The sequence below is a fragment of the Methylobacterium sp. Leaf469 genome, from assembly GCF_001424745.1.
In the GTDB taxonomy this organism is placed as follows: Bacteria; Pseudomonadota; Alphaproteobacteria; order Rhizobiales; family Beijerinckiaceae; genus Methylobacterium.
In genome coordinates, this window is the sequence record NZ_LMRE01000023.1 from 279,731 (window position 1) to 334,893 (window position 55,163).

Sequence of the window (55,163 nt, forward strand, 5' to 3'; positions counted from 1 at the left end):
TAAATCTCGCGCGTCGGGTACGACAGGCGACGGTTTTGACCTATTCGCATTCGAAAACGCAAGATGCCGCACTGCAAAACAGCCATGCTGCAGTGCAATTAATGGGCCTGCAGCTTTGCCGCATCCAGTCCCACGGCGGACCTTTCAGGTGCGCGGACCATAGAGGATGAGGCCCGCCCCGGCGAGGCACAGGGCGGCGCCGGCGACATCGAAGCGGTCCGGCCGCTGGCCTTCCGCGCCCCACATCCACAGGAGGGACGCGCCGATGTAGAGCCCGCCATAGGCCGCATAGGCGCGGCCGGCCGCCTCGCTCTCGACGCGCGTCAGCAGCCAGGCGAACAGCCCCAGGGCCACGGCGCCCGGCACCAGCCACCAGGCCGAGCGCCCGAGCCGCAGCCAGGCCCAGACCGAGAAGCACCCGCCGATCTCGAACAGGGCGGCGGCGGCGTACACGACAACGGTCATGCGACGGTGAATCGGTACGTGGTGACCGCCGAGAACGATTCGCCCGGACGCAGGACGGTGCTCGGGAAGTCGGGATGGTTCGGCGCGTCGGGAAACCCTTGCGCCTCGAAGCACACGGCATCCCCGGCGCGATAGAGCCCACCACCCGAGCCCGTCGCCGTGCCGTCGAGCATGTTGGCGGTGTAGAGTTGCAGGCCGGGTTGGGTGGTGGCCACGGTCAGGTGCCGGCCGCTCGCGGGATCGTGCGCGGTGGCGACCGTACGCAGGCCGCCGGCTCCGCGCAGCACGAAGGTGTGGTCGTAGCCATGGCCCCGGATCAGTTGGCGATCGGCCGCGCGGATGCGGGCGCCGAGGGCCGTGGGGGTGCGAAAATCGAAGGGCGTGCCGGAGACCGCGCACCGCTCGCCGGTGGGGATCTGATCCGCGTCGACCGCCAGGTATGCGTCGGCGGCGATTCCCACCACGTGGTCGAGCGCATCGCCCGCGCCCTCGCCGGCGAGGTTGAAATAGCTGTGGTTGGTCAGGTTCAGAACCGTCGGCCGGTCGGTCTCGGCCGCGTAGGTGATGGACAGGGTCTCGTCGTCGGGAAGGGCGTAGGTCACCCGCACGTCGAGGGTGCCGGGGAAGCCCTGGTCACCGTCGGGCGAGCGATGGGCGAGGGTGAGGTCGGTACCAGTCGCCGATTCAACCCGCCAGACCTTGCGGTCGAACCCCGCCGGGCCGCCATGCATGGTGTTGTCCCCCTCGTTGCGGGGCAGATCATGGACCTGTCCGTCGAGGCTGAACCGGCCGTGCGCGATGCGATTGGCGTAGCGGCCGATGAGGGCGCCGAAATGCGCGTCGCTGGCCTCGTAGCCGGCGAGGTCCATGGCGCCCAGGACCACGTTGGTTCTCCGTCCCGTCCGGTCGGGTGTCTCGATGGCGGAGACGATTCCGCCGTAATCGAGGATCCGCACGGTAAGCCGCCCGCGCGCGAGGGTGTGGCGGGCGACGGGTTGCCCGTTCTTGGTGCGGCCGTAGGGCTCGGGTGTCATCGGCGGCGTATCTCCGCGGGGGTCACGGGCGGTCGACGTGCGCGGCACGCCGTCGCCTCAAGGCGCCAGGGTCTCGTCGGGGGCGTCGCCCGAGAGCTGCATCCGGTGCAGGCGGGCATAGGCTCCGCCACGGCCCATGAGGTCGGTGTGGGTGCCGGTCTCGGCGACGCGGCCGGCCTCCATCACCACGATGAGATCGGCGTCGCGCACCGTCGAGAGGCGGTGGGCGATGACGAGGGTGGTGCGCCCGCGCATGAGGCGCAGGAGCGCGGCCTGGACGAGGCGCTCGGACTCGGAATCGAGCGCACTCGTCGCCTCGTCGAGGAGCAGGATCGGCGCGTCCTTCAGGAAGGCGCGGGCGAGCGAGATGCGCTGGCGCTCCCCCCCCGACAGCCGCCCACCGGCGGGGCCGACGCGAAATTCGTAACCCTCGGGCAGGCGCGAAACGAAGCCGTGGGCGGCCGCCGCCTCCGCCGCCGCCTCGATCTCGGCTCGGGAGGCGCCGGGGCGGCCAAAGCCGATGTTGGCTGCCACCGTGTCGTCGAACAGCACCACCTCCTGGGACACCACCGCAACGGCCCGGCGGAGCGACGCGAAGGTCACGTGCCGGATGTCCTGACCGTCGATGGACACGGCTCCGGCATCGACGTCGTAGAGGCGCGGCACGAGGTTGAGCAGCGAGGATTTTCCCGACCCCGAGCGCCCCACGAGGGCCACGGTGGCGCCGGCCGGCACGGCGAGGTCGATCCCCTCCAGGGCCGGCGCGTCGGCGCGGTAGCGGAAGCGCACGTCGGAAAAGCGGATCGCGCCGCCGCCCACCAGCAGTTCCTTGGCGTCCGCCGCCTCGCGGATCAGCGGGGCCTCGTCCATGAGGGCGAAGTAGCGCTGCAGGGCCGCGCCCGCCTCCTGCAGGATGGCGTTGAGGGTGCCGAGCGCCCGGGCCGGCTGAGCGGCGAGCAGCAGCGCGGCGACGTAGCCGGTGAAATCCCCCACCGTGCGCTCGCCCGACATCACCCGCTGGCCGACCAGCACCAGCACGGCGGCCACGGCGAAGCCGCCGCCGATCTCGAGGAGCGGATCGAGGCGCCCGCGGGCGTTGGCCGCCTTCATCTTGAGGCGGCGTACCTCGTCGAAGGCCCCCTGCGCCCGGCCCTTGAGGTAGCCTTCCAGCGCGTAGGTCTTGGCGATGCGCGCGCCCTGCAGGCTCTCGGAGATGAGGCTCGCGGTGAGCCCCATCTGCTCCTGCGTCGTCGTCGAGACCCGGCGCAGCTTCTTGCCGACCCGGCCGATGGGGCCGGCGACGAACGGCACGGTCACGCCGGCCACCAGGGTCAGGAGCGGGTCCATCCAGATCAGCGCCGCCACCAGGGCGATGAGCATGGCGATGTCGCGCAGGAGCACCGTGGAAATGCGGGTGAGCGCCTCCTTGATGAAGGCGAAATCCGTGGTGAAGCGCTGGGTGAAGGCGGCCGGGCTCTCGCGCCCGAGCTGGGCCAGATCCGAGTCGATGAGGTGGGCGTAGAGGGCCGCCTGCATGTCGGCCTCGACCCGCGTGACCACGCGGTTGGTCAGCACCGTCTGGCCGAACAGGGCGAAGCCCCGGATCGACGTGATGGCGATGACGATGAGGGGACCGTAGGCGAGGGCCGCCGTGTCCTTGGCGTCGAAGGCGTCGAAAGCGCCCTTGATGAGGGCCGGGTAGAACCCCGTCGCCGCGCCCACGATGGCGATGAGCACGAGGACCACGGCCAGCGTCGCCCGGTGGGGGCTGAGCCACTCGCGCCAGACACGGCCCAGGAGGGGGAGGGTGTCACCCCTCAGGAGCGGCCGACGCGCCATGGTTTTTTATGACTTTCTCAACGCCCCGAGAAATCGGATCGGCCGGTGTTTGCGGCCGGGGGGACGAGAGATCAAGTCGAGGCATCCAGGCTTGGCAATGTGATAATGTTACACTACTGAACCGAAGAAGCCTGAACCGAGGACCTTTGCCAATGTTGCGTGGACGCCTCCCGACCGGACTGCCGATGGCGTTCGCCCTGCTGCTCGCAGTTCTCTGCGGCGCGGCGCCGGCCCTGGCCGACCCCGAAAGACTCCGTGTGGTGGCGACGTTCTCGATCCTCGGCGATCTCGTCTCACAGGTCGGCGGCGAGCGGGTGGCGGTGACCACCCTGGTCAAGCCCGACGCCGATGCCCACGGCTACGCGCCGGCACCGAGCGACGCCCGCACGCTCGCGGCGGCCGACCTCGTGGTGGTCAACGGTCTGGGACTCGAGGGGTGGATCGACCGCCTCATCAAGGCGTCCGGCGCCAAGGCACCCGTCGTGGTGGCCTCGAAGGGGATCAAGCCCATCGAGGAGGCCGATGACCATGGGCACGGCCATGCCCACGACCACCACGCCGATCCGCACGCCTGGCAGAGCATCGCCAACGCCAAGGTCTACGTCGCCAACATCCGCGATGGGCTCGCCAAGCGCGATCCGGCCCATGCGGCGGCGTACGCGGCCCGGGCCACGGCCTATCTCGGCGAACTCGATGCCCTGGAAGGCGAGGTCCGCGCCACCATCGCGAAGATTCCCCCCGCACAGCGGCGGATCATCACCACCCACGACGCCTTCGGCTACTTCACCGCCGCCTACGGCCTGACCTTCATCGCGCCGCAAGGGGTCTCGACGGACAGCGAAGCGAGCCCGCGCGACGTGGCGCGGATCGTCCGGCAGATCCGGGCGGAGAAGATCCCGGCGGTGTTCCTCGAAACCATCGCCGACCCGCGCCTCATGGAGCAGATCGCCCGCGAGAGCGGTGCGGCCATCGGCGGCAAAGTCTATTCCGATGCCCTGTCGGGCCCCGACGGCCCGGCACCGACCTACGTGGCGATGATGCGCAACAACCTGACGGCCTTCGCGCGGGCGCTCGGCCCACGCTGACGCCTCAGCGCCGCGACTCGGCGGCCATGCGCAGGGCGAGGCCGGCCAGAACCGTGCCCATGAGCCAGCGCTGGGCCACCTGCCAGGCCGGACGGCCACCGAGGAAGGTGGACACCGACCCGGCCCCCACCGCGATGAAAGCGTTCACGCCGACGCTCACAACGATCTGGACCGTGCCGAGGATCAGGGCCTGGACGAGGACGCTGCCCCGCGCCGGGTCGATGAATTGCGGCAGCAGCGACAGATACATCACCGCGATCTTCGGGTTCAGCAGGTTGGTGACGAACCCCATGGTGAACAGCCGGCCCGGGCCGTCATGGGGCAGGGCGCGTGCCGCGAACGGGCTGCGCCCGCCCGGCCGCACGGCCTGCCAGGCGAGGTAGAGCAGGTAGGCGGCCCCCGCCCAGCGCAGGGTATCATAGGCGAACGGCACGGCGAGCAGCAGGGCGGTGATGCCGAAGGCCGCGCACAGCATGTAGACGACGAACCCGAGCGCGACGCCGCCGAGGGAGATCAGCCCGGCCCGCGGCCCCTGCGCGATGGAGCGCGACACGAGGTAGATCATGTTCGGCCCCGGCGTCAGGACCATGCCGAGGGAGACGAGGGCGAAGGCGAGGAGGCTGGTCGATTCGGGCATGATCCGACGCTAACCCCCCATCGCGCACAACCACAAGGACACTTGAACGAGGGCGGACCGGACACTCAGGGGCGGGGCAGGATGTCCGCCAGTTGCGCCGCGACGGCACCGGCATCGACGAACGCGAGGGTCACGGGCAGGACCGTGACGCGGGTGGCGAATTCGGGCGGCAGCCGGACGTGGTCCTTCCGGGTGGTGACGAGGTCGGCGCCGAGGCGCTCCGCCTCCGCCGCGAGGGCGCCGAGTTCGGCCCGTCCGTAGGGATGGTGGTCGGCGAAGGCGCGGGTCGCGACCACGTCGGCGCCGGCTTCGCGCAGGGTGGCGAACATCTTGTCGGGCCGGCCGATACCGGCGAACGCCAGGACCCGGCGCCCGGCCCAGTCGCCTTCCGGGACGAGCCGGGCGCGGTGCACCGGCAACCCACGGTGCGCGGCGTCTTCGGCCACGGTCTCGCCGGGGGCGCCGGCACCGATGAGAACGAGGCCGTGGATGTGGCGCCATTGCCGGGCGAGGGGCACCCGCAGGGGGCCGGCGGGGAAAACGCGGCCGTTGCCGACGCCCACCCCCGCATCCACCACCGCGAAGGACAGAGCCTTGGCGAGCGCCGGGCTCTGCAGACCGTCGTCCATGACGATCACGTCGGCGCCCGCCTCGATGCAGTGAGGCGCGCCCGCCAGCCGGTCCCGCGCCACGATGGTGGGGGCGAACCGGGCGAGCAGCAGGGGTTCGTCGCCGGTGTCCACGGCGGCGTGCCGGTCGGGATCGACGCGCACCGGGCCGGCGAGGCGGCCGCCATAGCCACGGGTCAGGAAGGCCGGGGATGCGCCGAGGTCGCGCAGGAGACCGGCCACCGCGAGGGCGGTCGGCGTCTTGCCGGCGCCGCCGAGGGTGAAATTGCCGATGCACACGATGGGATAGGGGCCGGGCGTGCCCCGCCGGTCCATCCTGGCGGCGCTGCGCCAGCCGTAGAGGGCGGCGAGGGGCGCCAGAGCCCGTGCGGCGGGGTGCCCAGGCCCGGCATGCCAGAAGGCCGGGGGCCGCATCAGGCCCGGCTCACTGCGCCGTCATGGCGGTGAGCCGCATCTGCGCGATGAACGGATCGAGCACCGCCAGGGTGCGATCGACGGCGCCCTCGAACGGCGCGAGGGCCGCTGCTCCCGCGCGGGCGATGGCGTCGATGCGGGCGGGTTCGGCGAGAAAATCCGCGAGGGCCGCCGCGAGGTCGTCCGCGTCGGCGACGCAGCGGGCGCCACCGGCACCGTCGAGGGCCCGGTAGACCTGCGTGAAGTTGAAGATGTGCGGCCCGTGCAGGACCGCGGCGCCGAGGCGCGCCGGCTCGATGGGGTTCTGGCCGCCGTGCTCCACGAGGGAGCCACCGAGAAAGACCAGGGACGTCAGGCGATAGAACAGGCCGAGTTCGCCGAGCGTGTCGGCGACGTACAGGTCAATGCTCCCGTGCGGGCGCCCGCCTTGGGAGCGCCGGGCGCTGCGCAATCCTTCGGCCGAGGCGCGGGCCGCGACATCGCCGCCGCGATGGGGATGGCGCGGGACCACGATGGTGAGGATTTCGGGCCAGCGGCGCTTCAGCACCGCGTGGACGCGGGCCGCCACGGCGTCCTCGCCCGGATGGGTGCTGGCCGCGACCCAGACGGGGCGGTCGCCGATGCAGTCGCGCAAGTGCGCGAGCTGCTGCTCGTCCACGGGCGGCACGTCCGAATCGTATTTGAGGTTGCCCGAGACGACGACCCGGGGTGTGCCGAGCTGGGTGAAGCGCGCCGCATCCTCCTCCGTCTGCGCGAGGCAGACGGAGATGCGCGCCAGGAGCGCGCGGGCGGTGCGGGGCGTACGGCCCCAGCCGCGGAACGAGCGCTCGGACATCCGGCCGTTGACGAGGATCAGGGGAATGGCGCGGGCGTGGAGGCCGGCGACGGTGCTGGGCCAGATCTCGGATTCCGCCACCAGGGCGAGGTCCGGCCGCCAATGGTCGAGGAAGCGCCCGACCCAGCGCGGTGCGTCGAGGGGCATGTACTGGTGCACGGCTCCCGACGGCAGGCGGCTGCCGATGAGATCGGCGGCACTGCGGGTGCCCGTGGTGACGAGGACGGAGAACCCCCGCGCGATCATGCCGTCGACGAGGCCGACGAGGGAGAGGATCTCGCCGACGCTGGCGCCGTGCATCCAGACGAGGCGGCCGATGGGGCGGGCGCGGCCGGGCAGGCCGCGGCGCTCGGACAGGCGCCCCGGGTCCTCCTTGCCCTGGCGCGAGCGCCACGCCAGCAGACCGGCCACCGCCGGCTCGCCGACGAGGAGACCGTAGCGATAGAGCTTCAGGATCGCCGTCAGGGGCGGGGCCTTGGTGGGGATCGCCTTCACCGACGCGGGCTGAGCCGGCGCTCTCATGCGGGGTTTCCCACCCGGTCGGTGCGGCCGACGAGGGTATAGGCGCGGTCGTGAACGCGGTTCATCTCCGCCTCCACCGCGAGGCGCAACGCCTCGAACGCCTCGGGTCCGGTCTCGCGGGGCACGTGGATCGGCGTGCCGAACACCATGGCGCCGCGCCCGAACGGGAGGCCGAAGCAGGCCCGGTCCCAGCTGTTCAGCCGCAGGTGCCGGCTGGTGACCACGGCCACGGGCACGATGGGCCGACCGGAGAAGCGGGCGAGGGTGAGGATGCCGGCGTCGCAGCGGCGCGAGACCTTCGGCACGTCGGCGCTGAAGGCGACGGATTCACCGTTCTTCAGGGCGCGCAGCATGGCGCGCAGGCCCTCGGCACCGCCCTTGGCCTTCACGTCGCGCACGGCCCGCCCGCGCGCGCCCGACGCCCGGATCACCCGCACGCCCATGCGCTCCAACGCGATGGTGTTGATGTTGCCGTCGGCCGAGCGCGAGATGATCGTGGCGATGCGGTCGTGCGGCCGGCGCATGAACGAGATCATCGTGTGCTGGCCGTGCCACATGCCGGCGATGAACGGCCCGAGGCCGTCGAGCCAGGGATCGGGCTCGGCCGGCTCCATGGAAAAGCGGTTGGTGGCGCGCACGAGGCGCAGGTACCCGCCCGCGGCGCGGCCGAGGGCCTGCTGGACCGCTGGGGCGCGGCCGATGCGCTTGAGGACACTCATGATGCAACGCCTTCGCGGCGCGGTGCGCGGACCGACCCGGCGCGAGGGCCGGGAAGGGCCGCCTTGGCCGTCGCCGGGCGGTGTCTAGCGCCGTTCCCCGCAGGGGCGCAACGCTCGGCCTCCGTGCACCCCCGGTCCGATTCCCGACGAAAGGCGGCAAATCCCCGTCGACACCCGACAAAATCGCTTGTTCATAACAGTTCTAAATTATAGATTGGAATGAGTCAAAACTGGAGACCGGGCGATGATCGCGACTGCGGGCGCCGAGACGCGCATTCCTTCCCCGACACCGGATGCGGCAACCGACGCGAACCGGGCTTTCGTCCTCCGCTACGTTCAGCCGGCGCTCGCCGGACTCATCGACGGCTCGGTCTCGACCCTGGCACCGATCTTCGCCGCGGCCTTCGCGACGCACAGCAACGGCGCGACCTTCCTCGTCGGGCTGGCCGCCTCCCTCGGTGCCGGCATCAGCATGGGCTTCACCGAGGCCCTGTCGGATGACGGGTCGATCACCGGACGTGGATCGCCCTGGATGCGCGGTCTCGTCTGCGGCGTGATGACGACGCTGGGCGGCCTGGGGCATACGCTGCCGTACCTGATCCCCGATGCGTGGCCGAATGCCTTCGCCGTGGCGACGGGTCTCGCCGTCCTGGTGGTCGTCGTCGAGCTGTTCCTCATTGCCGGCATCCGCACGCGCTACATGGCCACACCGTTCTGGCGGGCCGCGCTTCAGGTGGTGCTGGGCGGCGCCCTCGTGCTGGCGACCGGCATCGTCATCGGCAGCGCGTGAGTGGCGTGTGGTGCGCGCCGACCGGGTTGACCCCGCCGCCGCGAGTGGCGATGCCGGGCGTGACTTCCATCCGCAACGGACACGCATGTTCCGCCTCGCCCACATCACCGACCCGCATGTCGGGCCGCTGCCGCGCCCGCGCCTGCGCCAGCTCTTCAGCAAGCGCGCCACGGGCTACGTGAACTGGCGGCGGGGGCGCAAGAACGCCCACGACATGGAACTGCTCGCCGCCCTGGTGGCCGACCTGCAGATGCAGCCGCACGACCACATCGCCTGCACGGGCGACCTCTGCAACATCGGCCTGCCGAGCGAGTGGGCGACCTCACGGGTGTTCCTGGAGGCCCTGGGCGATCCCGAGGCGGTGAGCTTCGTGCCGGGCAACCACGACGCCTACGTGCGCGGCTCCCTCGACGGGCTGCTGGCCGCCTGCGGCGCCTGGACCACGGACGACGACGGCACGCCGGGCGTGTTCCCCTACCTGCGCCGCCGCGGCCCCGTGGCGCTCATCGGCCTGTCTTCGGCGATCCCGACGAAGCCGTTCGTGGCCAGCGGGCGCCTCGGCCCACCGCAGATCGTGGCGGCTCGCGGCATCTTGGAACGCCTCGGCGCCGAGGCCGAACCGCCGTGCCGGGTGGTGATGATCCACCATCCGCCCCATCCGGGCGGTGCCTCGTCGGGGCGTGAACTGAAGGATGCCGAAGCGTTCATGGCGATGATCGCGCAGGCCGGAGCCGACCTCATCCTGCACGGCCACAACCACGTCGGCAGCGTGCATTTCGCGAAGGGGCCTGGGGGACGGCCGGTGCCGGTGGTGGGATGCACCTCGGCCTCGGCCCGCGAGGGCGGACCGAACCGGCGGGCGAGCTACTACCTGTACACCATCACGCGCGGTCCCGCCGGCTACGGCATCGCGGGGCGGGAGCGGGGACTCACGGAAACCGGCCTCATCGACGATCGCGGACCGCTACGATTGACGCCAGCTTGACCGGCGCGCAGGTGCGTCGCCCGCGGACGGGCGACGCCGGGATAGCCCGTCAGGCGGAGAGGCCGGTCGGGCGGTTGGGCGGGCCGAGGGAGGCGAGGAGACCGAGATCGGCCTCGTAGCGCTCGGCCTGAGTGCGAGTGAGGCCGCTCACCAGGACTTCAGTCCCACGATAGACAGTATAGGTGCCATCGTGGGTCGGCGTGACGCGAATGGTCTGGGACATGGCAAACACCTTGTCTCGATCTGGAATCGTCGAACGCTGTGAAGTCGCCGATGGTAACCCAAACTTAAGACGCAGCAAGGCCGAGCCCGGCGCGCGCACAAGACTTTCGTTGCGGCAACGCACCATCCGTTGCATGGATAAGGTCGAGAGATCGGATTTTGGGGAATGACCACCGTCGCTTCGCAAGTTCCGCAGCGCGTCACGCCGTGGACGATCTTTGCAACCAGCGGAAACAACGCGTCGGGCCAATGCCTCGACTTAAACCGAATCAAGTAGACTGGAGATAGTGTGGATTGGCGCGCCCACGGGGAATCGAACCCCGGTCTGATCCGTGAGAGGGACCTGTCCTAACCGCTAGACGATGGGCGCGGTCTTCAATCCAACGCGGCACCCTTGGGGCACCGACGCCGCTTCCCGTTCACTCCGATCCCGTGGGACCGTCCGGCGGGAGGAAGCTTCCCGGCGGTGTGGCGATCGTATAGCGACGGTCCGGCGAGGGAGCAAGTGCCCCCGCGCGTGATTTTGCGCGGTCCGTCCGGGTCGCGGTGAACGGGGCGGAGGGACGATCGTTGCAGCAACCAGAGGACCGTCGGGCGACACTCGCCGACGACGTGACGCCGGAGCGCCTCGACCGCGCCCTGGCGCGGGCATTCCCGGACGTGTCGCGGGCGCGCCTGCAGGATCTGATCCGGACCGGACAGGTGACACGCAACGGCGCAGTGGTGCTCGATCTGTCGGTGAAGGTCGGGCCCGGCACCGAACTCGCCGTGACGATTCCGACCGCCGTGGCGGCGACCCCGCAGGGCGAGACCCAGGATCTCGTCGTGGTCTACGAGGACAGCGACCTGATCGTCATCGACAAGCCGGCGGGTCTGGTGGTCCACCCCGCGCCCGGACATGATTCCGGCACCCTGGTCAACGGCCTCATCGCCCATTGCGGCGACAGCCTGTCGGGGATCGGCGGCGTGCGGCGGCCGGGAATCGTCCACCGTCTCGACAAGGACACGAGCGGGCTCCTCGTGGTGGCCAAGAACGACCGGGCGCACAAAGGCCTGACCGAGCAGTTCGCCGATCACGGCCGCACCGGCCCCCTGGAGCGGGTCTACCGCGCCCTGGTCTGGGGCGTGCCCGAGCCGCGCGTCGGCACCATCGACGCCTATCTCGCCCGCAGCATCCGAAATCGTGAGAAGATCGCCGTGGTGCGGGCCGAGACGGGTCGGGAGGCCATCACGCACTACCATGTCGAGGAAGCCCTCGACGCGATGGGTCTGGTCGCCCTGGTCCGGTGCGAGCTGGAGACCGGACGCACGCACCAGATCCGGGTGCACATGAGCCATCGCGGCCACCCGCTCCTGGGCGACGCCGTCTACGGCAGCGCGTTCAAGACCAAGGCCACGCGGCTGGGCGAGGAGGCCCGTGCCGCGCTCCTGGCCCTCGGGCGTCAGGCCCTGCACGCCAGCGTGCTCGGCTTCGCCCATCCGCGCACGGGCGAGACCCTGCACTTCGAGTCGCCGTTGCCGCCGGAGATGGAGGCGCTCCTGTCGGCGCTGCGGAAGAAGGGGGCGACGACCTGAGGGAACGCAGTACCCGCGTGGCGCATCTGTCACGGTCAAGCCCGGACCCGAAGGGCGTGCGGAACGGCACCGCCCGGCGCGGCGTTTCGTGTCACCCCTGAGCCATCGGCGACATCGCGCGTTGACCGCGATGTTCGTTGGGCGAGCCGCCTTCCGGGGTCTTCTGTTTCCCGGTAGAGATGGGGAGCCGAAACGCCGGCTCAAGGGAGCGGCGGTTCGGTTCGGGTCCGCCCATTCGGGGACCATTCAAGGAGGAAGACCATGGCCGGCGCATTGCCCGTGCTCGCCACCGAGGGTGGCCTGTCGCGCTACCTCGATGAGATCCGCAAGTTTCCGATGCTGGAGCCGAACGAGGAGTTCACGCTCGCGAAGGATTGGCGGGAGAAGGGCGATCGTGGCGCCGCCCATCGCCTCGTCACCTCGCACCTGCGCCTCGTGGCCAAGATCGCCATGGGCTATCGGGGCTACGGCCTGCCCATCGGCGAAGTCGTGTCCGAGGGCAATGTCGGCCTGATGCAGGCGGTCAAGCGCTTCGAGCCGGACAAGGGCTTCCGCTTGGCCACCTACGCCATGTGGTGGATCAAGGCGGCGATCCAGGAATACATCCTGCGCTCGTGGTCCCTCGTGAAGATGGGAACCACCGCCAACCAGAAGAAGCTGTTCTTCAACCTGCGCAAGGCCAAGGGCCGCATCTCGGCCCTGGAAGAGGGCGACCTCAAGCCGGATCAGGTGGCGCAGATCGCCGTCAAGCTCGGCGTGCCCGAGCAGGAGGTGATCGACATGAACCGTCGCCTCTCGGGCGACACCTCCCTCAATGCGCCGTTGCGCGAGGAAGGCGAAGGCGAGTGGCAGGATTGGCTGGTCGACAACAGCCCGAGCCAGGAGACGGTGCTCGCCCGTGAGGAAGAAGGCCAGAACCGGCTCTCGGCCCTGCGCGATGCCCTCTCGGTGCTCAATGCCCGCGAGCGCCGCATCTTCGAGGCGCGGCGTCTGGCCGACGATCCGATCACCCTCGAGGACCTGTCGGGCGAGTTCGGCGTCTCGCGCGAGCGCGTGCGGCAGATCGAGGTGCGTGCCTTCGAGAAGATCCAGGAGGCGGTCAAGCGCAACCTGGCGTCCCGCGAGGCACCGCGCGCAGCCGCCCACGCCTGAGCGGAGCGACGACTTCAAACGACAAGGGCGGCCCGAAGCGCTCGGGCCGCCTTTTTCGTGTCAGCGGTCCCGGCCCGTCAGCGCCACTGCGCGAAGGCTTTCTCCATCACCTGCGTGCCCGCCGCGCCCTTCTCGAAATTGATGATCGCGCGCGCACCGGAGTTGAACTTCACCGCGAGTTCGAGCCAGTTCCGGTGAAGGAGCAGGTCGGTGTTGCGGTCGATGTCGTTGCGCAGGGACGACAGACCGATGAGGAACAGGTTCTCCCGCACCCGTACCGGCAGGCCCGAGACCGGCGACCCGCGGGCATTCTCCTCGTCCTTGGCCTGAAGCAGCCCGATGTCCTGCACCGTCCGGCGCGCGGCATTGGTGCCGTCCGTGGTGAAGGCGAGCTCGATGGTGTGCGATGCCGGCAAGCTCGCATCGAGATTGCGATTGATGGTCATCTGCAGGGTGATCCCCGCCTCGGGGAACTCCACGTTCGCGCGAACGGCCGTTTCGAGGGCCTGACCGCGCTCGCCGTTCACGGTTTCGAGGCGCCAGAGGACGCGCCCCTGCACAACGGTCGGCTGGGCGTTGGTGGCGGACGTGTTCTCCTCGTAGAGGACGGCGCGCTGCGCCACGGAGACGTCCGGCTGCACGGCGCCCGCCGAGGAAGGCGCCTGCGCAGGCCGTGCCGGCGCCGGCGGCGCCACGGGGTCGCCACCGATACGGTCGGCATACTTGGTCTCGGCGCTGTCCTGCGCCGTGTCCTGTTGCTCGGCCAGGGGTTGAAGGTCGGCCGGCTTGTCGCGCAACAGAAACGCCGCCACCGCGATCAGGCCGATGACGGTGAACAGCACGGCTCCCACGACGGCGTTGCGCAGGAGGCGCGACCGTCCGGCCCGCGGCGCGACCACGTCGATGCGCGGGCGCTGACGGGCACCGCCCGCATCGGCCACGAGGTCGTCGGACGCCGGTTCCTGGGCGGACGCGTCCGTCGAGGACGACACCGCCTCGGCGGCGGGATCGGCCACGGCGGCGGGCGACCGACCCTTGCGGGCCTGGATCGGGATGATCGGCGCGCTCGCCGGCTCCTCCGGCGGCATGAACGGGGTCCGGCCGAGGTCCGGCGGGGGCGCCGGCGGCAGGAACGGCTCCGGGGCCGGAGCGGTGGGGCGCAGGGGCTCCGACCCGGGGGCGTCCGGCAGCGATTCCGGCAGATCCCGCAACGCATCCGCTGTGACGGGCTGCTCGGGCTCGGGCTTGAGTTCCGGCACGGGCTCGAACGGAGGCTCGGCCAAGGGCTCGGGGGCCGGAGGGCCGTGCTCGGTCTCGAGCCGATCGATGGCGGTCTCGAGGGCCCGCGCCTCAATATCGATATCCGCCTCGGACAGGGGGGGATCGAGGGAGCGAAGCTGGCCGATCAGGGCGCTGCGCGCACGCTCGTACACGGCCTTGCGAAGGGCCGGCGAACGGTCCGGCATCGCTTCGAGGGCGCGCGCCAGCAAGGGGTAGTAATCGGCCATCGTGACTGGGGTCCGCTCAACTCAGGGCGGGCCGGCACCCCGCCCGAGAGCGGATGCGCCGCCCATCCTCTCAGACGCGTTAATCCTCGAAGGGGCTGTGCATCAGAATGGTGTCGTCGCGCTCCGGCGAAGTCGAGAGCAGCGCTACCGGCGCACCGATGAGTTCCTCGATGCGGCGCACGTACTTGATCGCTTGAGCCGGGAGATCGGCCCACGAGCGGGCCCCCGCCGTCGTGCCCGACCAGCCCTCGATATCCTCGTAGATGGGTTCGACCTTGGCCTGCGCCGCCTGGTTCGCCGGCAGGTGGTCGATCACCTGTCCGTCGAGGCGGTACCCGGTACAGACCCGGATGGTCTCGAACCCGTCGAGGATGTCGAGCTTGGTCAGCGCGATGCCGTCGATGCCCGAGGTCTTCACGGTCTGGCGCACCAGAACGGCGTCGAACCAGCCGCAGCGGCGCTTGCGCCCGGTGTTGACGCCGAACTCGCGGCCCTTCGCGCCGATGGTCTCGCCGATCTCGTCGAACAGCTCCGTGGGGAACGGACCTTCGCCGACCCGGGTGGTGTACGCTTTCGCGATGCCCAACACGTAGCCGATGGCCGAGGGCCCCATGCCGGAGCCCGTCGCGGCCTGCGCCGCCACGATGTTGGACGAGGTCACGAACGGATAGGTGCCGTGGTCGACGTCGAGGAGCGCGCCCTGCGCGCCCTCGAACAGGATGCGCTTGCCGGCCCGGCGCTCCTCGTCGAGGAGCTTCCAGACGGTGTCGGCGTAGGGCAGGATGGTGGGCGCGATGGCCTTCAGTTCGGCGAGTAGGGCGTCGGCATCGACCTCCTCAATGCCGAGGCCGCGCCGAAGGGCGTTGTGGTGGGTCAGGACCCGCTCGATCTTGGCGGCCAGCGTGCTCTCGTCGGCGAGATCGACGACCCGGATGGCGCGGCGCCCGACCTTGTCCTCGTAGGCCGGTCCGATGCCGCGCTTCGTCGTACCGATCTTGAGACCCGCGTTCGAGGTCTCGCGAAAATGGTCGAGCTCGCGGTGCAGAGGTAGGATCAGCGTGGCGTTATCGGCGATCCGCAGGGTTTTCGGCGAGATCTCGACGCCCTGGGCCTGAAGCCGGGCGATCTCGTCGACGAGGTGCCACGGATCGACCACGACGCCGTTGCCGATCACCGACAACTTGCCGCCCCGCACCACGCCCGAGGGCAGCAGGGCCAGCTTATAGGTCACGCCGTTGATCACGAGGGTGTGGCCGGCATTGTGGCCGCCCTGGAAGCGCACCACCACGTCGGCCTGCTCGGAGAGCCAGTCGACGATCTTGCCTTTGCCTTCGTCACCCCATTGGGCGCCTACGACGACGACGTTTGCCATTCACTCAAGACCTGTCCCGAGGACCCGCGCGAAAACGATCCGGCCATGGAGGCCGGACCGTCCCACGTTCCTCGGGTCTTTCTGCGATCCGTAGCCGGAAATCAAGCAACTGGCCGATCCGGCTCCGAATCACCGGGGGAATACGTACCGTGCGGTCGCCCGAGGGCGGCTACTTGGCCTCGGTGCCCGGCTCGCGACCGGGGAGGTCGCCCGGCTTGATCACCGGCATGGAGCCCGGGTTCGGATCGGGCGGGCGCACCACCATGCCGGGGGCCGTGTTGCCCGGCGGCTTGATCACGCCGTCGTTCTTCTCGAGTCGGTCGCTCAGGGTGCCACCGGTGCCGGGCGGGCCGGCATCGGGCTGAATCTTGTCGGGAACCGGGCTGCTCGGCGCCGTTACCTGAGCGAAGGCGGCGGTCGCCAGCAGGCTCAGGCCGGCGGCCAGGGGCCATATCATGCGCATCGTGACACCTTCTGGAAGACAGGGTTCGTGCCGGAAGAACCGATCCGGGGCCGATGCGTTCCTGGCGTGAGTGTGTTCCTGGCGTGAGTGTGTTCCTGGCGTGAGTGTGTTCCTGGCGTGAGTGTGTTCCTGGCGTGAGACGGATGTCCTCCGGCCGTGCGGGATTCAATCGCTCGCGCGGGCGAGTTCGAGATAGAGTTCGCGCAGGCGCAGGGTGTGGGGGCCGGGGGCGCCGGTGCCGATGGGCTGCCCGTCGAGTTCCACCACCGGCATCACGAAGGCCGAGGCGCTGGTATAGAACGCCTCCGCCGCCGCGTGGGCCTCGGCCACGGTGAACAGGCGCTCCTCCAGGGCAAGTCCGGATTCGGCGGCGAGACGCAGCACCGCCTGCCGGGTGATGCCGGGCAGGAGCGCCGTCGAGAGCGGACGGGTCACCAGGGTGCCGCCGGCCGTGACGATGAAGGCCGTCGACGACGAGCCCTCCGTCACCGCATCGTCCTCGACCATCCAGGCCTCGCTGACGCCCGCGGCGGCGGCCTGCTGCTTGGCGAGCACCTGGGCCAGCAGCGCGATGGACTTGATGTCCCGGCGCTTCCAGCGGAGGTCCGGCACGGTGATCACCCGGGCGCCCTTGGCCGCCAGGGGGTTGGCCGCCACGGTCTTCGCCTGGGTGAACATCATCACGGTCGGCGCGGTGCCGGCCGGCGGATAGGCGAAGTCACGCTCGTACACGCCGCGCGTCACCTGCATGTAGACGAGGCCCTCGGTGACGCCGTTGCGGGCGACGAGCTCCATCTGCAGGGCGATCCACTCGGCCAGCGTGTGCGGATTGGCGATGTCGATCTCACCGAGCGACCGGTCGAGGCGGGCGAGATGCGCTTCGTTGTCGACGAGGCGGCGATCGAGGATCGCCGAGACCTCGTAGATCCCATCGGCGAACAGGAAGCCGCGATCCATGATCGGCACCCGCGCGTCTTCGAAGGGGAGGAAGTCGCCGTTGAGGTAGACGATGCGGGGGTTCGACACGGAGCGGGACCTTTGAATCGCCGATGGGAAGGGCGCGACGCAGGATTCGTGCGACGGGGCTCAGGAAGCCCCGAACACCCGTGAAAAGATCGTGTCGACGTGCTTGAAGTGGTAACCGAGGTCGAAGCAGGCCTCGATCTCCGCCGGGCCCAGGGCGGCGGTCACGTCGGTGTCGGCCTTGAGCAGGGTGAGGAAGTCGCCCTCGCCGCGCCAGACCGGCATCGCGTTGCGCTGGACCAGGCGGTACGAATCCTCGCGCGAGACGCCGGCCTGGGTCAGGGCCAGGAGAACGCGCTGCGAGTGGACGAGGCCGCCGAGCTTGTCGAGGTTGCGCTGCATCTGCTCGGGATAGATCAGCAGCTTGTCGATGACGCCGGTGAGGCGGCCGAGGGCGAAATCCAGGGTCACGGTGCTGTCCGGGCCGATCATCCGCTCGACGGAGGAATGCGAGATGTCGCGCTCGTGCCAGAGGGCGACGTTCTCCATGGCCGGGAGGGCGTAGGAGCGCACCATGCGGGCGAGGCCCGTGAGGTTCTCGGTGAGCACGGGGTTGCGCTTGTGCGGCATGGCCGAGGAGCCCTTCTGCCCTTCCGAGAAGAACTCTTCGGCCTCCAGCACTTCCGTGCGCTGGAGGTGGCGCACCTCGATGGAGAGGCGCTCCACCGAGCTCGCCACCACGCCCAGCGTCGCGAAGAACATGGCGTGGCGGTCGCGCGGGATCACCTGGGTCGAGACCGGCTCCGGCGACAGGCCCATGGCTTTCGCGACGTACTCCTCCACGCGCGGATCGATGTTGGCGAAGGTGCCGACGGCCCCCGAGATGGCGCAGGTCGCCACTTCCTCGCGGGCCGCCACGAGGCGGGCGCGATTGCGCTCGAACTCGGCATAGGCCTGGGCGAGCTTGAGGCCGAAGGTGACGGGTTCGGCGTGGATGCCGTGCGAGCGGCCGATGGTCGGCGTCAGCTTGTGCTCGAACGCCCGGCGCTTGATCGCGGCGAGCAACGCATCGACGTCGGCGATGAGGAGATCCGCGGCACGCACGAGCTGCACGTTGAAGCAGGTGTCGAGAACGTCCGACGAGGTCATGCCCTGGTGGACGAAGCGGGCCTCGGGGCCGACGATCTCGGCGAGATGGGTGAGGAAGGCGATGACGTCGTGCTTCGTCACCGCCTCGATGGCGTCGATGCGCGCGACATCGAACACGGCGTCGCGGCCCTTCTCCCAGATCGTGTCGGCGGCGGCTTTCGGCACCACGCCGATCTCGGCCAGCGCCGTCGTGGCGTGGGCCTCGATCTCGAACCAGATCTTGAAGCGGGTCTCGGGCGACCAGATCGCGGTCATCTCGGGGCGGCTGTAACGGGGGATCATGGGCGCCTCGGAGGTTTTCGCGATGCAGACGGGTGCTGAGGGGCGCCTAGCATGGGCGGGGGTGCTGCCTCAACCGAAGTCCGGCGGCCCGGGAGGCCCTAACAAATGTGATATTTTTATCAAGATGCTGGAGTTTCGATTACAATCTGGAAACATTCCGATGTCGAAGGAGGACGGATTTCCTGTCCATTGCGGGCAACTTAACCGCCTTACTGGACCGGCTCTTAGAAACACTCGAAACTGGAAACCCTCCTAACCTCTTCAAATCGCTTGCCGTTTTCACGCCCGGACATACAGGAGCTTTCGGCCGCGTGAAATGTTTCGCGCCGGCGACGACGCGCCCTCGATTCGGGCGATACGACGAAAGTTCACGATCATGCTTCGGCGACGGGATGGGCAGGCGGTAGGGCTTCTGCTGGCGGGGACGTTCGCGGCCGGGACGGCACAGGCACAGATCGCGACGCCGGCGATCGGCAGCGCGGTCACCCTCGATCAGCTCAGTGTGGAGGGCGCGGGCGGCACCGTCGGCTACCTCACGAACCGCACCCGCTCGGCGACGAAGACCGACACGCCGCTCATCGACACGCCGCAATCCGTGACGGTGGTCACCCAGCAGCAGATCCGCGACCAGGGCTTCCAGAGCATCAACGAGGCGATCCGCTACGTGCCCGGCATCATCCCGCACCAGGGCGAGGGCAACCGCGACGATCTCGTGATCCGCGGTCAGCGCTCCAACGCCGATTTCTACGTCAACGGCGTGCGCGACGACGTTCAGTACTTCCGTGACCTGTACAACACCCAGCGCATCGAAGTGCTCAAGGGCCCCAATGCCCTCGTCTTCGGTCGCGGCGGCGGCGGCGGCGTCATCAATCGCGTTCTGAAGGAAGCCGACGGCACCCCGATCCGCGAGGTTCTGGCCCAGGGCGGCCAGTTCTGGAACAAGCGCGTGGCGCTCGATGTCGGCGACCGTGTCAGCGACAGCGTGTTCTTCCGGATGAACGGCGTGTTCGAAGATACCGGCACCTACCGCGATTTCGTCGACATCCGCCGCTACGGCTTCAATCCGACGATGACCTTCCTGCTCGGCCCGGCGACGACGCTGAAGCTGTCGTACGAATACTTCCACGACGAGCGCAACACCGATCGGGGCATTCCCTCGCAATTCGGGCGACCGTACAATTACCGACGCAACACCGCGACCTACTTCGGCAATCCGGATCTCAGCGTCGCGCGCATAGACGCCAACATCGCCACCGCGACCCTGGACCATCGCTTCGATTCCGGTGTCGACCTGCACAGCACCCTGCGCTTCGCCGATTATCAGAAGTTCTATTCGAACGTCTATCCGGGCGGGGCGGTCAACGCCGCCGGCACGTCCGTGAACATCACCGCGTACAACAACGACACTCCCCGGACGAACTACTTCTCGCAGAACGACTTCACCTATAAGTTCGACACTGGCCCCCTGAAGCACACCCTGCTCGCCGGGTTCGAGCTCGGCTATCAGGAAGGCCGTGCCTTCCGCGAGGAAGGGTTCTTCGCCAACGGCGGCCTGACGCTGGCCGTCAACCCGCGCTTCCCGACGACCCGCGCGCCGGTCAGCTTCCGGAACACGACCGGCGCCAACACCCGCTACGACCTCGGGCTGGCCGCCGTCTACGCGCAGGACCAGATCGAGATCGGACCGCACCTCCAGTTCATCGGCGGCCTGCGCTACGACCATTTCGACTTCAAGGCCGACAACCTCAACGCGACCGGTTCGACCCCCGTCCGCACCACGCGCATCGACAATCTGCTCTCCCCCCGGGCCGGCGTCGTGGTGAAGCCGTTGGACAACCTCGCCTTCTACGGCAGCTACAGCGTCTCCTATCTGCCCTCCGCGGGCGACCAGTTCAGCAGCCTCGCCCCGGGGCTGGCGATTTCGCAGCCCGAGCGGTTCGAGAACGGGGAGATCGGCGTGAAGCTCGACGTCTCGCCCGTGCTCCAGCTCACCGGAGCCCTGTACAACCTCGACCGGTTCAACCAGCGCCTCGCCGATCCGAACCGGGCCGGCTTCTTCCTGGCCACCGGCCAGACCAACACGCAGGGCGCCGAGATCGGAGCCAATGGCTACGTCACCGAGTGGTGGCAGGTGGCCGGCGGCTACGCCTTCACCGACGCGACCATCGTCAGCGGCTTCGGCACGGCGGCCCAGGGTGTGCGACCGGGGAATCGGGTCGGCCTCGTGCCGTTCAACGCTTTCACCCTGTGGAACAAGTTCGACGTGACGCCGCAATTCTCGTTCGGCGTCGGCTACATCCAGACCGGCCACACCTTCGCCTCGGCGGACGACACCGTCCGCCTGCCGGGGATCACCCGCTTCGACCTCGGACTGTTCTACCGGGTGAACGAGTTCGTGCGGGCCCAGGTGAACATCGAGAACCTGTTCGACCGGCGCTACATCGCCACCGCCGACGGCAACAACAACATCACCCCCGGCGCACCGCGCCTGGTGCGCTTCCAGGTGGTGGCGAACTTCTGAGCCGGGCAGGGGCGCCGGCCCCGTGGCCGGCGCCCCTTCAGATCGCGAGTCCCGCCAGCCAAGCCTCCGCCGTCGTCACGTCGGCCTGGGACAGACCGTGCCCGACGGGGAGTACGCCGTGCTCGACCCGGGCGCCGGATCCGCGGAAGCGCTCGGCCAGCGCTCGCGCGTTGGCCTCCGGAACGATGGGGTCCTGCGCGCCGGAGAGCATCAGCAGGGGCAGCCCCGTGAGGTCGAACGCCGGCGGCTGGGCCAGCGGCAGCATCGGACGCAGGAGTACGGCCCCGGCAAGGACGCCCGGATGCAGCATGAGCAGGGCGGCGGCGATGTTGGCGCCGTTTGAGAAGCCGAGCGCGACGGGGGCGGGGAGGCCGTAGGCCGCCCGCGCGTCGGCGACGAAATCCGCCAGGTCCTTCGCGCGGCGGCGCACGTCGTCCTCGTCGAACACGCCTTCGGACAGGCGCCGGAAGAAGCGCGGCATCCCGTTCTCCAGCACAGGTCCGCGCGGCGACACCAGGGCCGCGCCCGGCGCCACGGCGCGGCCGAGGGGCAGGAGATCGGATTCGTCCCCGCCGGTGCCGTGCAGCAGGAGCAGGGGCGGACGGTTCGCACCGGGCTCGAAGCGGTGAACGAAGGCGAGGGTCTTCGGGGTGGACGCGGGCATGGCGGACCTCCGGGTGTCACGAGCGGCCCCGGCCCGCGGGAATGCGGGCCGGGGAAGACTGGTCAGGCGAGGGGCGGCAGGGCCGCCTGGATCCGGGCGCGGTGCGGCTCGAGGCCGGCGGGCAGCTTCAACCCCGTGCCGAGGTCGGCGATGGGCTCGTCCACGCTGAAGCCGGGCACATCGGTGGCGATCTCGAACAGGATTCCGCCGGGCTCGCGGAAGTAGACCGAGCGGAAGTAGGCCCGGTCGCGCTGCTCGGTGACCCCGAGCCCGTGACGGGTGGTGAGGGCCTCGACCATCGCCGCCTGCGCGGCGTCGTCCGCCGCCCGGAAGGCGATGTGGTGGACGGAGCCCGCCCCCTGGCGGCCCCGCAGGAATTCACCCACGGCCCGCAGGGTGACGAAGCCGCCCTCCGCGGCCCCGCTCGCGTATCGGGTCGAGGACCCCTCCCGCGCGTCTTCGGTGAAGCCGAGAACGTCGGTCAGGATCGCCGCCGTCGGTCCGGCCTCGCCGAGCAGCAGGGTGACGCCGTGCAGGCCCCGGATGGCATGCTCGGCCGGCACGGTACCGGTCCAGGCGGACGCCTCGCCGGCCTCCGCGACACCCACGAGGGCGAGCATCGTCCCGTCGGGATCGCGCAGGCGCAGGGTCGGCTCGCCCATCACCGCGACCGGCACGTCGTGGACGATTCCGGCTTCGACGAGGCGCTGCAGCCACCAGCCGATGGAGGCGCGGGGCACCCGGAACGCAGTCTCGCTGGTCTCGCCGATGCCGACCCGGCCGGGGGCCGCGTCGGCGATGGGAAAGAACGTCAGGATCGTGCCGGGCCGGCCGGTCTCGTCGCCGTAATAGAGGTGATAGGTGCCCGGATCGTCGAAGTTGACGGTCTTCTTCACCAGCCGCAGGCCGAGGACCTCGGTGTAGAAATCGAGATTGCGCAACGCCGAACCGGAAAACGCGGTGACGTGGTGGAGTCCGTGATGGGTCATGCTGCTGTCTCCTTCTGCTGGAGACAAGATGGCCCTTGCCGCATCCCGCTAAAACGGAAACGATGGAAACACATCATTTCCGGAATGCAGGCATGAAACTCCCCGATTTCGAAGCTTGGGCGGTCTTCGCCAAGGTGGCGGAGACCGGCTCGTTCGGGCAGGCCGCACGCGACCTCGGGGTCGCGCCCGGCACCGTGTCGAAGGCGGTGGGTCGCCTGGAGGCCCGCATCGGCGCGCGCCTGTTCCACCGCACCTCGCGAAAGCTCGCGCTGACCGAATCGGGCCTCGCGGCACGGGACGGGGCGGCCCGGCTGCTCGCCGAGGGCGAGGCGGCGGAGGCGCAGGCCCGCGACGGAGCCGCCGCGCCGCGCGGGCGGGTGCGGCTCGCGGCCCCGATGTCGTTCGGCGTGATGCACGTCGCGCCCCTGCTGCCGGACTTCCTCGCCGCTCATCCGGGCCTGACCATCGACCTGCATCTCGGCGACGCCCTCGTCGACCTCGTCGGCGGCGGGTTCGACCTCGCGCTGCGCATCGCGGCCCTGCCGGATTCGTCCCTTCGGGCGCGCCGGCTCTGCACGGTCCACCGCTCCCTCGTGGCCGCCCCCGCCTACCTCGCCGCGCAAGGGCGGCCGGAGCATCCGCGCGACCTCGCCCGTCACGCCTGCCTCGGTTACGCCTACCTGCCGAGCCCCGACCGCTGGCGCTTCCTCGCGCCCGACGGCACCGAGGCCGTGGTGATCCCTGGCGGGCCGCTGCGCGCAAACAACGCCGACGCCCTGGCGCCGGCCCTGCGCGCCGGGCTCGGACTCGCCGTGCAGCCGGACTTCATGCTGTGGGACGATCTCGCGGCCGGACGGCTGGAGCGGGTGCTGCCCGGGTGGTCGGCCCCGCCCATCGCGCTCCACCTCATGACGCCGCCGGGCGATCCGCGCCCGGCCCGGGTCACGGCCTTGGCCGACTACCTCGCCCGCACACTCTCGGCGGCGCCCTGGGCGCGCGGCACCGACGTCACGCAGCCGCACCGGGCAGGCGAAACCCCTCGATCCCCTGGCGTTCCGGGTTGATGGCGGCGAGCGCGCGCTTGGCCGCTTCCAGGGGGTGCTCGGATTCGATGCGGACGCCCTTCAGGTCCGGGCTCTTGTAGACGGTGACGATGGTGTCCATCACCTCGGTGAGCGTGGTGCGCTTGTCCTCGGGCGCGGCGATGAGGAGCTGCAGGCCCCACGCCTGGTAGAGGTCGACGAGGGCTTGAGAGTTGCGCACGTCGAGCTTCGAGAACGCCTCGTCGAGGAGGCAGAGGCCGAGCCCCGGATTTTCGTCGCCCGGTCGGTCGCCGGGATAGTAGGCCGAGGCCAGGGAGGCCGCGATGGCGACGTAGAACGGCGCCTGCGCCTCGCCGCCGGAGCCGCGCAGAGCCCGGTTCGACATGGTGGTGCGGTTGCCGGCGGCATCGCGCATGCCGATCTCGTAGACGAAGTAGTTGCGATAATCGGCCAAACGCGCCGCGCTCTCCTCACCGGCGATGAGGGCCGAGATCTCCTCGATGGCGGCCGAGAGCGGGCCTTCGGCCGGCGTCTCGCCCTGGCCCGGCAGGACCGCCTGCGCCGCATCGGGCGAGCGTGCGACTTCGGTGGCGAGCGCGTGGACGGCGGCGTAGCGCCGGTCGACGGCGGCCTCGAAGGCGTAGGTCTGGCCGGTGAAGGTCTGGCTCGACAGGCGTTCGTTGAGGGCGTCGAGGCGGGCGCGGACGCGCTCGAACTTGTCGGCGAGACGCGTCAGCAGGTCCTCGGTCATCAGGCGGCGCATCTCGCCTTCCGCCCGCACGGCCTGATCGCGGTAGCGCCTGAGCTCGTGGCCCGCGACCTCGTCGTAGGCGCGCCGGGTCCAGCCGTAGCCGAACGAGGCCGGAGCGTCGCCGCGCCCCAGAGGGTTGTCGATCCGCCACTGCACGCAATACTCGGCCAAGTCGCGCTCGGCGGTGCGGCCCTGCGTACGGGCCGTCTCGAGGGCCTCGCGGGCGGCGCTGCGGGCGGCGGCGGCGGCGGCCGCGAGTTCCTTCGCGTCGAGGCCGGCGAGGTCCGCCCGGGCCTTGGCCACGGCCCGCGGGTCGAAGCCCTCCGGACGCACGAGGCGGATGCGGACCGTGTCGCCGCCGACCCAGCGCGCATGCGCCGAGCGCCGGGCGGCCAGCGCCGCGCGCGCCGCCTCGCGGGAGGAGGCGACCTTGGCCTTCAGGCCCGCTTCCTCGCCCAGCAGGGCATCGCGCTTGGGTTCGAGCACCTGCACGAGTTCCGTGAGGTAGGCCGAACGCTCCTTCGCGAGCTCCTTCAATTCGGCTTCGAGGGCGCCGGTATCGGCCTTCTCGACGCTCTCGCGCTCGGTGGCGAGACTGCGGCGGCGGCCCTCGATGGCGTCGCACTCGGCCCGTAGGCCGGGCAGGTCGATGGGAGCCTCGGCCAGGCGCGCCCTGAGCTGCGCGGCGATGCGGGCGGCCTCGCGCAGCACGCCGGCTTCGCCGCGCAGGCGACGGGCCTCGGCCACCGCCCGCTCCATGGCCTCGCGGCCCTCCTGTGTCGGACCGCGACTGCCCCGCGTCATCATGAGCTGGACGGGACGGACCACCGAATAGGCCATGCCGGAGGTCGAGCGCCCGCTCGGCGCCACGGCCCGGCTCATATGCGCGAGGGCCGCATCGTCGGGGGCGAGGTCGTACCCGCCCAGCCGCGCGGCGAGGAACGCCTCGGCGTGGGGATCGCGGGTCTCGATCATGCCCAAGGGGCCGTCGTCGTAGCGCCCGCCCCGGCGCCGGGCCGTGTCCGTGGTCTTGACCAGAAGGCAGCGGTAGAACTGTGCTTTCCGGGCTTCGAGATGGGCGAACGCCTGATTCAGCCGGTCGGGCTGCACCACCAGGGCCTCGCGGGCACCCCCCAGAAGGCCCTCCAGGGCCATGCCCCATTTCGGCTCGACGATCTCGGCGAGTTCGCAGACCGGCACGGCGTCGATGCCCAGCCGCGCGAGTTCGTCCCGGAACGCCGCCACGTCCGAGGACAGGCGCGCGCCCTTGGCCGCCCCGCCGCCGGCGAAGGGCGCCGAAAGGCCCTGCGCCTCCGTCTCGGCGGCGCGGGCGCGCAGGGCCATGTCCTCGGCCGCCGTATCGAGGGGGCCGGCGATGTCGGGCATGTCGACGAGCGCCGTCACCAGGGCATTCAGGGGCCCGTCCGAGCGAAGCGTTTCCTCCGGCGGGGCCTCGCGGCGGAGCCCCGCGCGGGCGCAGGCCTCGACGAAGCGGGCCGCACCCGGATCGACGCGGCGGACCTCGCCGATGACCGCCGTCAGGCGGGCGACGTCCTGGATCAGGCCGACGAGGCCCGTCACCCGCAGGGTGAGGTCGCGTTGGTCGCGGGTGAGCACGGCGAGGCCCGCATCGGAGGCGGCGAGCCGCCCCTGCGCGTGGGTCCCGGCCATGAGGGCCTTCTTCTGCGCGATCTCGCCGTCGATGTCGCGCACGAAGCCCTGGCTGGTGGCGACGCTCTCGCGGGCGATGCGCAGGCGCTCGGCGACATCGGCGAGGCCGGTGCGGGCGGTTGTGTATTCGACGACTCGGCGGCGCAGATCCGCGCCGGCGGCCCGCAGGTCGTCGAGGGCCGCCGACAGGCTCGCCTCCGCCCAGGTCTCGTAGCGGGCGAGGATGCGGCCGAGATGCGACAGGCGCCGCTCCAACTCCTCGATGGTCTCAAGGAGACGGCGCCAGTTCTCCACCGACTGGCGGATGCGGGCGACGTCGAGGGGCTCGGGCTCCAGCACGAAGGAGCGCACGAAGGCGGAGGAATCGAAGATCGGCTTGAAGGCGACCGCATTGGAGAAGGTGCGCAGGAAGTGGCGGGGTTCGGGCACCGGCGCGCCCTCGCGCAGGAGCCCGAGCACCTCCGCGGTGAAGCGCTCGCCGGACGCGCGGAACTCCTCGAAGGTCTCGGAGCGGATGCGCAGATCCTTGGCGATCTCGGCCCAGGGCGCAACGAAGGAGCCGTCGGGCGTCTCGCGGACGTAGTCGGCGATCTCGAAGCGATGGCCTGTGCAGACGAAGCGCGACAGGGTGGTCTCGCGGCTGTCCTCGGCCCGGGCGCTCAGCGCCAGCCCAACGGAGACGACGCGGCCCGAGACCGGGTTCTCGAACACGAGGACGATGAGGGTCTCGCAGGCCTCGCGAGTCGGGCGGCCGCCCTCGGCCGGGTCGCTGATCCAGCCGAGGCAATAGTCGCGCACCGTGCGGGCCGAGCGGCCCGACGCCGAGGCGTTGAGCGCCAGACGGCTGGCGTTGTTGCCGGCCAGCACCGTGCCGACGGCGTCGAAGATCGTCGACTTGCCGGCCCCCGTCGGCCCGACGAGGGCCGTCGCGCCGCGGATACGAATCTGCTCGCGCCGGATCAGGTACCAGTTCGAGAGGGCGATGTCGGTGAGGCGATACACTGAGGCCGGGTGATTTTTGCACGCTGCGAAGGATCGTCGGGCCTTCGCTCGCATGGCCGGGGGCGGCGAGGCAAGCCGGCCGGGGCGATCAGGCGGCGTCATCCCCGGCCGAAGCCCAGGCCCGGACGTGCTCCATCCAGGCGTCGGGCGAGAGCACGCCGATGCCGGGCAGCACCATCAGGGGCGTGAGCTTTTCGGTCTTGTCGCGCTCGCCTAGGCGCAGGGCGCCTTTCCGGGAGAACAGCCGCAGGATCTCCAGCAGGCGGGTCTCCTCCGGCGGATCGCTGCGGGTGGCGGTGCGGATCGATTCGGCGATGTCGTCGGTGGTGCATTCCACCACCCCCTCGGTGGTGACGCGGTGGTCGCGAAGCCCTTCCTCGTAGGCGAGCCGCAGGGCGAGCAGCACCAGGGTCTCGTCCTTGCGCAGGCGCTCGGCCTGACCGTCGTGGCGCACGCCCTCCGGGGGCACGCGCAGGAACACCATCTGGTCCCGGTGCGAGACCTCGAAACCGTACCCGAGGCAGGCGAAGTAGCTCTGAAAGAACGGCGCGTAGTGCCGGGCGAGGTCGTAGGTCCGGCCGATGCCGGGGGTGCCGGAATAGACGCACTGGCTCTTGAGCAGCACCTGCAGGGCGCGGGTCAGCTCCTCGTCGGAGGGCGCACGGGCGCCGGGCGGCGGCGGCTCGTCGCCGTCGACGATGGCGCGGAAGGCTTCGAGCATGGCGGTGGTCCGGGAGCGAATGGGACGCGCGAGGCCGCGTGTCTATCCGCCTCCCGCCGGTCGCGCCAATCCGCTCAGGCGGCGGCGGCTTCGGCCCGGAATAGGGAGATGCACTTGGTGTCCCGGTGCATGCTGAGGATCGAGGCCCGGTCGAGGGACGGGTTGGCGGCGAGCACACGGCGGACCTCGGCGACGATGCTGTCGTAGCGCGCCGCGTCGTAGTTCTGCTCCAGGGGGCTCACGGCGATGTACGTCTCCACCACCAGCACCCGTTCGCAGCGCTCACGCCCGACCTCGACGGCGACCCAGGCGGATTTGATCAAGCATTTGCCGGATACCATGGCCCATCTCCCGAAGACGCGACGTTCTTCCGCGCCGCGCGTCGGAGACCAGGATGAACCCTGTCTTCGCAGATGCCAAGGGTGGTCGTTGCATGGGACACCGAAGTCTCGCGGCGATCGAATATTGCGCCGCAGCACTCAGCGTGTGCGTTCCAGCAGGAAGTCCGGGCAGTCGAGCCAGCCGTTGGCGACCCGGCCCTCGACCCGCGAGAGGCGGTAGCGACCGCTCAGGCTCCCGTCGAACAGCACGTCGATCTCGCGCAGGCGCTGGAACACCACGAAGGCATCGACGTCGGCGATCGGCATCTGCGAACCCCGCACGGCGCCCTTGCGCCCGAGCCGGCCCTCGAGGAAGTCCACCATCCGGTCGGGCGTCACCGCCACGCGGTGGCGGAACGCGTCCTTCGCCGCGATGAAGGCCTCCACGGCCAGATCGAGGAAGAGTTCCGGCAGGGGCTCGCAGTCGATGGGCGGGCGCTTGAGGCGCGGCGCGTAGAGGTGGACGGCGCCGATGGGCGGGCGCAGGAGCGAGATCCCGGCCGGTGGCATGCCCTCCATCGGCGCATCGGTGCCCGCCACGGCGCGGAGCGCCGCGGCCGTGCGTTCGATGCGGTCGGAATCCCGGTGGTCCATGTAGCGCAGGGCTGCCGCGATTCGCCGCTCCAGGCGGGCGACGATGTCGGCCACCGCGTCGAGGTGACGGTCGAGGCCCTCGAAGATCGCCAGGATCTCTGCGAGATCCGCCCGCACGGCTCGCTCGGCCACCTCGACATCGGGCGCACGGCCCTCGCGGATCCCGGCCTCCGCCAGGGCCCGCAGGGTGAGGGGATCGCGCAAGGCGCGGCCCGCCTCGCGCACGATACCGGAGCGGAAGCGGAACGGGTTCAGGCGGGTGTGCAGGGTGCGGTAGTCGCTGACGATGTGGCGGGCCACGAACTCGTCGAAGTAGAGCCGGAAGGCCGCGCGCTGGTCCTCCTGCGCCAGGATGCGCGCCTCGATCTTGCGCATGGAGCCGGCGAGCGTCCGCAGGTGGCTGAGGAAGGCCCGCGACGCCTTGGCGGCGTTGACCAGGGCCTCGGAACGCTCGGCCGGGTTGGCGATGGCGCTCTCCAGGCTGCCCAGCACATCGAGCACGGCGCCGCCGTAGGAGCGGGTCTCGCCCCGGTCGAGGCGGGCGAGTTCCTCAATGAGGATGCGGGCCTCGGGGTCGAAATCCACCACCGGCACGTAGCGCTCGCGCCGCTCCACCAGCCAGCCGGAGTCCAGCAGGCGCCGGTAGACGGCCGAGCGCCGCTCGATGGGATCGACGGGCGTGGTCTCATCGTCGGCGATCTCGCCTTGGGCGTAATCGGCGGAGAAGTCGCCGATGGCGGCGAGCAGCTCGGTCTTGCGCAGGGGCTCGGCCGTATCGCCGAACACCCGCGCGTGCAGGTGCAGCAGCAGGGCGGCGTTGAAGGCCCGGCTCGGGGAGGCGAGGGGCCGGAACAGGTCGTCGGACAGGCGGGTGAACAGCATGGGACTGGGACGGACTGCAGCCCGCCGGAAGGGCGTCTGTCAATCGATCCGAGGCCCGTAGCGGACCGAACGGGCGGTTTCCCTGGGGGAAGCGACCGTCCGGGTGGCAGTGGGTGGCGGGAATGCGGACATGCTAGGACGGACGGCAAGGCGCCGCGAAGGCGTCACCGAACCATCACGGGAGACCCCATGCCGAAGCCGGATCAAGAGCCCCGTCGCAGACAAGAGCCCCGTCCGCCCGAACTCGTGACGCCGTGGCGCACGGAGGCGCGCGCCGCCCTGCAGGCCGAGGCCCGAGCCTTCGCCCGCGACGTGGTGATGCCCATCGCCGACGAACTCGACCGGCAGAAAGCCGAGATGCCGCGCACGCTCATCGACGCCATGGCGCGAAAGGGCTGGTTCGGCATCACCATCCCGACGGAGCATGGCGGCCTCGGCCTCGGGGTGTTCGAGTATTGCCTCGTCTCGGAAGAACTCGCCCGGGCCTGGCTGTCCGTGGGCAGCATCCTCGCGCGGGGCCAGGGCCTCGGCACCCAGGTCCTCGACGAGGGGCGCCGGGGCGAGTTGCTGGCCCGCTCGGCCCGGGGCGAATGGATCGGCAGCATCGCCCTGTCGGAGCCGACCGCCGGCTCGGATCTGGCCGGGGTGCAGACCCGCGCGGTGCGCGAGGGCGACACCTGGGTGCTCACCGGCACCAAGCGCTGGGCCGGCTTCGCGCAGGCGGCCGATTTCGTCGAGGTTCTGGCCCGCACCCGCGATCCGGAGCCCGGCGAGTCGCGCTCGGCCGGCCTCGAGCCGTTCCTGGTGGTCAAGGAGCCCGGCACCTTCCCGGCCGGCATGACCGGCCAGGTGATCGACAAGATCGGCTATCACGGCTTCCTCACCTTCGAGCTCGCCCTCGACGGCGTGCGCGTGCCCGAGAGCGACCGGCTCACCGGCCTCTACGGCGACCAGGGGGCCGATGCGGATGCGGGCGGTTTCGCGTCCGTGCAACGCGGCCTCAACATCGCACGGGTGCACACGGCGGCGCGTGCCGTCGGCGTCGCCCGGGCGGCGGTGGAGGATTGTCAGCTCTACCTGCAGGAGCGCGAGCAGTTCGGACACCCCATCGGCGACTTCCAGGCCCTGCGCTTCGCCCTGGCCGACATGGCGGCGGAGGTCGCACAAGCCCGCGCGTTCTGGCAGCAGGTCGCGCATCTGCTCGATGCCGGCGAGGCGGCCGAGAGCGAATCCGCCATGGTCAAGCTGCTCGCCACCGAGATGGCCGTGCGGGTGACCAACCAGGCGATGCAGCTTCACGGCGGCAACGGCTACACCACGGAACGCCGGGTGGAGCGCTACTGGCGCGACGCCCGTCTCACCACGATCTTCGAGGGTACGAGCGAAATCCAGCGCCGGATCATCAGCGACCGGATGCTGCCGCGCCCCTGAGGGAAGCGTCCCGGATCCTGGATCCGGGACGCGGCCTCGGTGACGGGAGGATCAGCCCTTCCAACCCTTCAGGGCGGCGAAGGGGCTGCTCGACGGGTCGGGCGCGGGCGGGTTCAGGATCGGCTCGACCTGCGCGATGGCATCCGCGAGCGAGAAGGCCGAGCCCGTAGGCAGCTTGCCGCCGGCCGCGTCCTTGTGGCCGCCGCCGCGGAACCGCCGTGCGCCCTCCAGGGCCGTCTCGTCGTTGGAGCGGAACGACATGTTGCCCGTGCGCTGGACGTTGAGGACGCGCTTGGCCTTGCCCGCATCCATGATCAGGTCGGAGACGCGCTGGAAGGTTCCCGAATCGAGGCCGAAGGACAGGTAGGTCCCGTCCGAGAGCGGCTGGAACAGGTCGGAGCGTGCGAGCACGCGGGCGATCCGCATGCGGGTGGTGAGGCGGGGATCGTCCGTCGCGTCGCCGGCCAGATACCCGTCGACGATTCCCGTGCGGATGGCGCCGACCCCGGCCTCGAGTTCGGCCGGTGAGGCCCCGGCGCGCAGGCGTCCGGCGAGGGCGACGAGGAGGTCGCTCACAAAGCGGTCGTGCCACGCATGCCCGATGGGCACGAGGTTGGAGACATTGTCCCAGAACACCTCGTCGAGGGCATGGCCGCCCGCGAAGGTCGGCCGGTCCTTGCGCCACAGGTCGACGGCGTCGACCGCCTCGACGAGAGCGAGGAGGTCGGCGTCGCCCTCGATGGCGTCGGGCGCGTACAGGGTGCGGCGGTGATAGGCGAGCTTCGTGGCGCAGCGGCCCTCGTCGATGAGCACGACGATGGCGGGATCGTCGAGGTCGAACCGCATCACGCCCGGATCGTCTGCCTCCGGCACAGGCTCGAGGGTCTGCTCGCGCAAGCGGTCGATGGAGGAGGCATGGTGATCGAGGACGATGAGCCGATGCCGTTCGGCCTCGGGCCGGCCCCGGTTCATCGCGGCGAAGTTGCGGATGAAGGTCACCGCCACGGGCTCGAGGCCGAGATCGGTGAGGATCAGGGTCTCGGGCTGCCGCGTCCGCCCGAGGCGCTTCAGCTCGCCCTCGACCACGGGCCCGACATCGCTGTAGCGCGGCACGTGGACGATCCGCGAGACCGGAACGAAGCGCCCCACGATGGTGGAGGCGCCGTAACCGTCGAGGTCGTGATGGGTGATCTGGGTAACGGTCAATACGGGGTCCTCGGCGGGCGGCGTCCGCGGCTTATGACGCGTTTTCCGGCCCGCGGCGACCCGTGACGGATCAGCTGGTCTGCTTGCGGGCGAACACGGCCCCGGCGAACAGGAGCGCCGCGCCCCCGGCGATGAGGCTGATCATCAGGAGCCGGCGGGGCTGCTGGGCGGATTCGGCCTGCACCGGCTGGACGATCATGCTGAAGAACTCGACCTGCCGGCTGGCGATGATGCGCGAGCGCTCGTAGGCGGCCAGGACCTTGGAAAAGTACTTCTCCGCCTCGTCGCGGTCGTTCTCGAAGGCCTCGAACTTGGTGAGGGCGTCGGCCAGGATGCGCCGCTGTTCCGGGTCCTCGCTCGCCGACTGGTTCTCGATGCGCGTGATGGCGTCGTCGAGATCCTTGATCTGGGACTTGATGTCCTGGATGCGGCGCGACTCCGGACCGAGGTCGCGCTGGCCGAGATTGAGCTGGACGGCGAGGTTGATGCGCGCGGTGCGCAACTCGCCGATCACCTTGAGGTTGCTGTCGTTGGTCTTCTTGGCATCGAGAATGCCCTCGCGGTTGCGCAGGGTCGCCATGGCGAGGCGGACCTTCGTCATCCGCTCCTCGGCGAGCTTGAGTTCGCGCGCGCTTTCGACCACGGCGTCGGCGCGCGCGCGGTCGCTGAGCGCGTTCACCATGCGCTCGCTCTCCTTCAGGATCGCCTGGGTGAGGGCCAGGGATTCGGCGGGATCGAAGGCGCTGACCGTCAGGCTGATGATGCCCGAACCGCTCTCGATCTTGGTGGTGACCCGCTCGCTCCAATATCGCACGAAGCGCTCGATGGGCTTGTCCCGGTCGAAGCGCGAGAGGAAGTCGATCCCATCCCGGGAGAACATGTCCCGCAGGGGCAGGTCCTTCTCCAGGACCTCGATCATCGGCCGGCTGTGGATGTAGTTGAGGGCCACGAGACTGTCCTGGGCCACCATCTGGGAGACGACGCCCTTGGTGGTCCCCACCTGGTCGGACGAGGCCTTGTCGGCGGAGCCCAGCGCCGGCCGCAGGGCGAAGCGCGCCTCGGTGACGTAGCGATCCGAGGCGATGAGCCCGAAATAGATCACCCCCAGCAGCGTCGGCAGCACGAAGCAGAGCCCGAACAGGATCGGGATGACGGGGTCGGACTTGTTGTGGCTCTGGTAGGAACGGATGCCCTTCTTGCGGTCGGCGAAGCGCGAGACGCGGGCGACCTGACGCAGGGACTCCGCTACGGCATTCGAGCGGTCGGCCGTGGTGACGGGCTGCCCGGTGGGGGTGCGGATCTCGACGCTCATCTGCCTTCAGCCATCCATTCCGTTCGGGCGGCCATCCTTCGCCGCGCGTACCGTATTCCACGATTGGGAGGGCGAAAGCATGTCCGGGCGCCTGGGCGCGCAAATGAGGGCACGGGCGAACGCCCGCTTCGCCGGTGCCGCGGTCATGCGTTCAGGCGGCGGTAGACCTCGATGGCGTCGTTGACGTCCTCGTACAGGATCGCGCGCCCGTTGATGAGCACGATGCCCTGCTGGCACCAGGTCCGGATCACCTCCATGCCGTGGGAGACCATGATCACGTTGGAATTGACGCGGCGGGCGGCGAAGGCCTCTTCGCAGCGCTTCTGGAAGCGCGCATCGCCCACCGCCGTGACCTCGTCGATGAGGTAGCAGTCGAACGGGATCGCCATGCTCATGCCGAAGGCCAGGCGCGAGCCCATGCCCGACGAGTAGGTCCGGATCGGCACGTCGAGGTAGCTGCCGAGTTCGGAGAAATCCTCGACGAATTCGAGCACCTTCTTCGGATCCTCGCCATAGATGCGAGCCACGAAGATGATGTTGTCCCGGCCCGTCATCTGCGGATGGAAACCGCCGCCGAAGCCGAGGGGCCACGACACCCGCATGGTGCGCTGGACGCGCCCCCGCGTCGGCGCCTCGGTGCCGGCGATGAGGCGCATCATCGTGGACTTGCCGGCCCCGTTGATGCCGAGGATGCCGTAGGAGACATTGGGCTTGAGCGTGAACGACACGCGCTCGAGGATCGTCCGGCGGTGCCCATCCGTCCGGTAGACCTTGGTGACATTGTCGAAGCGGATCACGGTCGGTTTGTGGCTCCGGGAGGCTCGGGCCCGGAGAACGGGCCGCGCGTCCCGCGTTTCGCCCGGGAAAGCGGCGAATCTGAGGACCACGGTCCGGGGTAGTAGAGGAGCAAGGCAGGGGCCGTGTCGCCGGGACGCGGGAAATCGACACATTCGCGGTACGTTCGACACGATCGCGCCTTGCACCCCGCCGACACGGCTTGTACAGCGTGCCACCCGCGGCGTCGCGGCGACCCTGCAGGCCCCGGATTTACCAACCGGACGCCGTCGGTCGCGATGCAGGGGGCTGGAGGGGTGGCCGAGTGGTTGAAGGCGCACGCCTGGAAAGTGTGTATACCGGAAACGGTATCGCGGGTTCGAATCCCGCTCCCTCCGCCAGTTGCTACTAAACCACCGCAGATCAACGGATTTTAGCGCTCGATCCCTGCCCACGTGCAGACTATTGTGTCACCGTGGCTGTGGGGAGCGAAGCCAACGGTGCGCCGTCCCGATATTCTGCGATGTCGCCGGGGTCGCGTATACGTCCGTGTCCCGACCCGCCTCGGTGGGTTGGCGGTTCCGTTCGAAGGTCTCGATCGGCGTGAGAGCCTGTGGGCCGAATGCCGCCGGCAACGGCGAGCGGCGCAGGGACGAGGCCACCGATCAAACCGCCGGGGCCAAGGGCCCCACCGGGCGCTGCCAAACCCTCCGAGTAGGGACCCGGTTTGCGGAAAGATTCATCTGTTCGACCACCTCCGCCCGGATAAACGTCTTCACGCGGATCCAAGGTCTTCTCGAAGGCGTCCCGCGTCGTGATCTCGAGGAACAGCCTGCCCTTCGTTGCCATGTTGCGGTAAGCCGGGGTCGGAATCACGCCTGCGGGCGTTGGCTGGGCAACCGCCGTTCGTGTGACGGCCAGAGGTGTCTGTAGCCGCAAGCAGACCGCGAGCGAAACCACGACGATGCATCAGGGGTATCCTGACATCATGGGATGCACCCTGGAAAAGCACGATTTCGGGGCGCCCCATAGGCAGTCTGTACGTCAACCCCAGATTTCCGAAACCTAGACTACGCGATATTTGACACGATCCACCTCGACGATTTCTTATCCTACCCTCCGAGCGGTCATCACTCATTTGATAACTCACCTGGCCCGTACACCTTAGCTTGTCGGGCATCACACACAGGCGCTCGGAAAGGCGTTTCATCGGGACGCGAGTTCGCCCTTCCCCCGGTGAGCGAGCGTTCACGGCGCGAGGGCGTTGCACCCAACAATCGCGCGTCGACGAATGAACATTCCGCCGCCTCGTGTCGTTTCCAGTCCTTGCCCAGGAGCCGTGATGCTGCGCGACGAACATGAGGAACTGCCGGTCGCATCCAGCGAGACCGGCGGAATCGTTCTCAGCGAAATGACGCGCCTGCGCCTGGGGCGTCAGCTTCAAGCGATGTATGAACCGGTCATCGATGAGCCCCTCGATCCACGGCTTGCCGAGCTAATGATGCAGCTGGATCGCGACAAGGCCGGAAAACCTCATGCTTGATGGTGCCCGAGGGTAGAAATCTGATCAGCCGGGCGGCATCCAACGGGCGATCCTAGACGGAATGCCGCGGGAGACTTCCTGTCAACGCCCCGACGCGACAGGGCTTTTCAACGTTCATGGGCCGGCTTAGGAACTGGACGCAGCGGCTTCGACCCGTTTCCCGTCAATGATCGAACGCTCCCTCATGCCCGCCTACCGTTTCACCGTCACCATCGCTAGCGATGTGCCGCACGAGCCGGTGTTTCGGCACCTGCGCGACGCCGATGCGGCCTGGGACGAGGCGGGTCGGCTCGCGCGCGAGATCTGGGCGGCGAGCGGCGATCGGCGCCTGATGAAGGCCGTCGTCGTCGTGACCGATGCGGCGGGGGAGATCGTCCTCGAATTTCCCTTCACGGAAGCCCTTACGGCCCCCTGAGACGAGAACGGCGCCGGTGGCCCGAAGCCAGCGGCGCCGCTGCGACCGTCGGGTGAAGGCGGTTCAGTCGAGCTGAGACGCCTCCGGACAGGCCGCGCGGATGGTCTCCGGCAGGGCGGCGAAATCGGCGTAACCGGCCTCGCGCGCCATGGCGTCGAGGGCCGACACGGCATCGGCGGCGCTGCCGGTCCACAGCACGGCGCCGTTGGTCTTCTGCTTGATCTGGAAGATGCTCATGATGCGTTCGCCCAGGCTGTCGAGGGATCTCGGAGGTCAGAACGCGCGAAGGGCGCCGCAGTTGCGGCAAGGTCGAGCGGTTCGGTCCTTCGTCACCGCCGACGATCCGGCTATGTTCGAAGCCCGGAACGACGCCTTGAAAAGGCCGGCGTCGGGCGTCACGGCTCGGCGCTTCATCCTCGGCCCGGTGGGCACACCTCGAGCGAATGCCTCAGCCCATGCGCGCGCGCGACCTTCTTCCGGCCCTCGCCCTGCTGCCGGCCTTTCTCCTCACCCCGATCGGCGCCGAGGGGACGAGCGGAGCGAAGGCGGCCGAGACCGCTGCCGTCCCGGATGCCGCCGCCCTGGCGCCCGCCGTCACCGTTGTGCCGGCCGAAGAGCGCGAGGTGGTCGAGCGGGCGGTGGTCACCGGCACCCTGGTGCCGCGCGACGAGATCCTGGTCGCCCCCGAGATCGAGGGCACCCGCATCACCGAACTCCTGGTGGAAGAGGGCGCGCGGGTCGAGAAGGGCCAGCCGCTGGCCCGCCTGTCCCTGGAGATGATCGTCACCCAGGAAGCCGCCAACGCCGCCGCCCTGGCGCGGGCCGACGCCGCCATCGTCCAGGCCCGCAGCCAGATCGTTCAGGCCGAAGCCGCGCAGGTCGAGGCCAGCCTAGCCCTCGAGCGGGCGCGAAGCCTGGTGAAGACCGGCAACGCCACGGCGGCCGTGCTGGAGCAGCGGGTCTCGGCGGCACAGGGCGGGGAGGGGCGTCTCGCCGCCGCTCGCGGCGGGCTCCAGCTCGCCGAGGCCGACCGCGCCACCGCGCGCGCCCAAGGCTCCGAGATCGCCCTGCGGCGCGCCCGCACGGATATCCGCGCGCCCGAGGGCGGCATCGTCAGCCGGCGCACGGCAAGGGTCGGCGCCACGGCGAGCGCCGTCGGCGAGCCGATGTTCCGCCTCATCGCCCGGGGCGAGATCGAACTCGAAGGCGAGATTCCCGAGGTGTCGATGCCGCGGCTCAAGCTCGGCGATCCCGTCAGCCTTGAGGGCGAGGAGGGCCGCATCCTCATGGGACGCGTCCGCCGCATCGATCCGGAGGTCGACCGCATGACCCGCCTCGGCCGCGTCCGCATCGCCCTGGCACCCGACCCTTCCTTGCGCATCGGCGCCTTCGCACGCGGCAAGGTCGAGGTCGCGCGCCGGCGCGGGGTCGCCGTGCCGCTCTCGGCGGTGCTCTACGCGACCGATGGGGCCGCCTCGGTCTTCGTGGTGAAGGACGACCGGGTCGAGGCCCGCCGGATCGCCCCGGGGCTCGCCGCCGACGGCATCATGGAGGTCCGTTCGGGCGTCCAGGCCGGCGAGGCGGTGGTGGCACGCGCCAGCTCCTTCCTGCGGCACGGCGACCTCGTGCGGGCGGTCCGGCCGGCCGGGCAGGCCGCAGGGGCGCAAGCCGCGGACGCGACGCCTCCGCAAGACGCCGCGCGCTGAGATCGGACCCGCCGCCATGCGCCTCAACATCTCCGCCTGGGCCATCCGCAAGCCGATCCCCTCCATCGTGCTGTTCCTGGTGCTGGTGGTGCTCGGCCTCGTCAGCTTCCGCGCCCTGCCGATCACCCGGTTTCCCAACATCGACATCCCCATCGTCGCCGTCACGGTGACGCAGGCGGGTTCCGCCCCCTCCGAGCTGCAGACGCAGGTGACGAAGGTGGTGGAGGACGCGGTGGCCGGCGTGAAGGGCGTCAAGCACACCATCTCGGCCATCACCGAGGGCATCTCGACCACCACCATCGAGTTCCGCCTGGAGACCAACACCGACCGGGCGGTCAACGACGTCAAGGACGCCATCTCGAAGGTACGGGTGAACCTGCCCCGCACCATCGACGAGCCGATCATCAACCGCGTCGAGATCGCCGGCCTGCCGATCATGATCTACGGCGCCGCCGCCCCGGCGATGACGCCCGAAGACCTGTCCTGGCTCATCGACGACGTCATCGCCCGCCAGATCCAGGGCGTGAAGGGGGTGGGCGGCGTCGAGCGCCTCGGCGGCGTCGCCCGCGAGATCCGCGTGACCCTGAAGCCCGACCGCCTGCTGGCGCTGGGCATCACGGCGGCGGACGTGAACCGGCAGCTGCGCCTGACCTCCGCCGACATGGCCGGCGGGCGCGGCGAACTCGGCGGCCAGGAGCAGTCGATCCGGACGCTCGCGGGCGCGGCCAGCCTCGACACCCTGGCACAGACCTCCATCATCGTCCCGGGCAACCGCAAGGTCCGTCTCGACGAACTCGCGACCCTGGTGGACGGCGCGGAGGAGCCACGCACCTTCGCTCGCTTCAACGGCGAGCCGGTGGTGGCCTTCGCCATCTCGCGCGCCACGGGGGCGAGCGACGCCGAGGTCGCCACCGCCGTGGCGAGGAAGATCGACGAACTCCGGGGCAAGCACCCGGGCGTGCGCTTCGATCTCATCGACACCTCGGTCACCAACACGGTGGGCAACTACCACTCGGCGATGCTGAGCCTCGTCGAGGGCGCGGCGCTGGCCGTCATCGTGGTGTTCCTGTTCCTGCGGGACTGGCGCGCGACCCTCATCGCCTCCATCGCCCTGCCGCTGTCGGTGCTGCCGACGTTCTGGATCATGAACACGCTGGGCTTCTCGCTCAACGCGGTGAGTCTCCTCGCCATCACCCTGGTGACCGGCATCCTCGTCGACGACGCCATCGTGGAGATCGAGAACATCGTCCGTCACATGCGGATGGGGAAATCGCCCTACCGCGCGGCCCTCGAGGCGGCCGACGAGATCGGGCTGGCCGTCATCGCCATCACGGCGACCATCATGGCGATCTTCGCCCCCGTCTCGTTCATGAGCGGCATCGCCGGGCAGTACTTCAAGCAGTTCGGCCTCACCATCGCGGCGGCCGTGTTCATGTCGCTGCTCGTGGCGCGGCTGATCACGCCCCTGCTCGCCGCCTACTTCCTGCGCGATCACGGGCCGGAGGACGAGCGCGAGGGTCCGGTCATGCGGGCCTACACCCGCGTGGTGGCTTGGTCCGTACGCCACAAGTTCATCACCCTGGTGGTGGGGCTCGCCTGCTTTGCCGCCTCGATCATGTCCACCCGCCTCCTGCCGGCGGGCTTCCTGCCGGCCGAGGACGCGGCGCGCACGATCTTCGTCGTGGAGCTTCCCCCGGGGGCGCGGCTTGCCGACACCACCCGGGTCAGCGACGGCCTCGTCGACCGGATCAAGACCCTGCCGGAGGTCCGCAGCGTCTTCGTCGACGGCGGCCGCCAATTGCCGGGCAAGAAGGAGGTGCGGCTCGCCACCTTCACCATCAACCTGACGCCGAAGAACGCGCGGCACCGCACGCAGAAGGAAGTCGATGTCGCCATCGGCGCCCTCCTGCGCCAGGAGCCCGACATCCGCTCCTGGGCCCTGCGCGAGAGCGGCCAGCGCGACCTCACCCTCATCGTCTCGGGGCCGGACAAGGCCGTGGTGGCCGACGTGGCGGCCCAACTCCAGCGCGAGGCGGCGCAAGTCCCCCACCTCGTCAACGTGCTCTCCACCGCGCCGCTGGACCGCACCGAGATCCGCATCCGCCCGAAAGCCGGGGTCGCGGCCGATCTCGGCGTCTCCACGGACCTCATCGCCGAGACCGTGCGGGTCGGCACCATCGGGGACATCGGCGCCAATCTCGCCAAGTTCAACGCCGTCGACCGGCAGGTGCCGATCCGCGTGATGCTGCCCGAGCGCCTGCGCGGCGACCTCTCGCAGCTGGAGACCCTGAAGGTGCCGGTGAAGGGCGGGGCCTCCGTGCCGCTCTCGACGGTGGCCGATCTCAGCCTCGGGCGGGGGCCCACGGCCATCGACCGCTACGACCGCGCCATCCGGGTGGCGCTCGAGGCCAACATGGAGGGCTCGGACGCACTCGGCTCCCTCATCGCCGCGGTCCTCGACCTGCCGGCGGCCAAGAACCTGCCGCCGGGCGTGGTCATCCGCCAGACCGGCGACGCCGAGGTGATGGGTGAGGTGTTCGAGGGCTTCGCGCTCGCCATGGGTGCGGGCCTGATGATGGTGTTCGGTGTCCTCGTGCTGCTGTTCGGCAACTTCCTGCAGCCGCTCACCATCCTGTTCTCCCTGCCGCTCTCCATCGGCGGGGCGATCCTCGGGCTGCTCATCTTCAACAAGCCCATCTCCATGCCGGTGGTCATCGGCATCCTCATGCTCATGGGCGTGGTGACGAAGAACGCCATCATGCTGGTGGATTTCGCCCTCGAGGAGATGGCCAAGGGCGTCGACCGGGCCACCGCCATCACCGACGCCGGCGCCAAGCGCGCGCGGCCCATCGTCATGACCACCATCGCGATGGCGGCCGGCATGGTGCCCTCGGCCATGGCCCTCGGCATCGGCGGCGAGTTCCGCGCGCCCATGGCCATCGCGGTCATCGGCGGCCTCATCGTCTCGACGGGCCTGTCGCTGATCTTCGTGCCGGCGATCTTCGTGCTGGTTGACGACCTCTCGCGCCTGTTCGTGCGCCTGTTCGCCCGCTTCATCGGCCAGAAGGACGAACCGGAGGACGGCCCCTTCGCCCTGCCGGCCGCGTCCGCCAACGACCGGAAAGGCTTTCCGCCACGCATCGCGGCGGAGTGATTTCTTCTCGGTTCGCGTTCCTTTCGCAAGGACGGAAGGTCGGCGTGAGCCGTAACGCGCTCGCTCTCCTTCCAGGTGACGACATTCCTGGATCTCGCGGACAGCGCGGGTCCCCCTCTCCTGGAAGGAGAGGGACCCGCGCTCGGTCCATGCCGATGCCCGAACCGATCAGGTAATGACGCCCCCAAACGAAAACGGCCCGAACCTGAGAGGTCCGGGCCGCAAAATCGCGTCGCAGAAACCGAAAAGAAGCTCAGGCGCGCTCGGCGAGGCGGCTGGCGCCGTAGCAAAGGCCGCCGGCGACGATGAACAGAACCACGAAGGTCTTCACCGTGGAATAGAACAGAGCCGGCTCGATGCCCGCGTCCGTATAGAGCAGCAGGCCGATGGCGGCGATGGGCAGGAGCAGGAGGGCCAGGATCGGGGTCAGCGGGTTCATGGGGTCACTCAGCCTCGACGCGGACCCGACGTGCCGGCCCGTATGATCGCGATTACGTTCACCCCCTTAGCACTCCGGTCCGTGCGGCGCCAAGGGTCGCGCGGCGCCAAGGGGTCGCGTCAGGCCGGAATCCGCACGGTGGCGCGCAAGCCTCCGAGCGGCGAGTCGTGCAGGCTTACGTCGCCGCCATGCGACCGGGCGATGTCGCGGGCGATGGAGAGGCCGAGTCCCGAACCGCCGGCATCCTGGCGTGCGTCGTCGAGGCGCACGAACGGCTTGAACACCTCCTCGCGCTGGTCGAGGGGAATGCCCGGTCCGTCGTCGTCGATGGAGACGAGAAAGCTGCGAACCTCGCGCCGGCCGACCACCGCGACGGTGTCGCCGTAGCGGGCGGCATTGGCCGCGAGGTTGAACAGGCAGCGCCGGATGGCGTCGGGCCGCAGGGTGACGCTGGCCTCGCCCTCGATCTCGACGGCCTCCACGTGGGCGCCGAGGCGCTCCATGTCCGTGCGCAGGTCCTCCAGCATCGCACGCATGTCGGTGGGCACGGCGAGTTCGCCGGAATCCCCGCGCGCGAAGGCGAGGTAGGCTTCCAGCATCCGGCTCATCTCGTCGACGTCGCGCTGGAGGTCCTCGACGTCGGCCGTCTGTTCGATGAGCGCCAGGGTCAGCTTGAACCGGGTGATGATGGTGCGCAGGTCGTGGCTCACCCCGTTGAGCATGGTGGTGCGCTGCTCCATCGCCCGTTCAATGCGACGTTTCATCTCGATGAAGGCGTGACCGGCTTGGCGGACCTCGCGGGCGCCGCGCGGGCGGAACTCGATCTCGCGGCCCTTGCCGAAACTCTCGGCGACGGCGGCGAGCCGCAGGATCGGCTTGATCTGGTTGCGCAGGAACAGGATCGCGACGCCGAGGAGCACCAGGGACGATCCGCTCATCCACAGGAGGAAGATGTGCGAGTTCGAGGCGTAGGCCATGCTGCGCCGCGCCGTGACCCGCAGCACCCCGTCGGGAATGGCGACGCGGATCTCGATGAGGCTGGAGCGGCCCACCGTGTCGATCCAGTACGGTCGGCGGATCTGGCGCTTGATCTCATCGGACAGCACTTCGTCGAGGATCGAGAAGAACGGTCGCGGCCCGGCGACGGGCAGCGTCGCCCCCTTCAGGATGTCGAGGTCGAGGTTGAGCCGGGTGCCGGCGATGCGGGTGAGGGTCTCGGCGTCCTTGTCCTGGGGGTAGCTCTCGTAGACGTCGATGAGGGCGGCCACATCCGCCGTCACCGCCGCCGACAGGCGCCGGGTCACGAGCTGCCAGTGCCTCTCCATGAACGTGTAGGCGATCACCGATTGCAGCAGCACCACGGGCGCGATGATGATGATCAGCGACCGTGCATAGAGGCCCTTCGGCAGCAGGTCGCCGATGGCGCGGCTGAGGAGCCGCCACATCCGTCGCGGCGGCGGCACCCGCGCGAGGGCCGTCAGCAGCCGATTCGGAGCGTGCGTGCGCGGCACGGCCCGGCGATCAATCGACGGCGAGGCGGTAACCGACGCCCCGGACGGTCTGCAGGAACAGGGGGTTCGCCGGGTCGACCTCGGTCTTGCGGCGCAGGCGGTTGATCTGCACGTCGATGCTGCGCTCGGCGGCGAGGCCGCCGGCCCCGGCGAGCGCCTCGCGTTCCACGTTGGCGCCCCCGGCCTGGGCCAGCACGGTGAGGATCTCGCGTTCGCGCTCGGTGATGCGGATGGTCTCGTCGGCGCGGCGCAGCTCGCCCCGGTCGATGCGGTAGGAGAACGGCCCGAAGGTCACGGTCTCGAGGCCGGGCTCGCGCGCCGGGGCGCCCTCGGCGCGCCGCTTGATGATGTTGTTGAGACGCAGGATCAGTTCGCGCGGCTCGAAGGGTTTCGGCAGATAATCGTCGGCGCCAATCTCGAGGCCCATGACCCGGTCGTTGGGGTTGGAGCGGGCCGTGAGCATGAGGATCGGCACCCGCGAGGTCTCTCGGACGTGGCGGGCGTAGTCGAACCCGCTCTCGCCCGGCATCATCACGTCGAGGACGAGGGCGTCGAACACGAAGCACTGCGCCTTGGTGCGCGCCTCGGCGACGTTGGCGGCGGCGGTGACGCGGAAGCCCTGCTCGTAGAGGAAGCGGGTGAGGAGCTCGCGCACGCGGCGGTCGTCGTCCACCACGAGGATGTGGGGCGCGTTGTCGGCCAGCTCGACGCTGGCCTTCAGACCGGGGAGGGACATCAGGCGGCGCTCCGGGCCCGGCGGGCCATGAGGCGACGCACGGCGGCGCGCTCCTCGGGCTCGATCATGGCGAGCAGGAAGTTCTGGGCCGAGAGCGCCCCGCCTTCCCCGGCGCCTTGCGCCGGCTCGGCGAGCGCCCGCGTCACCCGGTGGGTCTGGACCCGGATGAGGTCGCCCGCGAGCGCGGTGCCGCGATCCGTACAGAACAGCAGCCGCTGGCGCCGGTCGCTCGTTCCGGTCTTCTGGACGATGTAGTCCTGCTCGATGAGATCCTTGAGCACCCGGTTCAGACTCTGCTTCGTGATCCGCAGGATATCGAGGAGTTCGGCGATGGTGAGGCCCGGGTAGCGATCGACGAAGTGCAGCACCCGGTGATGCGCCCGGCCGAACCCGTATTGCGCCAGGATGCGGTCCGGGTCACCGACGAAATCGCGATAGGCGAAGAACAGCAGCTCGATGAGGTCGTCGCCGGGGCTTTGGGATGAGGCGGTCTCCGCCGGACCGTGTGCGTCGCTGCCGGCCGTCTGGGTCGCGGGAAAGGTCACGTCGGGGGCGGCCTGATTTTATGTCAGTGTTATTGACATATTTCAGGTGCGTTGCTACCCGTCAAGCCTTCCGGTAGGGCGTCACGACCCCGTGGCCTGTTTCAATTTCTGGCCTGTTCCGCCGCCCGACCCCCGACTCCCATCTGACGCCGGCTTCGAGGGCAAGCCCGCGTGCCGAGGAAGCCCACCATGTCCCTGATCCCGTTCGACGCGCGCGAGGGCACCATCTGGTACGATGGCGCGATGGTGCCGTGGAAGGATGCCAAGATCCACGTGCTGTCCCACGGCCTGCATTACGGGTCGTCGGTGTTCGAGGGCGAGCGGGCCTATGGCGGGCGCATCTTCAAGAGCCGCGAGCATGCGGAGCGCCTACTTCGCTCGGCCGAACTCCTCGACTTCAAGATTCCCTACAGCGCGGCCGAGATCGAGGCGGCCAAGGAGCTCGTCCTGCGGACCAGCGGCCTCGCCGACGCGTATCTGCGCCCGGTGGCGTGGCGCGGCTCCGAGATGATGGGCGTGGCTGCCCAGAACAACACCATCCACCTCGCCATCGCCGCGTGGGAATGGCCGAGCTACTTCGATCCCGAGACCAAGATGAAGGGCATCCGCCTCGACATCGCCGATTACCGCCGGCCGGACCCCCGCACCGCCCCCTCCACCTCGAAGGCGGCGGGCCTGTACATGATCTGCACGATCTCCAAGCATCGGGCCGAGAACAAAGGCTACGCCGACGCCCTGATGCTCGACTGGGAGGACAACGTCGCCGAATGCACCGGCGCCAACGTGTTCTTCGTGGCCGACGGCGTGATCCACACCCCCCTTGCCGACCGCTTCCTCAACGGCATCACCCGTCAGACCGTGATCGAGCTGGCCAAGCGCCGCGGCATCCAGGTGGTGGAGCGGCGCATCCTGCCGGCCGAGCTCGAAGGCTTCTCGGAGTGCTTCATCACCGGCTCGGCGGCCGAGGTGACGCCGGTGTCCGAGATCGGTCCGTACCGGTTCGTGCCCGCCAGCCTGACCAAGACGCTCATGGACGACTACACCGCCGAGGTGCAGCCCAAGGCCGAGGCGGCCTGAGGCCCGCGACATCCGGTCCAAGGTCCCCCGGAGGCCTTGGATCGGTAGCCTCGACCGGGAATCTTGGACCGGGCGATGCGGAACCGCGACCCCGACCATGCGTTCATAGGGAACAATCCATGAACACGAGGCGATGATGACCAAGGCTGCTGAGAAGGCCGTCGCGGCCGACGAGACCAATCCGAAGATCGACCCGAAGGACACGTCGAACCAGATCAAGGATCCGAGCGAGTGGACCACCGGCGGCGAGCCGATGACCGGCGCCCAGGCCTCCTACCTCAAGACCCTGTCCGAACAGGCAAAGGACCCCGACGCCTTCTCGCCCGACCTCGACAAGGCCGAGGCCTCGCAGCGTATCGATGCCCTTCGCAAGGAGACCAAGGGCAACTGATCCACACCGGGGGCCGGCTCGAATTCTACGTTCGGGTTAAGCCCCCGGAAGTATCTGACCGGTTACCGTTACGTTGCTTCGGGACCGGCAGGGATTTTTTCGAACGATGGCTGGGTTTCCGAACGGTTTCGAGCATCGCGGTGATCCCGATGCGGCACAGGACATCCAGCGCGGGCGGGCACGGTTCGCCGCCGACGCGAGCGGCGCGACGGCCGTCGAATACACGCTCCTCGTCGGCTTGATTGGTCTTGCTCTGGTCGGGGCGATGCGCGCCTATTCCGACAAGATGGTGATCGTCTACAACACCCTCGCCACGGCGATCACCACACCCTGAAGGCGCCCCGGGAACCGGCGGAACGCGACGTCAGCGCCCGCCTGACTTGCCGGACTCCGCCTTGCCCGACCCGGTGCGCGCGGTGGCGTCGCCCGGCGGGTTCGCGTTCCGACCGCTCTCCTGTTGACGGCCCTCTTGCCAGAATGTGTCGAACAGGCGCTGCATCGCCTTGGCGTTCTCCTGCTGGACGTCGAGGCCGGACTGGAACATCTGCTGGAACAGCTCGAAGGGCGCCGCGTCGTTGGTGGCCGGGGCCGGTTGTCCGGGCGTGACGCGCGCCGGGGCGGGCTGGGGTGCCAGCCGGTTCGGCTTCGCGGCCGTGCGGACCGGGGGCGCCTTCGGCGCCGGCGTTCCGGGTGCGAGGGCGCCCCCGGCCGTCATGAAGGCGTTCACCATATCGGTCCAGTAGGGGTTCGGCGGAATGCCGAACGCGTTCGGCGCCGGCGCGGGCGCCGCCTGCGGCGTCTGGTTAATCATCACGTGGACGATGCCGGCCACCACCATTCCGGCCATTACCGGCAGCATCTGCTTGAGCACCGGCGTGGCGATGCCGCTCGTTCCCGCCGCCTGCTGCAGCACCGCCTGGCTCAGATGCGGCGAGCCGAAGAGCTGGCGGACCAGCATGTCCATCTGCGGCGAAGCCGATGGGCGCGGCGCCGTCGCACCGGCACCCGCCAGACTGAAGAGGTGGGCGAAGCCCGTCGGGTCGTTGGCGGCGTTGCGCTGGAGCCCCATGGTGAAGGCGGGCAGCAGCGCCTCCATGGCTCGCCGGGTCTGGTCCTGCGACAGGCCGAACTGCTGTCCGAAGCCCTGAGCGCCCGGACCGGCCTGCGCCTGGAGGATATCGAACAGGTTGAACATGGAACTGGGCCTCGTGAACGGACGGGCGACGCCGATCCGGGTCGTATGCTCGCGTGCGTGGGCTCAAGTCTGTCGCATCGGCGGTTGACTTACCAGCCCGCCGATGGCGATGCCCCCTGCGGGAGGCCCGGAATGCCGATTCCGGACGGCGTTTCCCCGTCGAATCGACACGGCACCACCCGTTTTCGCCACCGACCCCCTCAGCAAGGCGCCCCGATGCGGTTTCCCGCGCCCCTCATCCCCGCGCGCCTCGTGCGCCGCTACAAACGCTTCCTCGCCGATATGGAGCTCGCGGACGGCAGCCTGGTCACGGCCCACTGCGCCAACCCCGGGGCGATGCTGGGCCTGCTGACGCCCGGCGCCCGGACCCTGCTCTCCGCATCGACGAAGCCGTCCCGGAAGCTCGGATTCTCGTGGGAGCTCGTGGAGGCCGACCTCCCCGGCGGCCCACAATGGGTCGGCATCGACACCCAGCGCCCGAACGCCCTCGTGGCCGAAGCGTTTCGCGCCGGGGCGTTGCCGCAGCTCGCCGACTATACGGGCTTGAGGCCGGAGGTCCGCTACGCCGCAGCGAGCCGCGTCGATTTTCTGGCGCAGGGGGAGGGGCTCGGGCCCTGCCACGTCGAGGTCAAGAACTGCCACCTCCTGCGGACGCCCGGCCTCGCCGAGTTCCCCGATTGCGTCGCCGCCCGCAGCGCCCGGCACATGGCGGATCTCGCCAACGTGGTGGCGAACGGCGGCCGGGCCATGCTCATCGTCGTCGTGCAGATGTGGGCGACCCGCTTCGACGTCGCCCGCGACATCGATCCGGCCTTCGACGCCGCCTTCCAGGCCGCCCGCGCGGCCGGCGTCGCGGTCCACGCCCATCGCTGCCGGGTCGACCCCGAGGGCGTCGCCCTCGCGGACGCGATTCCCGTGGTCGGGTGACGCCTCATGCCGGTCGATCGCCTCGCGATGCGGATTTGGGCTTCGCTCAGGCGACGCGCGGGCTGCCTGAGACTGTCCCCGAATGGATCATCCGGAAAACAGTGTCAGGCACTCCGCTCGAAGATCAGGTTCAGCCGGGTCCGGGCCAGGAGGCGGTAGCCGTTGGCCTGCAGCAGGGCGGGCAGGTCGATCTGCCACTGGTCGGTGCCGTTCTCCACGAGGAGCAGCTGCGGATGGAGCGAGACCGGGGCAGTGCGGAAGAACGGCTCGAGGATGAGATCCTCGGCGCCCTCGACGTCGAGTTTGATCGCGTCGATGCGGGTGATGCCTTCGCCCTGCGCGAGGTCGAGGAGGGTGACGGCCGGCACGCGGATCTGCGCCCCCTCGTTGGTGCCGACGATCTTCAGGCTCGACTCGCCCCGGTTGCGCGGATCGACGAACAGGGTGAGGGCACCCGCCTTGTCGGCCACCGCGCAGGCCACGGCCTTGACGGTGCCGAACGGGTTCTGGCCGATGTTGTAGGTCAGCCGGTCGAACACGTCGGGCTGCGGCTCGACGGCGAGGATGCGGGCCCGCGGCCCGGCGAAGGCCGCCACGAACAGGGCGTACGCGCCGATGTTCGCGCCGATGTCGAGGAAGGTGCAGCCGGGTTCCAGGCGCGCTTTGAGAAGCGCACGCTCCTCGGGATCGAAGAATTGCGGCGTGAAGAGCACCTTCTTCTCGCAATTGTTGTTGTACGGGTAGAGCCGCATCCGGGCACCGTAGCGCTCGACGTCGAGGGGCTTTCCGCGCAGCAGGCCGATGCCGATCCGGCGCAGGAACAGGGCGAGGCGGCGGGCGCCCCAGCTCCCGTAGGAGAGCCGGCCCGTGCGTCGGGCGATGCGCGCGACGAGGCCGGTGGGGGCGTAGGTGCCGTAGGGCTGCGTGTCCTTCATCGCCAGGGGTGATGCCAGCCCGATCCGGCGGGGGCAAGCGCCGGCGCCATCCGGGGGGCTTCCCTCCATCGCCGGCGCGGACCACAACGGCATCGGCCCCGCCCGCTGCCGTACCCCGAGCCTCCCATCACCCCGAGCCTCCCATGCAGACCTTCCTCTCCGACGGCGTCAGCATCGCCTACCTCGACACGCCCGCGCGCGACGGGGCCGGCGACCCGATCCTGCTGATCCATGGTTTCGCCTCGAACCACCGCGTCAACTGGGTCAACACCCTCTGGGTGAAGGCCCTGTCGCAGGCTGGGCGCCGGGTGATCGCCCTCGACAATCGTGGTCACGGCGAGAGCCAGAAGCTCTACGATCCGGAGGCCTACGGGTCCGACCTCATGGCCCGGGACGCGGCCCGCCTCCTCGACCATCTCGGCATCGATCGGGCCGACGTCATGGGCTATTCCATGGGCGCGCGCATCGCGGCCTACCTGGCGCTGGACGACGCACCCCGCGTGCGCTCCCTCCTCCTCGGCGGCCTCGGCCTGCATCTCGTGGAGGGACGCGGTCTGCCGAGCGGGATCGCCGAGGCCCTGGAGGCAGAGCCCGGCACTCCCGCTCCCAACCCCACCGCCGCGGCCTTCCGCACCTTCGCCGAACAGACGAAGAGCGATCTCAGGGCGCTGGCCGCCTGCATGCGCGGCTCGCGCCAGACCCTGTCGCGGGCCGAGGTCGCCGAGATCCGGGCGCCGACCCTGGTCACCGTCGGCACCCTCGACACGGTCTCGGGGCCCGGCCCGGCCCTCGTCGCCCTGATGCCCAACGCCCAGTCCCTGGAACTGCCCAATCGCGACCACAGCACGGCGGTGGGCGACCGGCAGCATCGCGAGGGCGTCCTCGCGTTCCTCGACGGACGGGCCTGAGACCGGACGTCTACGCGGCGTCCGGGTCCGAAAGCCACGCAGGAACCCAGCGCTCGGGCCGGGGGGCACGAGCAAGGTCGGCACGCCCCTGATCCACGGGCGCCGGCGCCCCGTCGATGACCGGGCGGGTCTGATAATCGAACCGCGGCAGGATGGTCCCGTCCGCGTGCATGTCGAAGTGCATGGTGAACCACAGGCCGCATCCCGGCTCGGACAGCGCCTGTGCGTCGCGCAAAGCCCGGAGTATGGGCTCCATGAGGGCTGCTTCGGGAATCGGCTGCGGTCCACGTTCGAAGACACGCGCTTGAAACAGGTCGCCGACGAGGGAGACCTCGAAACGGGTCGAATCCCAGGGGTTGCGGCCTTTGGGACGATGAGCATTCAGGAGATGGGCCAGATCGGCCAGCGCCGGATGCCGGCCCCAATAGGCTTCGCGCTCCTCGCTCCGACGCGCCATCCGGGTCGCGAACACGCTGCTGTCGCCCGACACCGCGACGGCCTCGAGGTCGGATCGACCCAGCCGTCCACGCAACCACTCCGCCAAGTCATCGAGGCCGTCCTCCACGACGAGTTCGGACGGCGCGAAATCGCTCCATGTGCCGCCATCGTCGAAGGCCCCGACCGCGAGACGCGCGAGGAAGGCTTCGCGGCTCGGGGCAATGACGCCAGCCTCGCCTTCGGAGCCCAGGCCGACGATGCTCGGCGCGTTCGGATCGTGTCCGGGCGGGAGCCAGAACCCCGCCTCCGATCCGTCCGGCAGATGCAGGAACAGGGCGAATTCCCGGCGCAGGGGTGTGCCGTCCACGATGGGCGCATCATCGGCCCAGCTTCCGGCAAGATCGAAGCAGCCGACGCTGCCCCAGGGCCGGCCCGCGAGCCATTGCCCGAACTCCATCAGCAGGCCGGGAGGCTCAAGGCTGGGCGGAAAGGCCCGGCGGATATCGGCCTCGTCGACCGTGTAGACGCGCGTAGACATGCCTCGTTTCTCCATCCCGACGGCGACGGCCGCTCAGCTCTTCAGGCGATACCCCGTGCGGAAGATCCAGGTGACGCCGGCGAGGCACAGGGCGAGGAAGACGAGGGCCATGGCGAAGCTCACGCCGATGCCCACATCGGAATTGCCGAAGAACGCCCAGCGGAACCCGCTGATGAGATAGACCACCGGATTGGCCAGACTCAGGGTCCGCCACACCGGCGGCAGCATGTCGATGGAATAGAAGCTGCCGCCCAAGAACGTCAGCGGCGTGACGATGAGGAGCGGCACGAGTTGCAGCCGCTCGAACCCGTCCGCCCACAGGCCGATGAGGAAGCCGAACAGGCTGAAGGTCACCGCCGTGAGCAGCAGGAAGCCCACCATCACGAACGGATGCTCGATGCGGATCGGCACGAACAGCGTCGCGGTGGCTAGGATGATGAGCGCGATGAGGATCGATTTCGACGCCGCCGCGCCGACGTAGCCGAGCACGATCTCCAGGGGCGAGACCGGTGCCGACAGGATCTCGTAGATCGTGCCGGCGAAGCGCGGGAAGTAGATGCCGAACGAGGCGTTGGCGATGCTCTGCGTCAGGAGCGAGAGCATCATCAGGCCCGGCACGATGAAGGCGCCGTAGGCGACCCCGTCGACGGAGGCCATGCGGGAGCCGATGGCCGCGCCGAACACCACGAAATACAGGGACGTGGCGATGACGGGGGCGACGATGCTCTGCAGGGCGGTCCGCCAGAAGCGGGCCATCTCGAAGCGGTAGAGCGCGCGGACCGCGTACCAGTTCATGGCCGTTCCTTCACGAGGTCGACGAAGATGTCCTCCAGGGAGGATTGGCTGGTATCGAGGTCGCGAAAACCGATGCCGGCGCGGGCGAGGTCGGCGAGCAACCCCGTCAGGGCCGCGTCGCCCTTGGTGCTGTAGGTGTAGACAAGGTCGCGCCCGTTCTCCGCCAGTTCGAGGTCGTGTCCCGAGAGGGCGGGGGGCAACGCCGCGAGCGGGGCCTCGAGGTGGAGGGTGAGCTGCTTTTTGCCGAGCTTGCGCATGAGCTCGGCCTTCTCCTCGACGAGGATGATCTCGCCGTTGCGGATCACGCCGACCCGGTCGGCCATCTCCTCGGCCTCGTCGATGTAGTGGGTGGTGAGGATGATGGTGACGCCCTGGTCGCGCAGCTTGCGCACGAGGCGCCACATGTCCTGGCGTAGGGCCACGTCGACGCCGGCCGTGGGCTCGTCGAGGAACAGGATGCGGGGCTCGTGGGCGAGCGCCTTGGCGATGAGCACGCGCCGCTTCATGCCCCCCGACAGGGTCATGATCCGGCTGTCCTTCTTGTCCCACAGGGAGAGGTCGCGAAGCACCCGCTCGATATGGGCCGGGTCGGGGGGCAGACCGAACAGGCCGCGGCTGAAACCAGTGGTGGCCCACACGGTCTCGAAGGCGTCGGTGGTGAGCTCCTGCGGCACGAGGCCGATGGCTCGACGCGCCGCCTTGTAGTCCGTCGCGATGCAATGTCCGTCGACGCGGATGCTGCCCGCGCTCGCCGTGACGATGCCGCAGACGATGCTGATCAGCGTGGTCTTGCCGGCGCCGTTGGGGCCGAGCAGGGCGAAGATCTCGCCCTTGCGGATGTCGAGGGAGATGTTCTTCAGGGCGTTGTGCCCCGTACCGTAGACCTTGGACAGGTTGGCAATCGAGATGATCGGCGGCATCGAGTCTCCGCTTGGAGGGCGCTTGCGCGCGAGGGGCCGGGCTACGGGACAGATGAGTCGGCCCGGCGGCGGGGCCGACCGGCGCGGGCTCTCTCTCCTGAAAGGAGAGGGACAGGGTGAGGTGTGTAGCTCATCCGAATCGGTCACACACCTCACCCCAACCCCCTCTTCCAGGAGAGGGAGCCTGTCGCGATCGTCCGATCCCGGCCGAGCCCCGACCCGCGAACGACCCGGGAAACGAAAAAAGCCGCCTCGCGGCGGCTCTCCCGTCAGGTCGATGGAGCGTTCAGGCCCGGAGGCGGGTACGGACCTCGCCGAGGCTCTGGCGAACCAGATCCTGGGCCGCGTCGCCCTGCATGCGCTCGCGCAGGATAACCTCCGAGACCTTCACGGCGGCGTCGGCCGCGGCGGCGCGGACCTGGGCGGTGGCCTGGACCTCGGCCTGGGCGATCTTGGTTTCGGCCGACTTGGTGCGGCGGGCGATGAATTCGTTCAGGCGGGCATGGCCCTCGTCGGCGATGCGCTGGGCCTCGGCGCGGGCACCGGAGACGATGGCCTCGGCCTCGGCCTCGGCGGAGGACCGGCGCTTCTTGTAGTCGGCGAGGATACCGGCGGCTTCTTCACGTAGGCGGCGGGCCTCGTCGAGCTCGGAGCGGACGCGCTTGGCCCGGCCGTCGAGACCGTTGGTGATCTGGTTGAAGCCGCCGACCTTCCAGACGACGGCCATGAACAGCACGAAGGCGACTGCGACCCAGAATTCGGCTTCCAACAACATGCTCGTCGTCCCAACTCGATGGCGCCCGGGCCGGAGGATCGGTCCTGGGCGGAGCCGTCGGCCCCCGGAGGGACCGCCGGCCGGTAAGGTGTAGGGTGGCGTGCCCGCTCAGTGCGGGAGGGCGACGCTATCGAGGGCCTTGGCGATGGCCGCCTCGTCCGGGCTCCGGCCGGTCAGGCGCTCGACGATGGCGGATGCCGTCTCGCCGGCGATGCCGCGGACATTGCCCATGGCCTCGGCGGTGCGGCCGCGGATGGTGGCCTCGGAGGCCGCGATCTTGGCGTTGAGTTCGGTTTCGAGCGCCTTGCGCTTGGTCTCGGCGTCCCGCGTCAGGGCCGTGCGGGTCTCGAGTGCGATGGCCTGGGCTTTGGCCTGGGCATCGCTCAAGGACTTCTCGTAGGCGGCTCCGGCGGCGTCGGCCTCGGCCTTGAGGCGTTGGGCCTCGTCGAGGTCCGACGACAGGCGATTGGCGCGGTCGTTCAGGATGGACTGGATGCGCGGCAGGGCGATCTTGTCCATGAGGTAGTAGAGCAGCCCGAAGGCGAGGGCGAGCCAGATGAGCTGGGACGCGAAGGTGTGGCTCTCGAAGGGCGGAAAGCCGCCGCCGTGCTCGGAGGCCGGCGTCGCGGCGAAGCCTTCATGCGTTGCGGTCGGATGAGCCGGCTGAGCCATGACGTCCTTCGGTCAAATCGGGGGACTTGCGGTCAAATCAGAGACTGGGGCCGGACGCGCCTTGCATCCCTTTGGAGACGCCGCATCCCCTCGGGGATGCCGCGTCCGGCCCGGTATCGGTTCGCTGGACTTAGACGGCGAACAGGAGAAGCAGCGCGACGAGCAGCGAGAAGATGCCGAGCGCTTCCGTGAGGGCGAAGCCGAGGAGCAGGTTGCCGCGCTGGCCGTCAGCGGCCGACGGGTTGCGCAGGGCACCGGCGTAGAACTGGCCGAAGAGGTTGCCGAGGCCGATGGCGGCGCCCGCCATGCCGAGACAGGCGAGGCCGGCACCGATGTACTTGGCAGCTAAGGGATCCATCAAATTGCTCCTGGGGTCCGTGTCGTCGTTGCGTGGAGAGAATCCGGGCCGCGAGGGCGGACCCGGGGACGGAAGGGGTGCCCGGCCGCGAGGGCCGGAATCCACCGGCCTTAGTGGCCGGGATGCAGCGCGTCGCTGAGATAGATCGAAGCGAGCGTGGCGAAGACGTAGGCCTGCAGGCCGGCCACGAGGAACTCGAGGGCCGTGACCGCGACGCTGAGGGCCAGAGGGAGGGGCGAGATCGCCCCCCAGGCGCCGGCGGCGAGGAGCGCCGGAACGAAGCCCGCGAAGATCTTCAGGGCGATGTGGCCGGCGAGCACGTTGGCGAACAGACGCACCGCAAGGCTGATGGGGCGCGAGATGAACGACACGATCTCGATGGCGACGATCATCGGCAGGAGCCAGCCGGGCACGCCGGAGGGCACGAACACCTTCAGGAACTTCGTGCCATGGGCCATGAAGCCGTAGACGATCACGGTGCCGATCACGAGGAAGGCCAGCGCGAAGGTGACGATGATGTGGCTGGTCACCGCGAAGGCGTAGGGGATCATGCCGAGCATGTTCAGCACGAGCACGAACATGAACAGCGAGAAGATCAGCGGCA

52 protein-coding genes, 2 tRNA genes and 2 pseudogenes (1 of these 56 cut by a window edge) are annotated in these 55,163 nt (G+C 69.7%); 18 read left to right on the forward strand and 38 right to left on the reverse strand.

The genetic code is table 11. The features are described 5' to 3' along the window. Nucleotides 1-144: 144 nt before the first annotated feature. From ASG60_RS12530 to ASG60_RS12540, 3 genes are read right to left on the reverse strand one after another with little or no spacing between them, the layout of a single operon-like run. Entirely contained in the window at nucleotides 145-465 is a 321-nt protein-coding gene (locus ASG60_RS12530; protein WP_056385842.1) for a YnfA family protein, read from the reverse strand. Continuing rightward, nucleotides 462-1,499, reverse strand: a complete 1,038-nt coding sequence (locus ASG60_RS12535; RefSeq protein ID WP_056385844.1) for an aldose epimerase family protein — start codon at nucleotides 1,497-1,499, stop codon at nucleotides 462-464. Before ASG60_RS12535 ends, ASG60_RS12530 begins: the two co-directional genes overlap by 4 nt. A gap of 57 nt (nucleotides 1,500-1,556) precedes the next feature. Next, nucleotides 1,557-3,338, reverse strand: coding sequence for an ABC transporter transmembrane domain-containing protein (locus ASG60_RS12540; protein ID WP_056361982.1), 1,782 nt, complete (start codon nucleotides 3,336-3,338; stop codon nucleotides 1,557-1,559). 185 nt (nucleotides 3,339-3,523) lie between these two features. Between ASG60_RS12540 and ASG60_RS12545 the strand changes: the two genes are divergently transcribed. Then, complete coding sequence (locus ASG60_RS12545) at nucleotides 3,524-4,423, forward strand: zinc ABC transporter substrate-binding protein (RefSeq protein WP_156398888.1); 900 nt, start codon at nucleotides 3,524-3,526, stop codon at nucleotides 4,421-4,423. Nucleotides 4,424-4,427: 4 nt separating this feature from the next. Here the strand turns inward: ASG60_RS12545 and ASG60_RS12550 are convergent, their stop codons facing one another. From ASG60_RS12550 to ASG60_RS12565, 4 genes are all read right to left on the reverse strand, one after another. Then, a complete protein-coding gene (locus tag ASG60_RS12550; RefSeq protein WP_056173753.1) occupies nucleotides 4,428-5,060 on the reverse strand; it encodes a LysE family translocator in 633 nt (210 codons plus the stop codon). A 65-nt stretch (nucleotides 5,061-5,125) separates the two neighbouring features. Further along, nucleotides 5,126-6,103: a tetraacyldisaccharide 4'-kinase gene (gene lpxK / locus ASG60_RS12555; RefSeq protein ID WP_056262019.1), complete on the reverse strand. Its 978-nt coding sequence runs from the start codon at nucleotides 6,101-6,103 to the stop codon at nucleotides 5,126-5,128. 10 nt (nucleotides 6,104-6,113) lie between these two features. Continuing rightward, on the reverse strand, nucleotides 6,114-7,460 hold the full coding sequence (locus ASG60_RS12560; protein WP_082531736.1) for a 3-deoxy-D-manno-octulosonic acid transferase: 1,347 nt from the start codon (nucleotides 7,458-7,460) through the stop codon (nucleotides 6,114-6,116). Next, entirely contained in the window at nucleotides 7,457-8,179 is a 723-nt protein-coding gene (locus ASG60_RS12565; protein WP_056173759.1) for a lysophospholipid acyltransferase family protein, read from the reverse strand. The genes ASG60_RS12560 and ASG60_RS12565 overlap by 4 nt, the downstream gene beginning before the upstream one ends. A 319-nt stretch (nucleotides 8,180-8,498) precedes the next feature. Here ASG60_RS12565 and ASG60_RS12570 point away from each other — a divergent pair. Together ASG60_RS12570 and ASG60_RS12575 are read left to right on the forward strand one after the other, a co-directional pair. After that, nucleotides 8,499-8,969, forward strand: a pseudogene (locus ASG60_RS12570) (VIT1/CCC1 transporter family protein); the annotation flags it as partial. An 85-nt stretch (nucleotides 8,970-9,054) separates the two neighbouring features. Continuing rightward, a complete protein-coding gene (locus ASG60_RS12575) occupies nucleotides 9,055-9,954 on the forward strand; it encodes a metallophosphoesterase (protein WP_056385850.1) in 900 nt (299 codons plus the stop codon). A gap of 49 nt (nucleotides 9,955-10,003) precedes the next feature. Here ASG60_RS12575 and ASG60_RS23155 read toward each other — a convergent pair whose 3' ends face one another. Beyond that, entirely contained in the window at nucleotides 10,004-10,177 is a 174-nt protein-coding gene (locus ASG60_RS23155; RefSeq protein ID WP_200918875.1) for a hypothetical protein, read from the reverse strand. 294 nt (nucleotides 10,178-10,471) lie between these two features. After that, nucleotides 10,472-10,546: transfer RNA gene (locus ASG60_RS12580), tRNA-Glu, on the reverse strand. A gap of 200 nt (nucleotides 10,547-10,746) precedes the next feature. Here ASG60_RS12580 and ASG60_RS12585 point away from each other — a divergent pair. Then, nucleotides 10,747-11,751: an RluA family pseudouridine synthase gene (locus ASG60_RS12585; RefSeq protein WP_056361993.1), complete on the forward strand. Its 1,005-nt coding sequence runs from the start codon at nucleotides 10,747-10,749 to the stop codon at nucleotides 11,749-11,751. 261 nt (nucleotides 11,752-12,012) lie between these two features. Next, nucleotides 12,013-12,903 carry an RNA polymerase sigma factor RpoH gene (gene rpoH / locus ASG60_RS12590; protein ID WP_056173774.1) on the forward strand — a complete coding sequence of 297 codons (891 nt, stop codon included), beginning with the start codon at nucleotides 12,013-12,015 and terminating at the stop codon, nucleotides 12,901-12,903. A 77-nt stretch (nucleotides 12,904-12,980) separates the two neighbouring features. Here rpoH and ASG60_RS12595 read toward each other — a convergent pair whose 3' ends face one another. From ASG60_RS12595 to purB, 5 genes are all read right to left on the reverse strand, one after another. Beyond that, nucleotides 12,981-14,411 carry a hypothetical protein gene (locus ASG60_RS12595; protein WP_056385852.1) on the reverse strand — a complete coding sequence of 477 codons (1,431 nt, stop codon included), beginning with the start codon at nucleotides 14,409-14,411 and terminating at the stop codon, nucleotides 12,981-12,983. Between the two features lie 79 nt (nucleotides 14,412-14,490). After that, entirely contained in the window at nucleotides 14,491-15,783 is a 1,293-nt protein-coding gene (locus tag ASG60_RS12600) for an adenylosuccinate synthase (RefSeq protein ID WP_056173780.1), read from the reverse strand. A gap of 169 nt (nucleotides 15,784-15,952) precedes the next feature. Next, nucleotides 15,953-16,246 carry a hypothetical protein gene (locus ASG60_RS12605; RefSeq protein ID WP_056173783.1) on the reverse strand — a complete coding sequence of 98 codons (294 nt, stop codon included), beginning with the start codon at nucleotides 16,244-16,246 and terminating at the stop codon, nucleotides 15,953-15,955. Nucleotides 16,247-16,411: 165 nt separating this feature from the next. Further along, nucleotides 16,412-17,272: a D-amino-acid transaminase gene (locus ASG60_RS12610; RefSeq protein WP_056385854.1), complete on the reverse strand. Its 861-nt coding sequence runs from the start codon at nucleotides 17,270-17,272 to the stop codon at nucleotides 16,412-16,414. Nucleotides 17,273-17,332: 60 nt separating this feature from the next. Further along, entirely contained in the window at nucleotides 17,333-18,640 is a 1,308-nt protein-coding gene (gene purB / locus ASG60_RS12615) for an adenylosuccinate lyase (RefSeq protein WP_056385856.1), read from the reverse strand. Between the two features lie 376 nt (nucleotides 18,641-19,016). On the opposite strand from purB, the gene ASG60_RS12620 reads away from it, so the two are divergent. Beyond that, on the forward strand, nucleotides 19,017-21,161 hold the full coding sequence (locus ASG60_RS12620) for a TonB-dependent siderophore receptor (protein ID WP_056386091.1): 2,145 nt from the start codon (nucleotides 19,017-19,019) through the stop codon (nucleotides 21,159-21,161). A 37-nt stretch (nucleotides 21,162-21,198) separates the two neighbouring features. Here ASG60_RS12620 and ASG60_RS12625 read toward each other — a convergent pair whose 3' ends face one another. Both ASG60_RS12625 and ASG60_RS12630 read right to left on the reverse strand, forming a co-directional pair. Next, nucleotides 21,199-21,825 (reverse strand): alpha/beta hydrolase, encoded by a 627-nt coding sequence (locus tag ASG60_RS12625; RefSeq protein WP_056385858.1) that lies wholly within the window; start codon nucleotides 21,823-21,825, stop codon nucleotides 21,199-21,201. Between the two features lie 62 nt (nucleotides 21,826-21,887). Next, on the reverse strand, nucleotides 21,888-22,814 hold the full coding sequence (locus ASG60_RS12630) for a ring-cleaving dioxygenase (protein ID WP_056385860.1): 927 nt from the start codon (nucleotides 22,812-22,814) through the stop codon (nucleotides 21,888-21,890). A 92-nt stretch (nucleotides 22,815-22,906) separates the two neighbouring features. Here ASG60_RS12630 and ASG60_RS12635 point away from each other — a divergent pair, with 92 nt between their 5' ends. Beyond that, nucleotides 22,907-23,878, forward strand: a complete 972-nt coding sequence (locus tag ASG60_RS12635; RefSeq protein WP_056303298.1) for a LysR family transcriptional regulator — start codon at nucleotides 22,907-22,909, stop codon at nucleotides 23,876-23,878. Here ASG60_RS12635 and ASG60_RS12640 read toward each other — a convergent pair. The 4 genes from ASG60_RS12640 to ASG60_RS12655 form a co-directional block, all read right to left on the reverse strand. Then, on the reverse strand, nucleotides 23,823-27,281 hold the full coding sequence (locus ASG60_RS12640; protein ID WP_056385862.1) for an SbcC/MukB-like Walker B domain-containing protein: 3,459 nt from the start codon (nucleotides 27,279-27,281) through the stop codon (nucleotides 23,823-23,825). The two genes, ASG60_RS12635 and ASG60_RS12640, sit on opposite strands and share 56 nt — an antisense overlap. 88 nt (nucleotides 27,282-27,369) lie before the next feature. After that, complete coding sequence (locus tag ASG60_RS12645; RefSeq protein ID WP_056261993.1) at nucleotides 27,370-28,002, reverse strand: DUF4194 domain-containing protein; 633 nt, start codon at nucleotides 28,000-28,002, stop codon at nucleotides 27,370-27,372. Nucleotides 28,003-28,076: 74 nt separating this feature from the next. Continuing rightward, nucleotides 28,077-28,343: a hypothetical protein gene (locus ASG60_RS12650; protein ID WP_056173812.1), complete on the reverse strand. Its 267-nt coding sequence runs from the start codon at nucleotides 28,341-28,343 to the stop codon at nucleotides 28,077-28,079. A 138-nt stretch (nucleotides 28,344-28,481) separates the two neighbouring features. Then, nucleotides 28,482-29,858, reverse strand: coding sequence for a Wadjet anti-phage system protein JetA family protein (locus ASG60_RS12655; RefSeq protein ID WP_056385864.1), 1,377 nt, complete (start codon nucleotides 29,856-29,858; stop codon nucleotides 28,482-28,484). A gap of 189 nt (nucleotides 29,859-30,047) precedes the next feature. On the opposite strand from ASG60_RS12655, the gene ASG60_RS12660 reads away from it, so the two are divergent. After that, the gene (locus ASG60_RS12660) at nucleotides 30,048-31,289 is read left to right on the forward strand and encodes an acyl-CoA dehydrogenase family protein (protein ID WP_056173817.1); all 1,242 of its coding nucleotides are present in this window, start codon (nucleotides 30,048-30,050) and stop codon (nucleotides 31,287-31,289) included. A gap of 51 nt (nucleotides 31,290-31,340) precedes the next feature. Here the strand turns inward: ASG60_RS12660 and ASG60_RS12665 are convergent, their stop codons facing one another. The 3 genes from ASG60_RS12665 to ASG60_RS12675 all read right to left on the reverse strand — a co-directional run bounded on the left by ASG60_RS12665 (nucleotide 31,341) and on the right by ASG60_RS12675 (nucleotide 34,604). Continuing rightward, nucleotides 31,341-32,495, reverse strand: a complete 1,155-nt coding sequence (locus ASG60_RS12665) for a dimethylmenaquinone methyltransferase (protein ID WP_056385866.1) — start codon at nucleotides 32,493-32,495, stop codon at nucleotides 31,341-31,343. Between the two features lie 70 nt (nucleotides 32,496-32,565). Further along, nucleotides 32,566-33,807 carry a hypothetical protein gene (locus tag ASG60_RS12670; RefSeq protein WP_056385868.1) on the reverse strand — a complete coding sequence of 414 codons (1,242 nt, stop codon included), beginning with the start codon at nucleotides 33,805-33,807 and terminating at the stop codon, nucleotides 32,566-32,568. Between the two features lie 143 nt (nucleotides 33,808-33,950). Then, complete coding sequence (locus ASG60_RS12675; protein WP_056174155.1) at nucleotides 33,951-34,604, reverse strand: ABC transporter ATP-binding protein; 654 nt, start codon at nucleotides 34,602-34,604, stop codon at nucleotides 33,951-33,953. A 288-nt stretch (nucleotides 34,605-34,892) separates the two neighbouring features. Between ASG60_RS12675 and ASG60_RS12680 the strand changes: the two genes are divergently transcribed. Continuing rightward, nucleotides 34,893-34,982 (forward strand) — tRNA-Ser (locus ASG60_RS12680). 220 nt (nucleotides 34,983-35,202) lie between these two features. On the opposite strand, the pseudogene ASG60_RS23485 reads toward ASG60_RS12680, so the two are convergent. Continuing rightward, nucleotides 35,203-35,551 (reverse strand): annotated as a pseudogene (locus ASG60_RS23485) (hypothetical protein); the annotation flags it as partial. Nucleotides 35,552-35,923: 372 nt separating this feature from the next. Between ASG60_RS23485 and ASG60_RS12685 the strand changes: the two are divergent. Beyond that, nucleotides 35,924-36,124, forward strand: coding sequence for a hypothetical protein (locus tag ASG60_RS12685; RefSeq protein ID WP_056385870.1), 201 nt, complete (start codon nucleotides 35,924-35,926; stop codon nucleotides 36,122-36,124). Between the two features lie 184 nt (nucleotides 36,125-36,308). Further along, on the forward strand, nucleotides 36,309-36,539 hold the full coding sequence (locus tag ASG60_RS12690; RefSeq protein ID WP_056386093.1) for a hypothetical protein: 231 nt from the start codon (nucleotides 36,309-36,311) through the stop codon (nucleotides 36,537-36,539). 63 nt (nucleotides 36,540-36,602) lie between these two features. On the opposite strand, the gene ASG60_RS23160 is transcribed toward ASG60_RS12690, so the two are convergent. Continuing rightward, entirely contained in the window at nucleotides 36,603-36,776 is a 174-nt protein-coding gene (locus ASG60_RS23160) for a hypothetical protein (RefSeq protein WP_200918877.1), read from the reverse strand. A gap of 218 nt (nucleotides 36,777-36,994) precedes the next feature. Between ASG60_RS23160 and ASG60_RS12695 the strand changes: the two genes are divergently transcribed. Continuing rightward, nucleotides 36,995-38,245, forward strand: a complete 1,251-nt coding sequence (locus tag ASG60_RS12695; protein WP_156398889.1) for an efflux RND transporter periplasmic adaptor subunit — start codon at nucleotides 36,995-36,997, stop codon at nucleotides 38,243-38,245. Between the two features lie 16 nt (nucleotides 38,246-38,261). Beyond that, nucleotides 38,262-41,399: an efflux RND transporter permease subunit gene (locus ASG60_RS12700; RefSeq protein WP_056385872.1), complete on the forward strand. Its 3,138-nt coding sequence runs from the start codon at nucleotides 38,262-38,264 to the stop codon at nucleotides 41,397-41,399. Between the two features lie 253 nt (nucleotides 41,400-41,652). Here ASG60_RS12700 and ASG60_RS12705 read toward each other — a convergent pair whose 3' ends face one another. The 4 genes from ASG60_RS12705 to ASG60_RS12720 form a co-directional block, all read right to left on the reverse strand. After that, on the reverse strand, nucleotides 41,653-41,838 hold the full coding sequence (locus ASG60_RS12705) for a hypothetical protein (RefSeq protein WP_056173834.1): 186 nt from the start codon (nucleotides 41,836-41,838) through the stop codon (nucleotides 41,653-41,655). 119 nt (nucleotides 41,839-41,957) lie between these two features. Continuing rightward, nucleotides 41,958-43,283 carry an ATP-binding protein gene (locus tag ASG60_RS12710; RefSeq protein ID WP_082531753.1) on the reverse strand — a complete coding sequence of 442 codons (1,326 nt, stop codon included), beginning with the start codon at nucleotides 43,281-43,283 and terminating at the stop codon, nucleotides 41,958-41,960. A 76-nt stretch (nucleotides 43,284-43,359) separates the two neighbouring features. Next, a complete protein-coding gene (locus tag ASG60_RS12715; RefSeq protein ID WP_056173838.1) occupies nucleotides 43,360-44,085 on the reverse strand; it encodes a response regulator in 726 nt (241 codons plus the stop codon). After that, on the reverse strand, nucleotides 44,085-44,543 hold the full coding sequence (locus tag ASG60_RS12720; protein WP_244476660.1) for a MarR family transcriptional regulator: 459 nt from the start codon (nucleotides 44,541-44,543) through the stop codon (nucleotides 44,085-44,087). The genes ASG60_RS12715 and ASG60_RS12720 overlap by 1 nt, the downstream gene beginning before the upstream one ends. Nucleotides 44,544-44,819: 276 nt before the next feature. Between ASG60_RS12720 and ASG60_RS12725 the strand changes: the two genes are divergently transcribed. The 3 genes from ASG60_RS12725 to ASG60_RS12735 all read left to right on the forward strand — a co-directional run bounded on the left by ASG60_RS12725 (nucleotide 44,820) and on the right by ASG60_RS12735 (nucleotide 46,432). Next, nucleotides 44,820-45,707 carry a branched-chain amino acid aminotransferase gene (locus tag ASG60_RS12725; RefSeq protein ID WP_056173844.1) on the forward strand — a complete coding sequence of 296 codons (888 nt, stop codon included), beginning with the start codon at nucleotides 44,820-44,822 and terminating at the stop codon, nucleotides 45,705-45,707. A gap of 136 nt (nucleotides 45,708-45,843) precedes the next feature. Next, the gene (locus ASG60_RS12730) at nucleotides 45,844-46,098 is read left to right on the forward strand and encodes a DUF3072 domain-containing protein (protein ID WP_056174160.1); all 255 of its coding nucleotides are present in this window, start codon (nucleotides 45,844-45,846) and stop codon (nucleotides 46,096-46,098) included. Between the two features lie 106 nt (nucleotides 46,099-46,204). Then, nucleotides 46,205-46,432, forward strand: a complete 228-nt coding sequence (locus ASG60_RS12735) for a Flp family type IVb pilin (RefSeq protein WP_056173845.1) — start codon at nucleotides 46,205-46,207, stop codon at nucleotides 46,430-46,432. Nucleotides 46,433-46,462: 30 nt separating this feature from the next. Here the strand turns inward: ASG60_RS12735 and ASG60_RS12740 are convergent, their stop codons facing one another. After that, nucleotides 46,463-47,293: a DUF937 domain-containing protein gene (locus tag ASG60_RS12740; protein ID WP_056385874.1), complete on the reverse strand. Its 831-nt coding sequence runs from the start codon at nucleotides 47,291-47,293 to the stop codon at nucleotides 46,463-46,465. 216 nt (nucleotides 47,294-47,509) lie between these two features. Here ASG60_RS12740 and sfsA point away from each other — a divergent pair, with 216 nt between their 5' ends. After that, nucleotides 47,510-48,220 carry a DNA/RNA nuclease SfsA gene (gene sfsA / locus ASG60_RS12745; RefSeq protein WP_056385876.1) on the forward strand — a complete coding sequence of 237 codons (711 nt, stop codon included), beginning with the start codon at nucleotides 47,510-47,512 and terminating at the stop codon, nucleotides 48,218-48,220. A 104-nt stretch (nucleotides 48,221-48,324) separates the two neighbouring features. Here the strand turns inward: sfsA and ASG60_RS12750 are convergent, their stop codons facing one another. Then, complete coding sequence (locus ASG60_RS12750; RefSeq protein WP_056173858.1) at nucleotides 48,325-49,155, reverse strand: FkbM family methyltransferase; 831 nt, start codon at nucleotides 49,153-49,155, stop codon at nucleotides 48,325-48,327. 143 nt (nucleotides 49,156-49,298) lie between these two features. On the opposite strand from ASG60_RS12750, the gene ASG60_RS12755 reads away from it, so the two are divergent. Then, a complete protein-coding gene (locus tag ASG60_RS12755; protein ID WP_056385877.1) occupies nucleotides 49,299-50,063 on the forward strand; it encodes an alpha/beta hydrolase in 765 nt (254 codons plus the stop codon). A gap of 10 nt (nucleotides 50,064-50,073) precedes the next feature. Here ASG60_RS12755 and ASG60_RS12760 read toward each other — a convergent pair whose 3' ends face one another. The 7 genes from ASG60_RS12760 to ASG60_RS12790 form a co-directional block, all read right to left on the reverse strand. Beyond that, nucleotides 50,074-51,039: a hypothetical protein gene (locus tag ASG60_RS12760; RefSeq protein ID WP_056385879.1), complete on the reverse strand. Its 966-nt coding sequence runs from the start codon at nucleotides 51,037-51,039 to the stop codon at nucleotides 50,074-50,076. Nucleotides 51,040-51,072: 33 nt separating this feature from the next. After that, complete coding sequence (locus tag ASG60_RS12765) at nucleotides 51,073-51,834, reverse strand: ABC transporter permease (protein WP_056303279.1); 762 nt, start codon at nucleotides 51,832-51,834, stop codon at nucleotides 51,073-51,075. Beyond that, entirely contained in the window at nucleotides 51,831-52,754 is a 924-nt protein-coding gene (locus ASG60_RS12770; protein ID WP_056385881.1) for an ABC transporter ATP-binding protein, read from the reverse strand. The genes ASG60_RS12765 and ASG60_RS12770 overlap by 4 nt, the downstream gene beginning before the upstream one ends. A gap of 286 nt (nucleotides 52,755-53,040) precedes the next feature. After that, nucleotides 53,041-53,526, reverse strand: coding sequence for an ATP F0F1 synthase subunit B (locus ASG60_RS12775; protein ID WP_200918883.1), 486 nt, complete (start codon nucleotides 53,524-53,526; stop codon nucleotides 53,041-53,043). Nucleotides 53,527-53,637: 111 nt separating this feature from the next. Beyond that, nucleotides 53,638-54,201, reverse strand: coding sequence for an ATP synthase subunit B (locus ASG60_RS12780; protein ID WP_056173874.1), 564 nt, complete (start codon nucleotides 54,199-54,201; stop codon nucleotides 53,638-53,640). A gap of 130 nt (nucleotides 54,202-54,331) precedes the next feature. Continuing rightward, on the reverse strand, nucleotides 54,332-54,559 hold the full coding sequence (locus ASG60_RS12785; protein WP_018044493.1) for a F0F1 ATP synthase subunit C: 228 nt from the start codon (nucleotides 54,557-54,559) through the stop codon (nucleotides 54,332-54,334). Nucleotides 54,560-54,669: 110 nt separating this feature from the next. Then, nucleotides 54,670-55,163, reverse strand: partial view of a F0F1 ATP synthase subunit A gene (locus tag ASG60_RS12790; protein ID WP_056173877.1) — the 3' portion only. The gene runs 262 nt beyond the window's last position; 494 of the gene's 756 nt are visible here — the last part of the coding sequence; its start codon lies off the right edge, out of view; it ends in the stop codon at nucleotides 54,670-54,672.

Bases quoted from the DNA above. Each gene is read 5' to 3' on its own strand.
- ASG60_RS12785 (WP_018044493.1), bottom strand. From the start codon at position 54,559: ATGGATCCCTTAGCTGCCAAGTACATCGGTGCCGGCCTCGCCTGTCTC.
- ASG60_RS12655 (WP_056385864.1), bottom strand. From the start codon at position 29,858: ATGCTGTTCACCCGCCTGTCCGACGACCTGTTCCGGCCCCTCGCCTCC.
- ASG60_RS12700 (WP_056385872.1), top strand. From the start codon at position 38,262: ATGCGCCTCAACATCTCCGCCTGGGCCATCCGCAAGCCGATCCCCTCC.
- ASG60_RS12530 (WP_056385842.1), bottom strand. From the start codon at position 465: ATGACCGTTGTCGTGTACGCCGCCGCCGCCCTGTTCGAGATCGGCGGG.
- sfsA (WP_056385876.1), top strand. From the start codon at position 47,510: ATGCGGTTTCCCGCGCCCCTCATCCCCGCGCGCCTCGTGCGCCGCTAC.
- ASG60_RS12535 (WP_056385844.1), bottom strand. From the start codon at position 1,499: ATGACACCCGAGCCCTACGGCCGCACCAAGAACGGGCAACCCGTCGCC.
- ASG60_RS12740 (WP_056385874.1), bottom strand. From the start codon at position 47,293: ATGTTCAACCTGTTCGATATCCTCCAGGCGCAGGCCGGTCCGGGCGCT.
- ASG60_RS12560 (WP_082531736.1), bottom strand. From the start codon at position 7,460: ATGAGAGCGCCGGCTCAGCCCGCGTCGGTGAAGGCGATCCCCACCAAG.
- ASG60_RS12550 (WP_056173753.1), bottom strand. From the start codon at position 5,060: ATGCCCGAATCGACCAGCCTCCTCGCCTTCGCCCTCGTCTCCCTCGGC.
- ASG60_RS12635 (WP_056303298.1), top strand. From the start codon at position 22,907: ATGAAACTCCCCGATTTCGAAGCTTGGGCGGTCTTCGCCAAGGTGGCG.
- ASG60_RS12780 (WP_056173874.1), bottom strand. From the start codon at position 54,201: ATGGCTCAGCCGGCTCATCCGACCGCAACGCATGAAGGCTTCGCCGCG.
- ASG60_RS12650 (WP_056173812.1), bottom strand. From the start codon at position 28,343: ATGGTATCCGGCAAATGCTTGATCAAATCCGCCTGGGTCGCCGTCGAG.
- ASG60_RS23160 (WP_200918877.1), bottom strand. From the start codon at position 36,776: ATGAGCATCTTCCAGATCAAGCAGAAGACCAACGGCGCCGTGCTGTGG.
- ASG60_RS12540 (WP_056361982.1), bottom strand. From the start codon at position 3,338: ATGGCGCGTCGGCCGCTCCTGAGGGGTGACACCCTCCCCCTCCTGGGC.
- ASG60_RS12600 (WP_056173780.1), bottom strand. From the start codon at position 15,783: ATGGCAAACGTCGTCGTCGTAGGCGCCCAATGGGGTGACGAAGGCAAA.
- ASG60_RS12625 (WP_056385858.1), bottom strand. From the start codon at position 21,825: ATGCCCGCGTCCACCCCGAAGACCCTCGCCTTCGTTCACCGCTTCGAG.
- ASG60_RS12695 (WP_156398889.1), top strand. From the start codon at position 36,995: ATGCGCGCGCGCGACCTTCTTCCGGCCCTCGCCCTGCTGCCGGCCTTT.
- ASG60_RS12595 (WP_056385852.1), bottom strand. From the start codon at position 14,411: ATGGCCGATTACTACCCCTTGCTGGCGCGCGCCCTCGAAGCGATGCCG.
- lpxK (WP_056262019.1), bottom strand. From the start codon at position 6,103: ATGCGGCCCCCGGCCTTCTGGCATGCCGGGCCTGGGCACCCCGCCGCA.
- ASG60_RS12725 (WP_056173844.1), top strand. From the start codon at position 44,820: ATGTCCCTGATCCCGTTCGACGCGCGCGAGGGCACCATCTGGTACGAT.
- ASG60_RS12760 (WP_056385879.1), bottom strand. From the start codon at position 51,039: ATGTCTACGCGCGTCTACACGGTCGACGAGGCCGATATCCGCCGGGCC.
- ASG60_RS12545 (WP_156398888.1), top strand. From the start codon at position 3,524: ATGGCGTTCGCCCTGCTGCTCGCAGTTCTCTGCGGCGCGGCGCCGGCC.
- ASG60_RS12660 (WP_056173817.1), top strand. From the start codon at position 30,048: ATGCCGAAGCCGGATCAAGAGCCCCGTCGCAGACAAGAGCCCCGTCCG.
- ASG60_RS12730 (WP_056174160.1), top strand. From the start codon at position 45,844: ATGACCAAGGCTGCTGAGAAGGCCGTCGCGGCCGACGAGACCAATCCG.
- ASG60_RS12750 (WP_056173858.1), bottom strand. From the start codon at position 49,155: ATGAAGGACACGCAGCCCTACGGCACCTACGCCCCCACCGGCCTCGTC.
- ASG60_RS12765 (WP_056303279.1), bottom strand. From the start codon at position 51,834: ATGAACTGGTACGCGGTCCGCGCGCTCTACCGCTTCGAGATGGCCCGC.
- ASG60_RS12685 (WP_056385870.1), top strand. From the start codon at position 35,924: ATGCTGCGCGACGAACATGAGGAACTGCCGGTCGCATCCAGCGAGACC.
- ASG60_RS12575 (WP_056385850.1), top strand. From the start codon at position 9,055: ATGTTCCGCCTCGCCCACATCACCGACCCGCATGTCGGGCCGCTGCCG.
- ASG60_RS12645 (WP_056261993.1), bottom strand. From the start codon at position 28,002: ATGCTCGAAGCCTTCCGCGCCATCGTCGACGGCGACGAGCCGCCGCCG.
- ASG60_RS12620 (WP_056386091.1), top strand. From the start codon at position 19,017: ATGCTTCGGCGACGGGATGGGCAGGCGGTAGGGCTTCTGCTGGCGGGG.
- ASG60_RS12755 (WP_056385877.1), top strand. From the start codon at position 49,299: ATGCAGACCTTCCTCTCCGACGGCGTCAGCATCGCCTACCTCGACACG.
- ASG60_RS12705 (WP_056173834.1), bottom strand. From the start codon at position 41,838: ATGAACCCGCTGACCCCGATCCTGGCCCTCCTGCTCCTGCCCATCGCC.
- ASG60_RS12735 (WP_056173845.1), top strand. From the start codon at position 46,205: ATGGCTGGGTTTCCGAACGGTTTCGAGCATCGCGGTGATCCCGATGCG.
- ASG60_RS23155 (WP_200918875.1), bottom strand. From the start codon at position 10,177: ATGTCCCAGACCATTCGCGTCACGCCGACCCACGATGGCACCTATACT.
- ASG60_RS12770 (WP_056385881.1), bottom strand. From the start codon at position 52,754: ATGCCGCCGATCATCTCGATTGCCAACCTGTCCAAGGTCTACGGTACG.
- ASG60_RS12565 (WP_056173759.1), bottom strand. From the start codon at position 8,179: ATGAGTGTCCTCAAGCGCATCGGCCGCGCCCCAGCGGTCCAGCAGGCC.
- ASG60_RS12715 (WP_056173838.1), bottom strand. From the start codon at position 44,085: ATGTCCCTCCCCGGTCTGAAGGCCAGCGTCGAGCTGGCCGACAACGCG.
- purB (WP_056385856.1), bottom strand. From the start codon at position 18,640: ATGATCCCCCGTTACAGCCGCCCCGAGATGACCGCGATCTGGTCGCCC.
- ASG60_RS12630 (WP_056385860.1), bottom strand. From the start codon at position 22,814: ATGACCCATCACGGACTCCACCACGTCACCGCGTTTTCCGGTTCGGCG.
- ASG60_RS12605 (WP_056173783.1), bottom strand. From the start codon at position 16,246: ATGCGCATGATATGGCCCCTGGCCGCCGGCCTGAGCCTGCTGGCGACC.
- ASG60_RS12690 (WP_056386093.1), top strand. From the start codon at position 36,309: ATGCCCGCCTACCGTTTCACCGTCACCATCGCTAGCGATGTGCCGCAC.
- rpoH (WP_056173774.1), top strand. From the start codon at position 12,013: ATGGCCGGCGCATTGCCCGTGCTCGCCACCGAGGGTGGCCTGTCGCGC.
- ASG60_RS12710 (WP_082531753.1), bottom strand. From the start codon at position 43,283: ATGTGGCGGCTCCTCAGCCGCGCCATCGGCGACCTGCTGCCGAAGGGC.
- ASG60_RS12670 (WP_056385868.1), bottom strand. From the start codon at position 33,807: ATGAGCGTCGAGATCCGCACCCCCACCGGGCAGCCCGTCACCACGGCC.